The following is a 55509-nucleotide window of genomic DNA, read 5'->3' as shown; positions in this document are numbered from 1 at the left end:
GGGTCACCGAGCTCGTCGCCCGGCCCCTGATCGCGCTGCTCTTCCCCTCGCTGGGAGAGCTGGTGCAGCCGCTCGCGGGGGAGTGGGCGGTACGACGCGACTGGTTCGCCTCGCTGTCCGTGCCCACCGGCTACGCCGTCGAGCTCGCCGCCCTCGTCGACACCGTCCGTGCCCGCGGACCCGAGGCGATCGCGCAGGTCGGGCTCGGGACCCGCGCCCACCGGCACCAGGCGCTGCGGGACCTCGGCGGGATGGCCACCCAGATCCTCGCCGCCGCGCTGGCGCGCGCCGGCTCGGCCGCCATCTCGGCCACCGGGGACGTGGTGCTGCGGCAGTACCTGCGAGGGTTGGAGCCGCTCGAGCGCGCCGTACCGGTCCTCGAGCGGGAACCTGCGGAGGGATGGCTGTGACCTTGAGGCTCGGGCGCCACGCGTTCGCCGACGAGGCGACGTTGATGATGGCGATCGTCAACCGGACCCCGGACTCGTTCTTCGACCAGGGCGCGACCTGGGCCGAGGACGCCGCGTTCGCGCGCGTCGCCGAGGTCGTCGCCCAGGGCGCCGAGATCGTCGACATCGGCGGCATCAAGGCCGCCCCCGGCGTCGAGATCTCCCCGGCCGAGGAGAAGGCACGGGTCGTGGACTTCGTGGCGCGGGTGCGGGAGTCCTTCCCGGGGTTGGTGATCTCCGTCGACACCTGGCGCGCCGAGGTCGGCGACGCCGTCTGCGCTGCCGGCGCCGATGTCCTCAACGACGCCTGGGGCGGCGCCGACCCCGAGCTCGTCGACGTCGCCGCGCAGCACGACGCCGCGATCATCTGCACCCACACCGGCGGCGTGACGCCGCGGACCCGGCCCTACCGGATCAGCTACGACGGCCCCGGCGGCGTCGTCGCCGCCGCGATCGCCGACACCACCGCGTACGCCGAGCGGGCGCTGGCCGCCGGCGTCGCGGCTGAGTCCATCGTCATCGACCCCGCCCACGACTTCGGCAAGAACACCTTCCACTCCCTCGAGCTCACCCGCCGCCTCGGCGAGATGGTCGCCACCGGCTGGCCCGTGCTGGTCTCGCTGTCCAACAAGGACTTCGTCGGCGAGACCCTCGGCCTGCCGGTGGGGGAGCGGTTGGTGGGGACCCTGGCCGCGACGTCGGTGTGCGCCCTCGCCGGCGCCCGGATCTATCGCGTGCACCAGGTCGTCGAGACCCGCCAGACCGTCGACATGGTGTGCAGCATCGCCGGACGGCGGCCGCCGCTGCGCGCGATCCGGGGGCTGCAGTGAGCACCCCCACCCCTGCCGCGATCCCGGTCGCGCTCGTGCCCGGTGTGCGGGCGCTGCTGCCCGAGAACGCCTCCCTGACGGACCCCGTCGCCGACCTGCGGGCCGCGTGCCTGACCGCCGTCGCCCGGCTCGGGTCGCGGGTGCGGGTGCACGCCTCCGATGCGGGTGGGGAGAAGGTGGCGGCGGTGTTGTTGGCGGCGGTGGGTGCTGAGTCGGCGGGTGCCGATGCGGCCGATGCCGTCACCGGGGTGCTCGTGGTCGGCAACGGCTCCGCCAAGCGCAGCGAGAAGGCGCCCGGGCACCTCGACGACCGCGCCGCCGGCTTCGATGCCGCGCTCGCCGCCGACCTCGGCTCCGCCGACCCCGCGCTGGCCGCAGAGCTGTGGGCGGACACCGGGGCGTTGGGCGTGCTCGCCGGGCGCTCGATCGCCGAGGCCGACGTGCTCTACGACGACGATCCGTACGGCGTGCAGTACTGGGTCGCCGTCTGGGGCTGAGCGCCCGACGCGGCCAGGTCGGGGCGGCCAGGTCGGGTCGGCCAGGTCGGGGCGGCCAGGTCGGGTCGGCCAGGTCGGGTCGGCCAGGTCGGGGCGTCCCTGCAGACTGGGCGCATGGACACCCGCCGACAGCGCCCCGGACGACAGCGGCCTGGGCGACGGTGGTCTGGGGGACAGGGTTCGCGGGGGCAGCGGCCCGGGTGGCAGGTCGCGGGGGCGGTGGCGGTCGGGTTCGTCGTACTGCTGTGGGCGGTGGAGCTGCTCGACGGGTTGCTCGCGCACCGCCTCGACGGCTGGGGCATCCGCCCGCGCGACGCCGAGGGGCTCGGCGGGGTCCTCGCCGCGCCGCTGCTGCACGGCGGCTGGGACCACCTCGGCGCCAACACCGGACCGGCCCTCGTCCTCGGCTTCCTCGCCCTCGTCACCGGCCTGGTCCGCGGACTGGCCGCCACCGCCATCATCTGGCTCGCCAGCGGGCTGGCGGTGTGGCTGGTCGCCGGCAGCGACTCGGTGCACCTCGGTGCCTCCGGGCTGATCTTCGGCTGGATCACCTACTTGGCGGTACAGGGGTTCGTCGACCGCAAGCCCGGCGAGATCGTGCTCGGCATCGTCGTGCTGCTGATCTACGGCGGCGTGCTGTGGGGCGTGCTGCCCGGTCAGCCCGGCGTCTCCTGGCAGGGGCACCTGTTCGGAGCGCTTGCCGGGGTGCTGGCAGCGGTGCTGCTCAGTGAGCGGCGTGCGGGTGGGCGTGGTGGTGGGCGTGGTGTGCGGCGTGGTGTGGGTGGGCGCCGGTGAAGCCGTCCCTGCAGCATGCCTCGCTGTGGCTCGGGCTGTGGCTGGCGTCGTTGGTCGTGGTGGTCGCGCTCTCCCTCGGCTCGCCGCCGCCGGGGCCGGAGGTGCCCAATGCCGACAAGTGGCAGCACTTCCTGACCTACGGCGTGCTCGCCGCCGCGGCGGTGCAGGTGTTCCGGCGCGGTACGCCGCTGCTGCTCGCCTGCGCCGGTGTCGTGCTGCTCGGGATCGGCCTCGAGGTCGCGCAGGGCACGCTCACCGCGACCCGGCAGATGGACTGGCGCGACGCCGTGGCGAACACCGCCGGGGTGCTGCTCGGGGCGGCGACCGTGCTGACGCCGCTGCGCGACGTGCTGGTGCGTCGCGGCTGGATCTGAAGTTCCCACTTCTTTAGGAAAGGACTTAAGTTCACGGAAGTGTAGGTCTATGCTGAAGTGGTGTTCACCGTGATCGGCGACCTCGTCGGCTCCCGCCGGCTGCCCGACCGCGCCGCCGCACAGCGCCGGCTCGGCGACGTACTCACCGAGGTGAACGCCGCCCTGGCGCCCGCGCAGGACTTCGAGGCCACCATCGGCGACGAGTTCCAGGGCGCCACCGCCGACCTCGCCACCGCGCTGCTCGCCGGGCTGCTGATCCGGCTGCGGATGTTGGAGGTCGTCGACGTGCGCTGCGGGTACGGCGCCGGCGAGGTCACCGTGCACGACCCCTCGCGGCGACCGCTGCTGCAGGACGGGCCCGGCTGGTGGGCCGCCCGCGCCGCGATCGACGAGCTCGGGCGGCGGCGCGCTGCGCGCAGCTGGTACGACGCGGGGGAGTCCGTCGGGGAGTCCGCCGCGGCGGGGGCAGCGGCTGGGGGAGCGGCGGCGGCAGCGGCGGCGGTCGGGCAGGTCAACGCCTTCCTGCTCACCCGCGACGCCCTCGTCGACCGGCTCAGCGACCGCGGCCGCCGGCTCCTCGACGGCGCGCTGTGCGGCGCCACCCAGCGTGAGCTCGCCGAGCGGGAGGGCATCACCGAGGGGGCCGTCTCCCAGCAATTCGCCCGCGGTGTCGGGGCCGTGCGCGATGCTCACCTCGTGCTCGCCGCGGCGACGGGTACGTTCGGGACCTCGCAAGCCGGGGCCTCGTACACCGAGGTCTCGCAAGCCGAGGTGGTGGAAGGAGAGCGATGAGCCTGCTGGCGCTGGGTGCGTTCCTGGTCATCGTGGGGTTGTGCGACCTGCTGCGCGCCACCCGCGACCGGGTCAGCGCGACCCGGCGCACCGTGCTGATCGGCATCGGCTGGCTGCTCGTCCTCATCTTCCTGCTGTGGACCGGCGACTCCCTCGGCGGCGCCCTCCTGCTCGGGCTCGGCATGGGCCTCGGGCTGACCCTGTGGGTGATCGGCTCCTCTGCCGCCCTCGTCGCGCACGCGCTGGAGGCCCCGGTCTGGCGGGCGCTGGCCTTCGGTGGCCTCGGCCTCGGGGCGGCGGCCAGCCTGCTCGGCGCCGGCGCCCTGGAGGAATGGGTGCTGTGGCCCGGCTGGCTGCGCGACACCGTCTTCGCCACCTGGCCCGTCGCCGACGTCACCGTCTCCGCCGGCGCCGTCCTGCTCCAGCTCGCCACCGGCAACCTGCTCGTCCGGCTCGTCCTCGACGCCGTCGGCGTGCCCGCGATCACCAACGAGAAGAAGCTCAAGGGCGGGCGGCTGCTCGGACCCATGGAGCGGATCTTCATCGTCGGCCTCGGTCACATCGGTGAGGTCACCGCGGCCGCCATCGTCGTCGCCGCCAAGGGCCTGCTCCGCTTCCCCGACCTGCAGGCCGGGGCGAAGGAGGGACCCAGCGACCTGTCCGAGTACTTCCTCGTCGGCAGCTTCGCCTCCTGGCTCATCGGACTCGCCGGGGTGGCGCTGATCTACGTGGCGTGAGCGCTCGGCGGGGCGGCGGTGGGGACGTCGTACTCTTCGGGCCGTGACCGCTGAGCACCTGCTGATCGACCGTGACCGCCTCGCGCCCGGCGTGGTGGAGGTGACGTTCAACCGGCCCGAGCGCCGCAACGCCTTCACCAAGGCGATGTACGAGCGGATGCGGCAGCTGTGCGGCGAGCTCGCCGCCGACGACACGGCCCGGGTGCTGGTGCTGCGCGGCGCCGGCGGCAAGGCCTTCGCCGCCGGCAACGAGATCAGCGACTTCCTCGAGACCGACGCGGCGTCGTACGAACGGTGGATCGGTGAGCTGCTGCAGATGATCGCCGGCCTGCCGCAGGTCACCATCGCCGCCGTCGACGGCGTCTGCGTGGGCGGTGGGCTGGCGGTGGCCACGCACTGCGACCTGCGGGTGGCCACGACCGGCTCGCGGTTTGGGTACCCGATCGCGCGCACGCTGGGCAACGCGCTCTCCGCCTCCGTGGTCTACCGGTGCGCCAGCGTGTTCGGTGAGCCGCTGACCCGGGAGATGCTGCTGGCCTCCCGCCTGGTTTCGGCCGACCGGGCGTACGCCGTCGGTGCGCTGGTCGCCGCCGTCCCCGACGCCGAGGCGTTGGAGGCTGAGGTTGCCGCGCTCGTCACCGGCATCACCCAGGCCTCCCGGGTCACCCTGCAGGTGACCAAGTCGCAGCTGCTGGTTCGGGCTCGCGGTGCTGAGGCCGCACCCGCCGGCGAGGAGGAGCTGCTGCGCGAGGTCTACACCGGCCCCGACTTCGCCGAGGGAGTCCGGGCGTTCCTGGCGAAGGAGCAGCCCGCCTTCGGCCGCTGAGGCTTGCTTGCGCACCGCTTCCCAAGCAGATTTGTCCGATTTCGGCGGATTCTCGACAAAAACTCTTGGGAAGCGGAGCGCCCGAGCCGGCAGCACGACGCTCAGCCGGCCCCGTTCGCCAGCGCCACGGCCAGCGCGGCCACCTGATCCGGCGGCGCGTGGTAGCCGGGGAAGTAGCAGCACACCCGGTCCGCGAAGGCGCCGAAGCGACGCAGCAGCTCAGCCGCGCACTCCTCCGGGGTGCCGACGACGGCGAGGGTGTCCACCATGTCGTCGGTGACCAGCGCCATCATCGCCGCCACGTCGCCGAGCTTGGACAGCGCGTTGAGCTGCGGCTGCAGCTCGCCCCAGCCCTCGATGTCCAGCACGGAGCGGTAGGCGGGCGTGGAGCCGTAGAACGCCAGCAGCCCGCGGACCGCGGCGCGGGCGGTGAGGATCTCCTCCTCCGCACGCCCCATCGCCAGGATCGCCTGCGGCAGCACCGCGAAGTCCTCGGCACTGCGTCCGGCCAGCGCCAGGCCCTCGGCGACCGCCGGCATCGTGCGCTCCTGGATGTGCCGGTGGCTGTGGAACGGCATCACCAGCAGCCCGTCGGCCACCTCCGCGGCGGTGCGGGTCATCAGCGGGCCGAGCGCGCCGAGGAGGACCGGCGGGACGCCGTACGGGTTCGGGCCGGGCACGAACGTCGGCGGCATCAGCGTGTGCGTGGTGTGCTCGCCGCGGAACTCCAGCGGCGTGCCCTCCTGCCAGGCGGTGAGGATCGCCTTGACCGCACCCACGATCTCCCGCATCCGGGCCGCCGGTGGGGACCAGGTGGCGCCGTACCGCTTCTCGATGTGCGGCTTGATCTGCGAGCCCAGCCCGAGCCGGAACCGCCCGTGCGACATCAGCTGCAGGTCCCAGGCGGCGTGCGCCAGGTGCACGGGGGAGCGCGGCATCGCGATCGCCACGTTCGTCATCAGGTCGGTGTCCACGCGGCCCGCGACCGCGGCCAGCGGCAGGAACACGTCGTGCGGCCCCTCGAACGTGAACAGGCCCGCGGCGCCGGCCTCCGTCAGCTCGCGGGCGCTCGCCAGCGCCTCGTCGGGACGGCCGGTCAGCTGCAGGTCGAGGAGCATGCCTCCCATCAAAGCGCGTCGACGGGTCCACGTCGCCCCCATGTTGTCTTCGCCCGGCTCTGCTTCGGTTCCGCTTCGTCTCCGCTTTGTCTCCGCTTCCCAAGCGAATTCGTCGAGATCCGCCCGAAAACCGACAAAACCGCTTGGGGCGCGGCAACCCCTGTGGAGGAGCAGCACGCGCCCGGCCCGATGTGCCGATGCTGGGGTGATGGACCTGCAGATCAGCCGCCCCGGGATCGTCGTACCGTGTCGCGCGGACCCGCGCGGCCTCACCGGACCCACGCCCGGGCAGGCGCGGGGGCGCAGGTGGCGCACCACCTCGCCCGGCCGGTTCGTCCCGGCAGGGGTGTCCGCGGAGGACACGCTGCAGCGCATCGTCGAGGCGGCGGCCGGGGCGCCCGAGGGCTCCGCGGTCACCGGGTGGGCGGCGCTGTACTGGATGGGTGCGCGCTGGTTCCCCGGTCGCAGCACCGGCGGGGTGCCGCTGCCGGTGGAGATCTCGCTCGGTGACCGGGCCGCGATCACCGCCCGGCCCGGCGTGCGGCTGTGCTGGGACTGGCTGCTGTCCGGCGACGTGGTCGACGTCGCCGGGCTGCCGGTGACCCGGGCGGCGCGGAGCGTGACGTTCCTGGTGCGCCGCTGCCGTTCGCTCGAGGCGGCGGTGCAGGTGATCGACATGGCCGCCGCCGACGACCTGGTCTCGGTGGCCGAGGTGCTGGCGTACCTGGCGCGGATCGCCGGGCGCCCGCACACCCGACGGCTCCGGCACGCCCTCGAGCTCGCCGAGGAGAATGCCTGGTCGCCGATGGAGGTCACCTTGCGGCTGCGGTGGGTGCAGCGCCGCCGGGTCCGGCCCTTGTGCAACGCCCCGATCTTCGACCACCGCGGCCGCCACCTGCTTACCCCGGACCTGCTGGACCCCGTCGCCGGCGTCGTCGGGGAGTACGACGGCGCGGTGCACGAGCAGCGCGCGGTGCGGCGCCGCGACCTCGCCCGCGAGGAGATCTGCCGCGAGGTCGGCCTGCAGCTGGTCTCCATGATCTCCACCGACCTGCGCGACACCCGCGGCTTCGAGCGGCGCCTCGACGCGGCGTACGAACGGGCGGCGGCCGCGCAGGCGTCGTACCCGGGTCGTGAGCGGGCGTGGACGCTCGAGCGCCCCGACGGCTGGGTCGACACCTCGACCGTCGCGGCACGCCGGGCGCTGGGGGAGGAGGAACGGCAGCGCTGGCTGGGGTTCCGGGCGTCGTGAAGGCTTCCGAAGCTCCGCGCCCCAAGCGAATTCGTCGAGAAACGGCGAAATCTCGACAAATTCTCTTGGGAAGCGGTGCGGGCAGGAAGGGAGGCTCAGGCGCTGGCGCGGCGGATGAGTGAGGGAGGGAAGATGACCCGGATCGCGGAGCCGGCACGTTGGCCGTCGACCTGCTCGAGGAGGAGGCGGGCGGCGTGCTCGGCCATCTCGGCGATCGGGTTGCGCACGGTGGTCAGCGCGGGGGTGGTCCGCTCGGGGATGCCGAGGTCGTCGTACCCGACCACGGCGACGTCCTCGGGCACCCGCCGCCCGGCGTCGGCCAGCACCCGCAGCGCACCGGCGGCCATCAGGTCGGAGGCGACCACCAGGCCGTCGAAGCCGGCGTCGCGCGCCAGCAGCCGGCGCGCGGCGTCCTCCCCGCCGGCCTCGGTGAAGTCGCCGTGCTCGACCAGGTCGTCGGGCAGGCCCGCGGCGCGCAGCGCGCCCCGCCAGCCGGCCAGCCGGTCGTGGCCGGCGGCCATGTCGCTGGGCCCGGCGAGGTTGGCGATCCGGGTGCAGCCGCGCTCCACGAGCAGCTCGGTCGCCGCCCGGCCGCCGGCGACGTTGTCGGTGTCGACATAGGCCACCTTGTCCGCGCTCGTCAGCGGCCGGCCCACGAACACGCTCGGCAGGGACAGGTCCGCCAGCTGTTCGACCAGCCGGTCGTTGCGGTGGTGGGACACGACGATGGCGCCGTCCACGTGGCGCCCGGACAGGTAGCGCAGCATCCGCCGCTCCTCCTCCCCGGGCCGGGCGATCAGCAGCACCAGCTGCAGGTCGCGGGCGACCAGCACCCGGTTCACCCCGCGCAGGGTGTGCACGAAGAAGGGGTCGGAGAACACCCGCTCGTCGGGCTCGGGCACCACCAGCGCCACCGAGCCGGTACGACGCGTGACCAGGCTCCGGGCCGCGGGGTTGGGCGTGTACCCCAGCGTCGAGACGGCCGCCTGCACCGCGGCGAGGGCGTCGGCGGAGACCCGGTTGCCGCCGTTGATCGCCCGCGAGGCGGTCGCCCGGGACACCCCGGCCAGCCGCGCCACCTCATCGAGGGTCGGCGCGGTCCCGTTGCTCGCCCGCGGCACCTGGCCGTCGGCGGCGTTCGGGGGGCGGCTCACGCGGGGCACGCTAGCCCACGTCCGGCAGCCGGTTCGCGGCCGCTGCGCGGGCGAGGTAGCGGGCGCTGGCCTTCGGGATGCGCCGCTGCGTGGCGAAGTCGCAGTAGACGATGCCGAAGCGCTGCTCGTAGCCGTAGGCCCACTCGAAGTTGTCGATCAGCGACCACGCGAAGTAGCCGCGCACGTCCACCCCGTCGGCGAGCGCGGCGCGCACCGCCCGCAGGTGGGCGTCGAAGAACGCCACCCGCTCGGCGTCGTCCACGCACGCGGCACCGGTCTCGTCGACCCCGAGCACGTCGTCGTAGGCCGCGCCGTTCTCGGTGACGTAGACCGGCGGCAGGTCGTAGTCGCGGTCCAGCTCGACCAGCAGCCGGTGCAGGCCCTCGGGCTGCACCTCCCAGTCCAGCCCGGTCACCGGCAACCCGCGGCGCGGGAACACCAGGTCGTCCCCGCCCGGGAACGGGCTGCGGGTGGGTCGCTCCGGGTGCGCCACCCGCGAGCCGAGCAGGTCGCGCCCGGTGCTCGCGGCCCGGGTCGAGGGCGCGTCGCCGTGGTAGTAGTTCACGCCGAGGAAGTCCAGCGGCGCACCGATCAGCTCCAGGTCGCCGTCGACCACGAACTCCTGCCAGGTGCGCCCGCGCCACGTCATCCCCTCGGTGTGCGCGGCCAGCCCGTCGTCGTACTTGCCGCGCAGCAGCGGGTCGAGGAACACCCGGTTCCACAGCTGGTCCACCCGGGTGGCGGCGGCGACGTCGCCGGGGTCGGCGGCGTCGTACGGCTCGGCGACGGTGAGGTTGAGCGTGATGCCCAGCTGGTGCTCGGGGGCGCGGGAGCGGATCTCGGTCACCGCCCGGCCGTGCGCGAGCAGCAGGTGGTGGGCGGCGACCACGCCGGCCACGCCCTCGGTGCGGCCCGGGGCGTGCTGGCCGCCGGTGTAGCCGAGGAAGGCGCTGCACCACGGCTCGTTGAACGTCGTCCAGTGCCGCACCCGGTCCCCGAGCGCGTCGTGCACGGTCAGCGCGTAGTCGGCGTAGCGCTCCACGGTGTCGCGGTTCAGCCAGCCGCCGGCGTCCTCGAGGGTCTGCGGCAGGTCCCAGTGGTAGAGCGTGACCCACGGCAGCACGTCGTGGGCCAGCAGCTCGTCGACCAGCCGGTCGTAGAAGGCGAGGCCCGCCGGGTTGGGGGCGCCGCCGTCGGGGCGCACCCGCGGCCAGGCGATGGAGAACCGGTAGCTGGCGAAGCCGAGCTCGCCCAGCAGCGCCACGTCGGCCGGCATCCGGTGGTAGTGGTCGCAGGCCACGTCGCCGGTGTCGCCGTTGCGCACCGCGCCGGGCAGGCGGGAGAACGTGTCCCAGATCGAGGCGGTCCGGCCGTCCTCGAACGCGGCCCCCTCGACCTGGTACGACGCGGTGGCCGCGCCCCACAGGAAGCCGGGCGGGAACTCGGCGGGGCGGGTGTCATCCGAGAGCGGGTTCATCCCTTGACGGCTCCTTGCATGATGCCGGCGACGAGGTGCCGCCCGGCGAGGACGAAGAGCAGGAGCAGCGGGATGGTCGACATCCCGGCTCCGGCGAGGACGAGGGCGTAGTCGGTGGTCTGTCCCTGCCCGGTCAGCGCGAGCCGGTCGAGGGCGATCTGCAGCGTCTCGGTCTGCTGCAGCGCGACCAGCGGCCACATGTAGTCGGTCCACACCTGCATGAAGGTGAACAGGAACAGGATCGCCATCGCCGGACGCGCCGCGGGGATCGCGACCGTCCAGAACGTGCGCAGCATCGTGCAGCCGTCCATCCGGGCGGCCTCGATGAGCTCGGTGGGTACGGCGTCGACGAGGTACTGGCGCATGAAGAACACCCCGAACGCGGTGACCAGCGTGGGCAGCGCGACCGCGAGCAGCGTGTCGAGCAGGCCGTAGTCGCGCATCAGGATGAACAGCGGCACGATCGCCAGCTGGGTGGGCACCGCCATCGTCATCACCACGAAGCCCATCAGCGCGTTGGAGCCGCGGAACTTCAGCTTGGCGAAGGCGTAGCCGGCCAGGGTGGAGAAGAACACCACGCTGGCCGCGCAGGCCGCGGAGACCAGGACGCTGTTGAGCATCGCGGACCAGAACTCCACGGTGTCCAGCACCCGGCGGGCGTTGGCCAGGAAGTGCCCGCCCGGCAGCAGCGGCGGCGGGAAGTTGTTGGCCTCGCCCTTGGTGTGCGAGCCGATCACGAACGACCAGTACAGCGGCAGCGCCGAGCCGAGCACGAACGCGACCAGCAGGCCGTAGACGAGGAAGCCGGGGTTGGTGCCGGTGCGCCCGGTGCGGGTCGTCGTACTCATGCCGCACTCCTGCGGGTCAGGAACCGGGTGATCGCGAAGTTGAGCAGCGCGATGGTGACGATGACCAGGAACAGCAGCCAGGCCGCGGCCGAGGCGCGTCCGTAGAACTGGTCCTCGATGCCCTTGACGTAGATGTAGAGCGTCGAGGTCATGTACTGGTGGTCCGGGCCGCCCTCGCGGTTCGGGGTGTCGTCGAAGAGTCGCGGCTCGGTGAAGATCTGCAGCCCGCCGATGGTGCTGGTGATGATCACGAAGATCATCGTCGGGCGGATCATCGGCAAGGTGACCGAGAAGAACTGCCGCACGCGGCCGGCGCCGTCGAGCGCGGCGGCCTCGTAGAGGTCGCGCGGCACGGCCTGCATCGCGGCCAGGAAGATCAACGCGTTGTAGCCGGTCCAGCGCCAGTTCACCATGCTGGCGATCGCGAGGTGGCTCCACCACCGCTCGACGTGCCAGCGGATCGGCTCCAGGCCGATGTACTCCAGGAACTGGTTGATCAGGCCGTAGCGGTCGGCGAAGAGGCTGCCGAAGATCAGTACGGCGGCCGTCGGCGCGACCACGAACGGCAGCAGCACGCTCATCCGCCAGAAGGTGCGCCCGCGCAGCCGGGTGTCGAGCAGCGCGGCGATGGTGACCGCGACGATCACCTGCGGCACCGAGGACATCAAGAAGATCGAGAACGTGTTGACCAGGGCCTTGAGGAAGACCGGGTCGTTGAGCACGAAGCGGTAGTTCTCCAGGCCGACGAAGTCGCCGCGCACGTAGTACGCCCGGTTCCAGTCGAACAGCGAGAGGTAGCCGGTGTAGAGCAGCGGGTAGAGCCCGACGAGCGCGAAGAGGATGAAGAACGGCGAGATGTAGAGGTACGGGCTGAGCTTGACGTCCCAGCGTGAGCGGCGCTGGCGACGCAGCAGCCGGCCCGAGGCGCGGACGACGCCCCGCCCGTCCGCCGGCCCACCCGGACCGCCCGGACCGTCCGGACCGTCCGGCCCGCCCGTGGGGGAGCCGCCGGCCCGGCCGGGCCCGGGGTCTCCGGGCCCGGCCGGGTGGTCCTGCCCCGCCGAGGACGCCGCGGTGGCGGCGGCGTCCCCGGCGGAGGCGAACGGCGGGGTGCTCACTGCAGTGCCGCCACCTCGTCGGTGAACTTCTTCCAGGAGGCGTCGGGGTCGGTGCCCTGGTCGACGCGGTTGATGGCGTCCTGGAACTTGCTGAGGATGTCGGAGTACAGCGGGCCGTGGTACGGCTGCACCTCGATCGCCGCGGCACGGTTGGAGAAGATCTCACCGGCCGGTGCGCCGTTGAAGTACTTGTCCGTGGCCTTGAGCAGCTCCGGGTCCTCCAGCGCCTCGGTCTGCGAGGGGAAGTTGCCGGTCAGGGAGAAGATCTTCAGCTGCTGCTCGGGTGCGGTGATCCAGGCGGCGAACTCCTTGGCCTCCTCCTGGTGCTTGGAGGTCTTCGGCACCGCGAGGTAGGAGCCGCCCCAGTTGCCGCCGCCGCCCGGGAACACGTCGGCGATGTCCCACTTCACGCCCTTGGGCGCGGGGTCGCCGGTGTTGTCGCGGATGTTGCTGCGCATCCAGCCCGGGCACGGGATGGTGGCGAAGCCGTCCTTCTTGAACCCCGCGCTCCAGTCGTCGCTCCACTGCGCGGCCTTGGTGGAGAGCTTCTCGGTGTGGCCCGCGACGGTCTCGTAGACGGCCTTGAGCTCGGGGTTGTCGACGTCGACGGTGTTGTCGGCCTTCTCGAACGGGAACTCGACCTGGTTCAGCATGGCCTGGGCGATGGAGCCCGAGGCGTCGTACCAGGCGCTGCCGGGGACCTTCGCGACGAACTTCTCGCCGAGGGCGAAGTAGTCGTCCCAGGTGCCCATCAGCGCGGCCACCTCCTCGCGGTCGGTGGGCAGCCCGGCCTTCTCGAACAGGTCGGCGCGGTAGCAGATCGCCTCCGGGCCGGCGTCGGTGGCGTAGCCGACCAGGGCGCCGTCGGGGGTGGTCGCGGCCTTCTCCTTGAAGTCGAGCCAGCGGCCCTTCACCTCCTCCGAGGACAGGTCGACCCAGCGCTCGGGGGCGGCGACGAGCGCGGGGATGAAGTCACCCTCGATCGCCACGACGTCCGGCAGGCCGCTGTTGGCCTGCAGGTTGGTGTTGAGCTCGTTCTTCCAGTCGTCCCACAGCGAGACCTTGGTCTGCTTGACCTGCTTGTCGGGGTTCGCGGCGTTCCACTCCTCGATCAGCGCGTCGTACCCGAACTCGCCGAAGGTGGTGATGGTCAGCGTCTCGCCCTTGCCGAGCTTCTGCTGATCGGCGGACTTGGTGGGGTCGTCGTCGGAACCGCACGCGGCGGTGGTGAGGACGAGGGCGGCGACGGCGGTGCCGGCGAACACGGTGCGGAACCGGCGGCGGGCACGGCTCGCGCCGGCGGTGGCGGATCGCGCTCGCGATCGGGGGTGGATGTTGCTCACGATGACACTCCTGGCTGCGCGGATGAGGCGGACCTGCCGCTCGGTGTGTGCCCTGGAGGTGTGAGAGCGCTTCCATGGCGTGCGGCCTCGTCACCATGACATGCGTCACATCGTGCGTCAAGGGTTGACTCGACGGCGGGCGGATCTGCCGTGGGAGACAGGTGGGAGCGCTTCCACTGGACGGCGTGGAAAACGTGACCTACTGTGACAGCGATCACCGCTTGTGAGCCGCGACGTCGAGCGCGACGTCGAGGTCGGGGCGAGAAGGAGCAGTCATGGCCGAGGTCCGGTTCGACCAGGCGACGTTCGCCTATCCCGGCGCGGAGACCCCGGCCGTCGACGCGCTCGACCTCACCGTCACCGACGGCGAGTTCATGGTGCTCGTCGGCCCGTCCGGGTGTGGCAAGTCCACCTCGCTGCGGATGCTCGCCGGGCTCGAGCCGGTCACCTCCGGGACGATCAGCATCGGCGGCATCGACGTCACCGACGTCGCCCCCAAGGACCGCGACATCGCGATGGTCTTCCAGACCTACGCGCTCTATCCGCACCTGTCGGTGGCCGACAACATGGCGTTCGCGCTCAAGATCGCCCGGGTGCCCCGGGCCGAGCGCCGGGCCCGGGTCGCCGAGGCCGCCAAGCTCCTCGACCTCGAGGCCGTGCTCGACCGCAAGCCCCGCGAGCTCTCCGGCGGCCAGCGCCAGCGCGTCGCGATGGGCCGTGCCATCGTGCGCCAGCCGCAGGTGTTCTGCATGGACGAGCCGCTGTCGAACCTCGACGCCAAGCTTCGCGTCTCCACCCGCACCCAGATCGCCGCGCTGCAGCGCCGCCTCGGCGTCACCACCGTCTACGTCACCCACGACCAGGTCGAGGCGATGACCATGGGCGACCGGGTCGCGGTGCTCAAGGACGGCGTGCTGCAGCAGGTCGACACCCCGCTCGGGCTCTTCGACCGCCCGGCCAACGCCTTCGTCGCCGGGTTCATCGGCTCACCCGCCATGAACCTGCTCGCCGGCAAGACCGCCGGGGACGGCGTCGCGGTCGTCGACGGCGTCGACTTCCCCATCCCGCGCGCCGCCGCAGCGGCCGCCTCCGGAGCGGTCACGCTCGGCGTGCGGCCCGAGGCGTGGCGCATCGCCGGCGCCGGTGAGGACGGCTTCCCGGTCACCGTGCAGGTGATCGAGGAGCTCGGCGCCGACTCCTACCTCTACGCCACCCCGCCCGGCATCACCCTGCGCGAACGGCCCGCGGGCGATCTCGTCCCGCAGGTCGTCGTACGGCTGGAGGAGCGGTCGGGCCTGCGCGCCGGGGAGCAGGTCCGGCTGCGCGTGGCCCCCGAGCGGGTGCACGTCTTCGACGGCGAGTCCGGGCTGCGGCTCGGCGCCTGAGACGCACCGCTTCCCAAGCGGATTTGTCGAGAATTCCAGGAATCGCGACAAATTCTCTTGGGAAGCGGAGCGTCAGCGGGCCCAGCGGGGCGGGCGCTTCTCGAAGAACGCCGCGACCCCCTCGAGCGGGTCGGGGGAGCGTACGACGGTCGCGATCGCCTTGTCGGTCGCGGTCCAACCGACCGCCTCGGCCGGGCCGCGGGCATCGGCCAGTGCGCCGAGGGAGGCGGAGACCGCGTCGGGGGAGTTGCGGGTGATCCGCTCCGCCAGCCCCCGGGCCGCGTCCAACGCCTGCCCGGCCGGCACCAGCCGGTTGATCATGCCGACCTCGTAGGCGCGGTGCGCGGCGATCGGGTCGCCGGTGAGCACCAGCTCGGCGGCGATCACCGGCGGCACCCGGTCGGGGGTGCGGAAGAGGCCGCCGCAGGTGGCGACCAGGCCGCGCGCCACCTCGGGCAGCCCGAACCGGGCCTCGGCGCCGGCGACCACCAGGTCGCACGACAGCACCACCTCCAGCCCACCGCCCAGCGCGGCGCCCTCGACCGCGGCGATCAGGGGCGTCGTACGACGCCGGCGGACCAGGCCGTACTCCCCACCGCGGTCCGTGGCCGGCGAGGCGGGCTCGTGCAGGTCGGTGCCGGCGCAGAAGACCGGGCCGTTGGCGGCCAGGATGCCGACGTGCAGGCTCGGGTCGTCGTCGAGCTCATCGAACGCCGCGGACAGCGCGTCGGTCAGCGCCCGGTCCAGCGCGTTGCGCTGCGCCGGCCGGTTCAACCTCAGCAGCAGGACACCGCCGGAGCGGGTCACCTCGAGGACACCCATCACGCCTCACCCGCCGCGAGGTCGGCGTGCGCGGCGCGCAGCTCACGCTTGAGGATCTTGCCGCTGGGGTTCTTCGGCAGCTCCTCGGCCAGGACGACGTACTTGGGCGCCTTGTAGCCGGCCAGCACGGTGCGGGCGTGCGCGATCAGGTCCTCGGCGGTCAGCATGGCCCCGACGCGGGGCACCACGACCGCGGCGACCGCCTCCACCCAGCGCGGGTGGCTGACGCCGAACACGGCGACCTCGGCGACGTCGGGGTGGGTGTAGAGCGCCTCCTCGACCTCGCGGCTGGCGACGTTCTCCCCGCCGGTCTTGATCATGTCCTTCTTGCGGTCCACCACGAACAGGTGACCGGTCTCGTCCAGGTAGCCCAGGTCGCCGGAGTGGAACCAGCCGCCCCGGAACGCCTCGGCGGTCTTGGCCTCGTCGCGGTAGTAGCCGAGCGTGGCGTGCGGGCTGCGGTGCACGATCTCCCCGACCACGCCGGCGGGCACCGGCTGGTCGGTGTCGTCGACCACGCGGGTCTCCACGTTGAGCACCGGCCGGCCCGCGGAGCCGGCGAAGGGCAGCTGCTCCTCGGGGCCCAGGATCGTGGCGACCGGCGACATCTCGGTCTGGCCGTAGAAGTTCCAGAGCGCTACGTCGGGCAGCCGCTCGGCGAGCTCGCGCAGCACCTCGACCGGCATCGCCGAGGCGCCGTAGTACCCCTTGCGCAGGCTGGACAGGTCGGTGGTGTCGAAGTCGGGGTGACGCAGCAGGGAGATCCACACCGTGGGCGGGGCGAAGAACTTGGTGACCTGGTGCTCGGCGATGGTGCGCAGCACCGTCGCCGGGTCGGGACCGGGCAGGATGATGCTGCTCGCGCCGAGGTAGACGTCGACGCCGAGGAAGCAGTCCAGCTGCGCGCAGTGGTACAGCGGCAGCGTGTGCAGCTCGACGTCGTCGGCGCTCATCGACCCGTCGATGACGCACGAGACGTACTGCCACATCAGCGCCCGGCTGCTCAGCAGCGCGCCCTTCGGCCGCGACTCGGTGCCGGAGGTGAACATCATCCGCACCGGGTCGTCGTCGCCGACCGCCACGTCCACGGGCGCGCCCTCGTGCTGCAGCCAGCCACTCAGGTCCTCCCAGCCGGACGGCGTCCCACCGGTGCCGGCCAGATCGATGACCTGCTTGGTGCGCACCTGCGGGTTCGCCGCCGCGGCGATCGCGGCGTCGGCGACGGCCACCAGCGTGTCCTCGGCGACCAGTCCGCTCGCGCCGGAGTGGTCGAGGATGAACGCGATCTCGTCGGCGCCCAGCATGAAGTTGATCGGCACCAGCACCAGCCCGGCGCGGGCCGCGGCGAAGCTGAGCACCGCGAACTGCCAGCAGTTGTGGCTCAGCAGCGCCAGCCGGCCGCCCTTGACGAACCCGGCGGCCACCAGCGCGGAGGCGGTGCGCTCGACGTGCGCCTCGAGCTCGGCGAAGGTCAGCGTGACGTCGCCGTCGCGGATCGCGAGCTTGTCGCCGACGCGCTGGGCGGTACGACGCGGCAGGTCGCCGAGCGCGTGCTGGCGGGCCGTGGCCACGGTCTGCGCGGTGCTGTCGGAGAGGCTGCCGGCCGGGTTGTCGGAGAGGGCGGCGGCGGCGCTGCCGGCGGGCTGGGTGCGGGTCATGGGTGCAGCCTAGGCAGGTCCGCGACCGGTGACCGGGGCCCGCGCCGGACCGCATCGGCCCGCGCCGGACCGCATCGGCCCGCGCCGGGCCCGTGCCGGTCAGTCGCCGTCGAGGAGCACCTGCACCGCGCGGCCGTAGGAGGCCCGCACCTCCGCGAGCGCACCGGTCGCCTCCGGCGCGGTGAACAGCCGCAGCGTGGTGGCCAGCCCGGAGAGCGCGGCCACCACGAGCTCGGCGCGCAGCCGCGCCCGGGGCCCGTCCAGCACGGCGGCCAGCGGGTCGACGTACTCGGCGAGGAAGCGGGTGCGGACCTCGTCGGGCTCCGGTCCGGTCAGCTGCAGCATCACCGCGCGGGCCAGGTGGTCGGGCACCTCGCGCTCGAGGCGCTCGACCAGCTGGTCCACGAGCGCGGCACCGAGCCGGTCGCGGGGCACCTGCGGCAGCGGAGGTGCGGTGACGGTGGCGGTGGCCAGGAACAGCTCGCGCTTGGTGCCGCACAGCTTCATCACCAGCGCGGGGGAGACCCCGGCGGCCGCGGCGATGTCCCGGATGGTGACCTGGTCGAACCCGCGGACGGCGAACAGCGCACGCGCCGCCTCGTCGATCGCGGCCCGGGAGTCGCCCGAGGTGTTCACGGCTGCGGTGTGCGCTGGCGGGTGCCCGGCTCGGGTTCGGAGCGGACCTCCGCCCCGGGCTCGGACGCCGGCTCCGACGCCGGCTCGGACGCCGGCGCGGCGCCCGGCCCGGGCGTCGGCTCGGACCGGGGGCGGGTGGCGGGCGGCGGGGACACGTTCAGCGGGGTGCCGAGGGCGAGGTTCACGTCGAAGGCGGCCTCCAGCACGCTCACCGGTCGCGCCCCGGTGGCACCGTCGGGGGAGAGCACGGTCAGCACGTAGCGGCCGTTGGCCGGGCGGAAGATCTCGTAGCGTCCCTCGTGGTCGGTGCGGACGCTGCCCACGGCCTCCCCGGAGTGGCGGGTCAGCACCACCAGCGCGTCGGGCACCGGTCGGTCCTCGCCGTCGGTGATGGTGCCGCTCAGCCGGCGTCGCTCGCGCAGCACCAGCGGTGGCAGCGGGCCCTTGTCGAGGCGCACCACCCGCGAGCGCGGCTGCCAGCGGTCCGCGGTGGTGACCACCAGGTAGTCGCCGGGCTCGGGGATGGCGGCGTTGAACCAGCCGTCGGAGTCGGCCTGGCCCCAGTCCACGGGCGCGCCGTCGGTGGTCAGCACGGTGACCACGGCGCTGCGGATCGGCTGCGCCTCGGCGTCGAGCACCTGCCCGCGCACCACGAGCACGGCGCGGCCGGCGCCGGTGGTGCGGGTGTGGTCGCCCTCGACGGCGTAGTCCCGCATCCGCAGCATCGGCACGCCGAGCAGCGTCGTACCGAGCGCGGCCGCGCAGGCCAGCCAGAGGATCACCTGCAACCCGCTCGGGCTGGGGTAGGTCTGCCCGGCCACGGTGATGACCGAGGCGGCGGTGATCGCGGCGGCGGCCGCGCTGGAGGTCGAGGTGCCCAGGGAGCGCAGCAGCACGTTGAGGCCGTTGGCCGAGGCGGTCTCGGTGACCGGTACGGCGCGCATGAGCAGGGTGGGCATCGCGCCGTAGACCAGCGCGGTGCCGATGCCGACGATGACCGAGCCGATGACCACCTGGGCGAGGTCGGCGCTGAAGAACACCCGGCCGGCGTAGGCGGCCGCCATGATGCCCGCGCCGGTGATCAGGGTGACCTGCGGTCCGGCGCGACGGGTCAGCCACGCCGAGACCGGCGCCATCAGGCCGAACGCCGCGGCGTTGGGCACCATCCACAGCCCGGTGTGCAGGACGTCCAGGCCCAGGCCGTAGCCGCTGGCCTTCGGCACCTGCAGGAACTGCGTGGTGACCAGCATGTTGGTGAACATCGCGAACCCGGCGAGCACCGAGCCGACGTTGACGATGAGCACTGCCGGCCGTGCGGCGACCCGTACGTCGACCAGCGGGCTCGGGGTGCGCAGCTCGAGCGGGATCCAGACCGCGAGCACGGCGATGCCACCGACGGCCAGCCCGAGGGTGATCGGCGAGCTCCACCCCCACTGCGCGCCCTTGGACAGTGCCAGCAGGATCGCGGTGAGGGCGGCCGTGAGCAGGAGCGCGCCGCGCAGGTCGAAGGTGCCGCGGGTGCGTACCGGGGACTCCGGCAGCAGCACCATCGCCGCCACCAGCAGCGCGCTGCCCACGGATCCGGTCACCCAGAAGATCGCGTGCCAGTCGAGGTGCTCGGCGATCAGCCCGGACAGCGGCAGCCCGGCGCCGGCGCCGATCGCCAGGGTCGCGCTCATCAGGGCCACGCCGAGCGGGACCCGCTCGCGCGGCAGCTCGTCGCGCATCATCGCGATGCCGACCGGCACCACCGCCATGCCCACGCCTTGCAGCGCCCGGGCCGCGATCAGCAGCGGCAGTGCCGTGCTGAGCGCGCCGAGCAGCGAGCCGATGACGGTGATCGCCAGGGTGATCGCCATCATCCGGCGCTTGCCGTACATGTCGGCCAGCCGGGAGACCGTCGGGGTGGCGACCGCGCCGCTGAGCAGGGTCGCGGTGACCAGCCAGGAGGCGCTGTCCGCGGTGGTGTCCAGGTAGTCCGGCAGCTTCGGCAGCAGCGGCAGCAGCAGGGTCTGCTGCAGCGAGACCACGATGCCGCACAGCGACAACGTGGTGACCACGACCGCCGGGCTGATGCGCGGCGCCGCGGGTTCGCTGGGGCGCGGGTCGGTCGTGGGAAGCGTCGGGGTGCGGGCGGCCACCGGGTCATGCCTTTCGGGTCGGGTGAGCTGTCGGCTCGGGAGGGGGGTGAACACGCGTTCACCCCGGGGGTCAGTGAACCACCGATCCCCAAACCTGTCGCCTCCTCGCCGAGTCCCCCACCGGGTCGAATCACCCACCGTGGTCGGTCGAATCACCCACTGTGGTCGCTCGAGTCGCCCCTCGTGGTCGACCGTCTCAGCCTTGAGCGCCCGGGCCCTCGGCGCCACGGTGCTTCGGGTCGGCGGCACCGTGTTCCGCTGGGCTGAAACGGTGTGGGATGGGCCACATCATTTTCCTACCCTCGGGCCATTCCGAGGAAGGGAACAGAGATCTTGCACTCGCTCGCCTGTCAGACCTGCGAGACCCGCGTGGACGTCGCGAAGTACAGCCCGGCGCACACCTCCGTGCAGTGGACGGCGGAGGCCGCCCGCACCTGCCGGGAGAAGGCGGAGCTCGCCCGCGCCGGCGGTGGCTACCTGCTGCGGTGCACCGCACTGGACGCCTCGATCGACGAGGCCGTCGCCCGGGGCGACATCGAGATGAGCCTGCGCAGCGACCCGTCGGTCATCCGGCTGCCCGGCGATCCCGCCCCGTCCCGCTGAGCCCCGCGCCGAGCACCTCGCCCAGCCCCCTTTGCCGAGCCGGTACGTCGGCCGGCCGCCCCACCCACACCCACTTGGAGAACGAATGACTATCGAGCAGGAGCGGATCGAGATCCGCGACATCGAGGCCGGGGACAACCCGACCCGTTTCGCCCGCGGCTGGCACTGCATCGGCCGCGCGGCCGACTTCCGCGACGGCAAGCCCCACCAGGTCAAGGCCTTCGGCACCCAGCTCGTGGTGTTCGCCGACTCCAAGGGCGAGCTGCACGTCCTGGACGCGTTCTGCCGGCACATGGGCGGCAACCTCGCCCGCGGCGAGATCAAGGGCGACACCATCGCCTGCCCGTTCCACGACTGGCGCTGGAACGGCCAGGGACGCTGCGAGGCCGTGCCCTACGCGCGTCGTACGCCGAAGCTCGCGCGCACCCGCACCTGGACCACGATGGTCCGCAACGGGATGCTCATGCTCTGGCACTGCCCCCAGGGCTCCCAGCCGCCGCCGGAGCTCGCGATCCCCGAGATCGAGGGCTACGAGGACGGCGAGTGGAGCGAGTGGACCTGGACGTCGATCCTGGTCGAGGGCTCGCACTGCCGCGAGATCGTCGACAACGTCGTGGACATGGCGCACTTCTTCTACGTGCACTACCAGATGCCCGAGTACTTCAAGAACGTCTTCGACGGCCACATGGCCGGCCAGCACATGCGCTCCTACGGTCGCGACGACATCAAGACCGGCGTGCAGATGGACCTGCCCGAGGCCCAGACGATCTCGGACGCCTACTACTACGGCCCGTCCTTCATGCTCGACACGATCTGGACCGTCGCCGACGGCACCACGGTCGAGTCGAAGCTGATCAACTGCCACTACCCGGTCACCAACAACTCCTTCGTGCTCCAGTTCGGCACGATCGTGAAGAAGATCGAGGGCATGAGCGACGAGCAGGCCGCCGAGATGGCGACCCTGTTCACCGACGGCCTCGAGGAGCAGTTCCAGCAGGACATCGAGATCTGGAAGCACAAGTCGCGCATCGAGAACCCCCTGCTCACCGAGGAGGACGGCCCGATCTACCAGCTGCGCCGCTGGTACTCGCAGTTCTACGTCGACCTCGAGGACGTCACCGAGGACATGACCGCGCGGTTCGAGTTCGAGGTGGACACCGAGCGCGCGCTGGAGAACTGGCACAAGGAGGTCGAGGAGAACCTCTCGAGCTCCTCGTGAGACCCGCCCGCCCCACCGTCACCGGGACACGACGGTGGGGCGGGTTCCTCGTCTCGGGCCCCGTGTCCTGTGCCCCGCGTCCTGTGCCCCGCGTCCGGTGTCTTGTGTCCTGCTCAGTCGCGGGCGCGCATGCCGTCGACGAAGACCGACGTCACGATCGCGGCCAGCTCGCGCACCGTGTGCTGCTCGCCGGGGGTGAACCAGCGCTCGGTGTGCCACAGCGCGTCGTAGATGAGCTCGTGGAAGATCCGCGGGTCGATGTCGGCGCGCAGCTCGCCGGAGGCCACCCCGTCGCGGATCGCCTCCTGCCAGGCGTGCGTCATCGTGTCCGCGAGCTCGGTGAGGTCGGCCTCGACCACGCGCTCGCGCATGTAGTCGCCCTCGCGTCGCCAGACCGCCGTGGCGCCCGGGTAGTCGACGTTGGTGGCCAGCACGATCTCGGTGAAGGCACGCATCCGCTCCAGCGGCGGCAGCTGCTTCGCCACCACTGCGCGGCACCGTCCGGCGAGGTCGGTGACGTACTCGCGGACGAGCTCGGTGACGATCGCCTCCTTCGACGGGAAGTAGTGGTAGAGCGCACCGGAGTGCACCCCGACCGCCTGGCCGATCTCCCGGATGGTGGTCGCCGAGACGCCCTTGCGAGCGAAGATCTCCGCCGACCGGTCGAGGATCAGCCGCCGCCGCTCGTTCGGGTCCATGACCTCATCCTCCCACACCCATTGATCGCTTGGTCAATGAATCCGATCGACCTGTCAGGAGATCCTCATGTCCACTGATCACGCCCGTGCGCCGTACGCGCCCGGCTTCCCGCTCGCCGAGCGCCGCGCGCTCGTCACCGGCGCCGGCCAGGGTATCGGCCGCGGCATCGCCCTCGCCCTGGCTGCCGCGGGCGCCCGGGTGGCGCTGGTGGGACGGACCGCCGAGACCCTCGCCGCGGTCGCGGCCGAGATCACCGAGCGCGGCGGGGAGGCGACCGTGCTGGTCGCCGACGTGAGCGACCCGGGTGCGGTGAGCGAGGTCGTGGCCGGCGTCGTCGAGCGCTTCGGTGGCCTCGACGTCCTGGTCAACAACGCCCAGACCCCCGCGCCCGGAGCGCTCCTGGAGGTGAGCGACGAGGCCTACCACGCGGCGATGGCCTCCGGGCCGACCGCGACCTGGCGGCTCATGCGCGCCGCGCACCCGCACCTGCGCGACGGCGGCACGGTGGTCAATCTCGGCTCGGCCGCGGGCATCACCTGGAACCCCTCGGGGACGGGCGCGTATGCGGCCGCCAAGGAGGCCGTGCGGGTGCTCACCCGTACGGCGGCGTGCGAGTGGGCCGGTGACGGCATCCGGGTCAACGCGGTCCTGCCGCTGGCCGACTCGGCGACCATGCAGGACTGGGCACGCTTCGACCCCGACGGTGCGCAGGCCTACCTGAGCACCGTCCCGATGCGGCGCCTCGGCGACCCGGAGACCGACATCGGGCCGGCCGTGGTGTTCCTGTGCAGCGACGCCGCGCGCTACATCACCGGGCACACCCTGGCCGTCGACGGCGGCCAGGCCCTCGTGCGCTGAACCGGGGTACGCCGAGCCGGGGCTGTTGGGCCTGGGTCAGCCGGCGTGCACCAGCCGCGCCACGGCGGACCGGTCCTCGCTCAGCGCCCGCCACGCCTGCTGCGCGGCACGGCGCACCGGCATGGCCAGGGCGACCTCGTCGAGCAGCTCGGTGGGACCCGACAGCGACAGCGCGCCGACGCAGAGCTGCTCGTCGCCGATGGGGGCCGCCAGGCAGGCGATGCCGGGGACGGACTGGTTCCGCTCGTGGGCGACGTGGCGCTGCCGGATCTGGGCGATCTCACGCCGCAGCGCGGGGGAGGGGCCGCCGGGGACCAGGGTCTCGAGGGTGCCGCCGACGCCGCGCTGGGTCGCGCCGGAGTGGGCGATGATCGCCTTGCCGAGCGCGGTGCGCAGGGCGGGCTGGCTGCCGCCGATCCGGGACGGCAGGGCGACGGTGCTGCGCCCCACCTTGTCGAGGTAGCGCACGTCGGTGCCGTCGAGCACCGCCAGGTGGGCCACCAGGCCGGTGCTCGCGTGCAGCTCCTGCAGGATCGGGTGAGCGGCGCGGTAGAGCGGGTCGTGCTGCTGGGCGCGACTGCCCCACTCGACCATCGTCCGGCTCAGGGCGTAGGTGCGTCCGTTGCGGGTGACCCAGCCGGAGGCGACGAGCTGGGAGAGGAGCCGGTGCACCGAGGAGCGGGGCAGGTCGGCGCCGTCGGCGAGCTGGGAGAGCGTCAGCTCGCGCCCCTCGCAGAACTGGTCCAGCAGTCCGGCCAGGCGGTTGATGACCGCGGGGGAGAAGTCGTCGCCGTTCCTCACGAGGCACCTCCGATCTCGGATTGATCGAGCGATCAATCAGCGTGTGATGAAGGTATCACTCCGTGTGGTGCGCATCAATCGGGGTCGAAACGTGTGTGCAACATGCGTGCGCACGAACGCGCCGCACGACGCAGAGGCGTCAGGCGGCGTACGGCGAAGCGGGCCGTCAGGAGGTGCGCAGGAGCTCCGCGGCGCCCTGGGCGGCGTGCGTGAGGGCGGCGGTGGAACCGGCGGGCATCTGCTCGCCCGGGTGCGTCAGGGACAGGGCGGCCCGCTCGCCCTGGCCGGCGTCGAAGGCCAGCGAGAGATGGCGGAAGGGCCGGCCTGCCGGGTCGTTCAGGTCGTGCTCGTGGACGGCGTACGTCGTCCCGGCGCGGTGGGCGAGCAGGGCCGCGCCCCAGGGGCCCTCGCCGGCGGGCAGGCGCTGGCCGACGTAGGTGCCGAGCGACTCGGCCCAGCGGCCGCCGACCTTCTCCAGGCACAGCAGCTCGTCCTCGACGAGGACGGTGAGGTGGACGGCGGCGCCGGTGTGGCGGTGCAGCTGGTGCACGGCGCCGATGCAGGCGCGGTGGATGCGGTCGTGGCGCTGGGCCAGCGAGCCGAGCTCCATGAGCTTGTGGCCGAGGTGGTACGTCGTGCCGCGGCGGTGCAGCCAGCCGACCTCGACCAGCTGCAGCAGCATCCGGTGGGTCGAGGAGCGGGGCAGCCCGGCGGCGCGGGCCAGGTCGGTGAGGGTGAGGCCGTCGGCCTCACGGAAGGGCTCCATCAGGAGCAGGGCGCGACCCATGACGGACTGCGGACGGTTGTCGTCGGTGACGGTCATGAGATCTCCCGAGAGGTACTGATTGATCGAACAATCAATGAGTGAGCCTAAATGAGACCCGGGACCGCCGCATGTGGGGTTTGCGACGGTCCCGGGAGCAGGTGGGGCGAGCCGGAGGTGCGGGACTCAGCCCTCGGCGGGGATGAACGCCTTCAGCGGCTCCGAGCCGGTCTGGTCGTGCCCCCAGTAGGCGTCGGCGGTGATCTCCTCGGCGGTGTAGTACCGCTCGTCGACGAGCATCCCCTCCGTGCCGAACTCGAGGTCCCAGCCGCCGGGGGCGCGCACGTAGAACGAGATCATCTTGTCGTTCGTGTGCCGGCCCAGCGTCGAGGAGATCGAGAACGCCTGCTTGTTGACCCGGTCCAGGGCCTGGCCGACGGCGTCGAGGGTGTCGACCTCCGTCATCAGGTGGACCATGCCCGGCTCGGTGTTCGGCGGCGCCGGGCACAGCGCGAGGCTGTGGTGGCGCTGGTTGATGCCCAGGAACCGCACCCGGGCCAGCCCGTCGGCGTCCAGGCGGATCGAGCCGCGCGGCAGGAAGCCCAGCACCTGGGTGTAGAAGTCGTAGGACTCCTCGAACACGTGGGTGGGGAGCACCACGTGGCCGAGCCCGTGCGGGCCGGTGACCCAGCGCCCGCCGTACGGCGTCACGACCGGGCTGTGGTCCAGGACGGGGCCGAAGAAGACCTCGAGCCGGGTGCCGGCGGGGTCGTTGAAGGCGATGACGGCCTCGGCGTCCAGCGCGTTCGCCTCGGCGCGGCTGAGCACCTCGACCTCGCGGCCGGACTTCTCCACCGCCTCGCGGACGCGGGCCAGCGCGAACTCGTCGCGCACCTCCCAGCCCACGGCCAGCGCCTTGTCGCAGTCACCGGGCAGCACCTGGATCCGCGAGCGGCGCTCGTCGACCCGGGCGTAGAGGGCCTCGGGGTTCGGCCCGGAGCCGACGGCCATGCCCAGGCCGTCGATCAGCAGCTCGCGCCAGCGGGCCACGTCCTGCGACTGGACCCGCAGGTAGCCGAGGCTACGCAGTTCGGTCATGTTGGTTCGTCCCTCTCTCGGTGTTTCTCTCAGATCATCGAGCGGTAGATGCCCTCGGGCTCCCCGCCGAGCTGGGCCAGGGCGGCCGAGTGGTAGGTGATGCCGGGGACCTGGATCGCGTGCGTCAGGCCCACGTGCGCGTCGCGCCAGAACCGGCCGATGACGCCGTCGGCCTTCATCGCCGCACCACCGGAACGGGTGAAGACCTCGTCCATGGCACGCACCGCGCGCCACCCCGCCGCGATCTGCGTACGACGGCCTGCGGCGCGCTCCTCGAAGGTGACCTCGACGCGGCGCTCGGTCTTGTCCCAGAACCGGTCCACGGTCTCCAGCAGCGCGGCGCGCGAGGCCGCGATCTCGGCGGCGGCGTCGCTGATCGCGAACAGGACGTAGGGGTCCTCCTTGATCGGCACGCCGGTGACCTGCACCCGCTCCTTCTGCGCGGCGACGTAGCAGGCGAGCAGGCCCTCGGTCATGCCGATGATCGCGGAGGTGATGCCCAGCGGGAACAGGCAGGAGAACGGGAAGCGGTAGAGCGTCTCGTCGCGCCCGGCCTGGCGCCAGGCGTCGCCGCCGAGGACGAGGTCTGCGGAGAGGGTGCGGTGCGTGGGCACGAAGGCGTCCTTGACGATGAGGTCCTTCGAGCCGGTGCCGCGCAGGCCGAGCATGTCCCAGGAGTCGGCGTCGATCTCGTAGTCGGAGCGGGGCAGCACGACGTGGAGCACCTCGTTGGTGCGGTTGCCGTCCTTGTCACCGACGGCGGCGCCGATCATCACCCAGCCGCAGTGGTCGGTGCCGGAGGAGAACGACCAGCGGCCGTTGAGGAGGTAGCCGCCGTCGACGGGCACCGCGACGCCCATCGGGGCGTACGGCGAGGCCATCCACATGTCGGGGTCCTCGCCCCAGATCTCGTCCTGGGCCTTGCGGTCGAAGAACGCCAGCTCCCAGGGGTGGACGCCGACGATGCCGGCCACCCAGCCCGCGGCGCCGTCCAGCTTGGCCAGCTCCATCGTGGTCTCCGCGGCCTCGCGCGGGTGGGCCTCCAGGCCGCCGTACTCCTTGGGCTGGAACATCCGCACGATGCCGGAGTCGCGCAGGGTCTTGGCGGTGGTGTCGGGCAGGCGCATCAGCGCCTCGCCTTCGGCGGCGGCGGCGCGGATCTCCTCCGCGTGCTCCATGATGCTGTCCAGAACGTGGCCCACTGAGGTGACCTTCCTACGAAGTGCGGTCTGCGTCGGGAGCGGGCGGTGTCCGAGATGACCGCCTCGGGCTCTGTGCGCAGAGGTTGCGAACGGGCGAGGTGGCCATACGTTCGCAGTGGCGTGGGCCACTTCCGAGCCCGTTCCCGTTGAACGGAAGAACCGCTTCCGCTCGGTTGCCGGCGGGGGTAGGAACGACCCGATCGCGCCCGGCCGGGGCGCGCAGGAGGAGGACACGATGGCCGACCGGACGAACCACGACGCGGCGGCGACCGTCACCGCCCAGCTCGCCGCGCTGACCCAGCGGGTGCGCGCGCTGGAGGACGTGGAGGCGGTCCGCGAGGTGGTCACCGCCTACGGCCCGGCGGTGGACGCGGGCGACGCCGAGGCCGTGGGCCGGCTCTGGACGGACGACGCCGTCTACGACCTGGACCTGAAGGTGTTCACCGGGCGCGAGGAGATCGTCGAGATGGTGCGTACGGCGCCGCACCAGGACTACCTGGCCGAAGGCTGCGGGCACCTGCTGGACCCGGTGCACGTGCGCGTCGACGGCGACGAGGCCGTCGCCACGTGCCACTCCATGCTGCTGCGGCGCAGCAGCGACGAGGACTCGTTCTGGGTGTGGCGGGTCAGCGCGAACCGGTTCGAGCTCGTCCGCTCCGAGGGCGGCTGGCTGATCCGTCGTCGTACCGCCCGGGTGCTCGACGGCCGTGCGTCCGCGCGCGAGCTGCTGGGCCGGGTCCGCAGCTGACCTCCGTCTCCCAAGAGAATTCGTCGAGATCTCAAAGGATCTGGACGAATTCGCTTGGGAGGCGGTGCTCAGGTCAGCGTCGCCTCGTGCACCGAGCGGTCGAACTCGGGCAGCGGGCCGCCGGTGCGCAGCGTGTGGGCCAGCGTGGGGTCGGCCAGGTGCAGCCGGCCGACGGAGACCAGGTCGAACTCACCGGCCGCCAGCCGCCGCTCGACCTCGCCGAGGTTGTCGTGCGCGGCCGCGGCGCCGGCGGCACGGCTCTCCCGCATCGGCGCGCCGAGACCGACGCTGCCCACCGCCGAGGACATCTTGCCGGTGACCTTCTTGGCCCAGCCCGCCAGCGACAGGTCGCTGCCGGGGAACGCCGGCTCGTCGAAGCGCCGGGCGCTGGCGTCGAAGATGTCGACGCCGGCCTCGGCCAGGGCGCCGAGCACGACCTCCAGCTCGTCGGGGGTCTGCGCGATCCGTGCGGTGTAGTCCTGCTGCTTGTGCTGGGAGAACCGGAAGAAGATCGGCAGGTCCGGCCCGACCTCCGCGCGGATCGCCGCGACCACCTCGGCCGGGAACCGGGTGCGGGCCCGAAGGTCGCCGCCCCAGCGGTCGGTGCGGGTGTTGGTGTCGGCCCACAGGAAGGCGTCCAGCAGGTAGCCGTGCCCGCCGTGCAGCGCGATGCCGTCGAAGCCGGCGTCGGCGGCGTTGCGGGCGGCGCGCACGTACGCCGTACGCACCTCGTCCAGGTCGGCCTCCGTCATCGCCCGCGTCGGTGCCGCCGAGCGCTCGACGTAGGCGGCCGGGTACGACGTGACACCCGGCGTGCCCCAGCGGCCCGAGGGCCGCATCGGCACCAGGGCGGGGTCCACCTCACACATGGCGCCCCACAGCGGGCCGACGTGCCACAGCTGGGGCACGATCCGCCCGCCCGCGGCGTGCACGGCGTCGACCACCGCACGCCAGCCGGCGAGCGCCTGCGCGCCGTACATGTGGGGGACGCGGGGCTCGTCGACGGCGGTGGGGTGCTCGATCGCGACGCCCTCGGTGACCACCAGGCCGGTGCCGCCCGCGGCGCGGCGGGCGTAGTAGGCCGCGACGTCCTCGCCGGGCACGCCACCGGGCGAGGCCGAGCGCGTCATCGGCGACATCACCAGCCGGTTGGCCAGGCTCAGGGAGCGGACCTGCAGCGGGCGGAACAGGGAGTCGATCACCCGGTCGGCCGGGGGCGCGGTGCTCACAGGACCTCGGAGAAGCGGAAGAAGTCGGCCGGGGCGTCCACGCGCAGCCGGGTCAAGGAGCGGTAGCTGATCAGCCAGCGGCCGTCCTCGCGGCGGTACTCCTCGTGGTAGTGCCCGTAGCCGTGCAGGTGGTACTCGCCGTCCTCATCCGACCACCACAGGTGGTCCTCCATCGCCCACACACCGCGCGCGGTGGTGGCGGAGGTGAGCTCGATCTCCGGGGTGTGCCCGTGGTGGACCGACGTCACCGGGATCGGTCCGTCGAGGAACCGGCGGATGGTCTCGGCCAGAGCCTCGTTGCCCACCACGCGGTTCGACTCCGCGTCCGTGCGGGGCTGCTTGTCGAGGGGCAGCCCGCCCCACGTCTCGCTGACCACGTCGGCGGTGTGCAGCCCGGCGTACAGGTGCCACTGCTTGGTGTCCATCACCCGCAACCGGGCGGCGAAGACGCGCTTGATCTCCTCGAGCGCGAGCAGGGCGTCGACGGGGTCGAGGCCTGCGGGCAGAGCGGTCGGCAAAAGAACTCCTCTGGTGGACTCCGGTGGAGTCTGGCGAACGGGGGGAAGCGGTGGCGGGGGAGGGGCGTCGGGGACGGCCGCGCGCTAGGGGACGGGCACCGGCAGGTCGATGCCGAACCGGCCGCTGAAGAACACCATCGGCCTGGTGTCGCGGAGCTGCTCGAGCTCCACGACGCGACCGATGACGACGTCGTGGTCGCCGGCGACGTGCACGGTCTCGACCTCGGCGTGCACCCGCACCAGCACGTCGTCCAGCGACGGCGTGCCCCAGCGCGACATCGAGTAGTCGAGGCCGTCGAACTTCAGGCCGCCGCGACGGCCGAAGCGGTGGCACAGGTCGTCCTGGTCCTCGGCGAGGACGTTGACGGTGAACCGGCCGCTGCGCCGGATGCGCGGCCAGGACCGTCCGCCGTGGTCGGCGCAGAAGAGCACCAGTGGCGGGTCCAGTGACACGGAGGCGAAGGACTGGCAGGCAAAACCCACGGGACCGTCGTCGTCGGTGCCGGTGATGACGGTGACGCCGCTGGCGAACCGGCCCAGCGCGCTCCTCATCTCGGCCTGGGAGATCGTCTGAACGGACATCGTGCCGGCCTCCGGTGGTGCTCGTGGAACGGGGTGTGGGGGGAGCGTAGGTGCGGCGTCGGCGCCGGCCCGGCGGGCTTCCACCTCAGTGGAACCACCGCGCGCACTCTTCTCGTTGGGCGGGAACGCGGGTGAGCCGGTCCCGCGCGCGCGACAACCTGGGGTCATGACGACTGACGTGAGCCACGAGGCCACCCGCCGGGAGGTGGCGACCGAGCTCGGGACCCTGCGCTACCACGAGGCCGGCCACGGCGAGCCGCTGCTGCTGCTGCACGGTTCCGGCCCGGGTGTGACCGGCTGGCAGAACTACCGCGGCGTCCTCGCCGAGCTCGCGCAGCACCGGCGCTGCCTGGTGCTGGAGTTCCCCGGCTTCGGGGTCAGCGACCCGGTCGAGGGACACCCGATGGTGATGGCCGAGTCTGCGGTCGGGGTCTTCCTCGACGCCCTCGGGCTGGGTGCGGTCGACATCATCGGCAACTCGATGGGCGGCATCGTCGCGGCGAAGGTGGCGATCGCCGAGCCGCAGCGGGTACGACGCCTCGTCACCGTCGGTGGCATCGGCCGCAACGTCTTCTCCCCGAACCCCAGCGAGGGCATCAAGCTGCTGATGGAGTTCACCGACGAGCCCAGCCGCGAGCGGCTCGTGCGCTGGCTGCACGCGATGGTGCACGACCCGGCGCTGGTGACCGAGGAGCTCATCGAGGAGCGCTGGCGCCTGGCCACCGACCCGAAGACGCTCGAGATCGCCCGGCGGATGTACAGCACCAAGGCGTTCGCCGCCACGATCGCGGCCAACGCGATGGGCGACGCCGTGCCCTACTGGGCGCAGCTGCACAAGCTGCAGGCACCGACCCTGGTCACCTGGGGCCGCGACGACCGGGTCTCGCCCGTCGACTCCGCGCTCCTGGCGATGCGCGACCTGCCCGACGGCGAGCTGCACGTCTTCCCCCGCTGCGGGCACTGGACGATGATCGAGGCCCGCGAGGCCTGGCTGCCGACCGTCATCGGCTTCCTCACCCGCGAGGACGCGCGATGAGCCGCGGCCTGGCGCTGCGGGTGGTCGAGGTCCTCGACGAGACCGCCGACGCCCGCTCCCTGGTGTTCGAGGTGCCGCCCGAGCAGGGCGCGACGTTCGACTACCTGCCCGGGCAGTTCCTCACCCTCAAGGTGCCCAGCGAGCGCACCGGGTCCGTGGCGCGCTGCTACTCGATGGCCAGCTCGCCGTACGTCGACGCGCGGCTGAAGGTCACCGTGAAGCGCACCGCCGACGGCTACGCCTCGAACTGGCTGTGCGACCACGTCGCCGCCGGGGACGAGCTGGAGGTGCTGGCGCCGGCCGGCGTCTTCACCCCGCCCGACCTCGACGAGGACCTGGTCCTGCTGGCCGCCGGCAGCGGCGTCACCCCGGTGATCTCGATCCTGAAGTCGGTGCTGGCCAAGGGCACCGGCCGCGTCGCGCTCGTCTACGCCAACCGCGACGAGACGTCGGTGATCTTCGGCGCCGAGCTGCGCGACCTGGTCGCCGAGCACCCCGACCGGCTCACCGTGGTGCACTGGCTGGAGAGCGTGCAGGGCCTGCCCCGCGCCGACCTGCTGGCCCCGCTGCTGGCGCCGTACGACGACCGGCGGCTGTTCACCTGCGGCCCGGCGCCGTTCATGGACGCCGTGCGCGAGGCGGCGCGGAGCGTCGGCATGCCCCGCGACCGGGTGCACGCCGAGGTCTTCACCTCGCTGTCCGGCGACCCGTTCGCCGCGGACGAGCCGGCGCCGGTGGAGGTCGCCGACGCCGACGCGCCGCAGGTGGCCGTGGAGATCGACGGCGCCGAGCACCAGCTGCGCTGGCCGCGCGCGACCAGCCTCGTCGACGTACTGCTCTCGGCGGGGGTGCGGGTGCCGTTCTCGTGCCGCGAGGGCGAGTGCGGCTCGTGTGCCGCCACCCTGACCCGCGGCGAGGTCGACCTCGGCAACGCCGGCGTCCTCGACCCCGAGGACATCGCCGACGGCATCATCCTCACCTGCCAGGCCAGACCGCTCAGCGACGAGCTGCGCGTCGAGTTCTGAACCGTCGATTCCCGAACCGTCTCCCAAGCGTTTTCGTCGAGATTCGGCCGAAAACCGACAAGAACGCTTGGGAAGCGGAGAGCGCCCGCCCTTCAACGACGAAGGGCGGGCGTTGCTCTGCTCCGGCCCTCACCCTGCCCGTCTCCCGGCCGAGTCAGGTGCCGATCATCGCGCGCAGTGCTGCGACGTGTCCGCGATAGGCCCGACGACCGCTCTTCGTGAACGCGACCCACGTGCGCGTACGCCGCTCGACCAGTCCCTTGGAGACCTTGACGTAGCCGGCGTCCTCCAAGGCCTTGACCTGCTTGCTCAGGACGGAGTCGGAGACCCCGAGGCTGTCGCGCAGCAGCGCGAACTCGGCCTGGTCGACCGTGTCGAGCACGGCACAGATCTGCAGCCGGTGCGGTGCGTGGACGAGGGTGTCGAACCGTGCCTCGGGCGCACTCACGGCGTCTCCTCGACCGTGTCCTCCGCCGACCCCTCCGCCGCCCCCTCCGCCGACCCCTCCGCCGACCGCTCAGCCGACTCCTCCGGGGTCAGGCTGCGGACCCACGCGGCGTCCCAGCGCGGCCCGACGACCGGCACGACCAGGAGGATCACGAGGGCGCCGACGACGCTGGCGACGAGGTTCTGGGTGATCATGGCCGAGGTCAGCGCCGCGAGCATGACGCCGATGATCAGCCAGGCCATCCAGGCGCCCTTCTCGCGCAGCGTGGCCATGGTCCAGGTGCCCGTGTGACGGGAGTAGGACCGGATGGCCCAGCCCAGGGGGATGAGCGCGATGAGGGTCACGAAGAACCTGGTGCGGCTGTCCAAGGGCTGCGCGAGGCAGAGGATCGCCCCGGCGGCGGCGACCTTCGTGTAGTAGTGCGGCGGGCTCCCCACGCGTGCCGCGACCTCGTGGCGCGTGGCGGCGATCGTCTCGAGGGCGCGGGCCGCCTCGGCCGCTTCGACGTCGTGACGCTTCTCGTCCATGGAGCTCTCCTCTGAGGGGTCCGCAGGTGCGGACGACTTTCCGGTGTGGAAAGTAGACCATGGACTTTCCAGGATGGAAAGCGTTTTCCGTACAGGAAACTGCATCATTTCCCGGTGAGGCGGTGGGGAGGGAGGGGATCAGCCGGCGAGCTGGGCCTTCACGTAGGCCACGATCGCGTTGGCGTGACCGTGCCCCAGCCCGTGGCTGTCCTTCAACCACGCCACGACCTCCATGTGGGGGTGCTGGTCGAGGCGGTCGGCGGCCAGGTCGAGCCATGCCTGCACGGGGCGTCCGTAGGTCTTCTCGATGCTCGGGAAGTACGACGCCGGTCCCTTCGGCTTCTCCCCGTCGGCGACGACGGGAGCCGGCACGCGGTGTTCGCTCATGGGCTCACTGTAGCGACGGCAAGCCCCCTCTCCAGGAACGACGAAGGCCCGCCACCGCGAGTGCGGTGACGGGCCGACGTACGTGCCGGTGGGGCTCAGGCCTTGTTGGCCTTGCGCGCCCGGCTGGTGATCTTCGCGCGCTCGTTGGCGTCGAGGATCACCTTGCGGATGCGGACCATCTCCGGGGTGATCTCCACGCACTCGTCCTCGCGGCAGAACTCCAGGCACTGCTCGAGGGAGAGCTTCTTCGGCGGGATGAGCTTCTCGAAGTTGTCGGAGGTGGCGGACCGGATGTTGGTCTGCTGCTTCTCCTTGGTGATGTTGACGTCCATGTCGTCGGCGCGGGAGTTCTCGCCGACGATCATGCCCTCGTACACCTCGGTGCCGGGCTCGACGAACATCGTGCCGCGCTCCTGCAGTGACGTCATCGCGTACGCCGTGGCCGCACCCGAGCGGTCCGCGACCAGCGAGCCGGACTGGCGCGAGCGGATCTCACCGGCCCACGGGAAGTAGCCCTCCGAGATGGAGTGCGCGATGCCGGTGCCGCGGGTCTCGGTGAGGAAGTCGGTGCGGAAGCCGATCAGGCCACGGGCGGGGACGACGAACTCCATGCGCACCCAGCCGGTGCCGTGGTTCGTCATGCCCTCCATGCGGCCCTTCCGGTTGGCGAGCAGCTCGGTGATCGTGCCGAGGAACTCCTCGGGGGCGTCGATGGTCAGGCGCTCGAACGGCTCGTGCAGCCTGCCGTCGACCTCCTTGGTGACCACCTGCGGCTTGCCGACGGTCAGCTCGTAGCCCTCGCGGCGCATCTGCTCGACCAGGATGGCCAGCGCCAGCTCGCCGCGGCCCTGCACCTCCCAGGCGTCGGGGCGCTCGGTGGGCAGCACGCGCAGCGACACGTTGCCGATCAGCTCGGCGTCGAGGCGGTCCTTGACCAGGCGGGCGGTGACCTTGTGGCCCTTGCCGCCCTTGCCCACCAGCGGGGAGGTGTTGGTGCCGATGGTCATCGAGATCGCGGGCTCGTCGACGTGAATCAGCGGCAGCGCGATCGGGTTCTCCGCGTCGGCCAGGGTCTCGCCGATGGTGATCTCCGGGATGCCGGCGACCGCGACGATGTCGCCGGGGCCGGCGGACTCGCCGGGCTTGCGCTCCAGGCCCTCGGTGATCAGCAGCTCGGTGATCTTGACGTTCTTCACGCCGCCGTCGCGCCGCATCCAGGCCACGGTCTGGCCCTTCTTCAGCGTGCCCTGCTTGATCCGCAGCAGCGCCAGGCGGCCGAGGAACGGGGAGGCGTCGAGGTTGGTGACGTGGGCCTGCAGGGGAGCGCCCTCGTCGTACTCCGGCGCCGGGATGTTCTCCAGGATGGTGCGGAACAGCGGCTCGAGGTCGTTGCCCTCGGGCAGCGTCGCGTTCTCCGGCTTGGTCAGCGAGGCGATGCCGGCCTTGCCCGAGGCGTAGACCACGGGGAAGTCCAGCGCGTCCTGGGCGTGGGAGTCGTCGAGCAGGTCCATGAACAGCTCGTAGGTCTCGTCGACGACCTCGTCGATCCGGGCGTCGCCGCGGTCGGTCTTGTTGACCACCAGGATCACCGGCATGTTCGCGTTCAGCGCCTTGCGCAGCACGAACCGGGTCTGCGGCAGCGGGCCCTCGGAGGCGTCGACCAGCAGCACGATGCCGTCGACCATGGACAGGCCGCGCTCGACCTCGCCACCGAAGTCGGCGTGGCCGGGGGTGTCGATGATGTTGATGACCATGTCGCCGTCGGCCATCTCCTGCGCCGAGGGACCGCGGTAGTGCACCGCGGTGTTCTTGGCGAGGATGGTGATGCCCTTCTCGCGCTCCAGGTCGCCGGAGTCCATCACGCGCTCGGCGACGGACTCGGCCTGGTGCTCGGTGAAGGCGCCGGCCTGGCGCAGCATGGCGTCCACGAGCGTCGTCTTGCCGTGGTCGACGTGGGCCACGATGGCGACGTTGCGCAGGTCCTTGCGGCGGCGGGTGGTGTCAGACATGGGTGTACGGTGTCGCTCTCGTCGAAGGTCCTCGGGGGCCGCCGGCACCCGGGGAGAACACGGAGGCTCGCTCGGGCGGCTCAGGGCCGTCTGCCAGCCTAACGGCGCACCGCGTCCGGGCTCACATCGTCGGCCGCTGCCCGGACGCTGCCCGGACGCTGCCCGGACGCTGCCCGGCCCGCTGCCCGGCGCCCACCGGGACCCGGCCGGGTCACTAGACTCGCCGGCATGCAGACCATCGGACTCGTCGGCGGCATGTCGTGGGAGAGCAGCGCGGCGTACTACGAGGCACTCAACCGTGGTGTCGAGGAGAGTCTGGGTGGGCTGCACTCCGCCCGCAGCGTCCTGGCCTCCGTCGACTTCGCCGAGGTCACCGCGCTGCAGGAGGCCGAGGACTGGGACGGCGTCGCCGAGGTCCTGCGGGCAGCCGCGATCTCCGTCGAGCGCGCCGGCGCCGACTTCCTGATGCTGTGCACCACCACGTTCCACCGCGTCGCCGAGCAGGTCTCCGACGCCGTCGACATCCCGCTGCTGCACCTCGGCGACGTCGTCGCACAGGCGTGCAAGGCCCAGGACGTGGAGACCGTGGCGCTGCTCGGCACCAAGTTCGCGATGTCGCGCACCTTTTTCACCGACCGGATCGCCTCGCACGGCCTCGAGGTCCTCGTGCCCGAGCCCGAGCGGCACGACGAGATGAACCGGATCATCTACGACGAGCTCGTGCACGGGAAGGTCATCGACGCCTCCCGCAAGAACGTCGTGGCGCTGATCGACGAGCTCTGGGACGCCGGCGCCGGCGGCGTCATCCTCGGCTGCTCCGAGCTCGAGCTGCTCGTCCGCCAGGCCGACTCCGACCTGCCCGTCTTCGGCTGCACGTCTTTGCACGTCGCGGCGGCCCTGGACCGCGCGCTGGCCTGAGGCTGAGCTGTAGGAATCCCCGGTCGACCGGGGATTCCTGCGTTTTTCTGGGGTTCCACCCCCGAAACCCGCCAGGAAACCCCCGCCGGTGTGACGCCTGTGAACCTCAGAGGACCCGGTGCACCTTGTGCGGCGCGGCCTGCGCGCGCGGCTTGATGACGAGCTCGTCGATGTTGACGTGCGCGGGCCGGGTGGCGACCCAGGTGATCGCGTCGGCGACGTCGTCGGCCACCAGCGGGGCGTCGACCCCGGCGTAGACGGCGTCGGCCTTCTCCTGGTCGCCGCCGAACCGGACGAGGGAGAACTCGTCGGTGCGCACCATGCCGGGGGCGACCTCGCAGACCCGCACCGGCTGGTCGACCAGCTCCAGGCGCAGCGTCTCGGTGACCACCTTGGTGCCGTGCTTGGCGGCGGTGTAGCCCGCTCCGCCCTCGTAGGCGCGGCGCCCGGCGATGGAGCCGACGTTGACGATGACGCCGGCGCCGGAGGCGATCAGCGCGGGCAGCAGCGCCTTGGTGACGAGCATCAGCCCGACCACGTTGACGTCGTACATGGCGCGCCACTGCTCGGCGTCGCCCTCGGCGACGGGCTCCAGGCCGAAGGCACCGCCGGCGTTGTTGACCAGTACGTCGACCCGCGGGCCGGCCGCCTCGGCGAGCGCGGCGACCTGGTCGGCGTCGGTGACGTCGCAGGCGACGGCGCGGCCGCCGATCTCGGCGGCGAGGGTCTCGATCCGGTCGGTGCGCCGCGCCGCACAGACGACCTCGAACCCCTCCCGGGCGAGGTGGCGGGCGGTGGCCTCCCCGATCCCGCTGGAGGCTCCGGTGACGACGGCGACGCGGTTGCTCATGACCCCCATCTTGGCCGAACGGGAATGCCGGGCAGACTGGGAGGGTTGACCGATCGCCACCGATCGGTGGCGCGAGACGGTCCGACGCAGGAGGTGACATGGCAGGCTCCCTGATCGGGCGCGTGGCCATGATCAGTCTGCACACCTCGCCGCTGGACCAGCCCGGCACGGGCGACGCCGGCGGCATGAACGTCTACGTCGTCGAGGTCGCCCGCAGGCTCGCGGCCCGCGGCATCGAGGTCGACGTGTTCACCCGGGCCACCAGCTCCCGGCTCGACCCGGTGGTGCCGCTGTGCGACGGCGTGGCGGTGCACCACGTGCCCGCCGGCCCGTTCGAGGGCCTGACCAAGCAGGAGCTGCCCGGGCAGCTGTGCGTGTTCGCCCGCGAGGTGCTGCGCGCCGAGGCCGCCAAGCCGGCCGGCCACTTCGACGTCGTGCACTCCCACTACTGGCTCTCCGGCCAGGTCGGCGCCCTGGCCCGCGACCGCTGGGGCGTGCCGCTGGTGCACTCGATGCACACGATGGCGAAGGTCAAGAACACCGCGCTCGCCGTCGGCGACACCCCCGAGCCGCCCGCCCGGCTGATCGGCGAGCAGCAGGTCGTCGAGGCCGCCGACGTGCTCATCGCCAACACCGACCTCGAGGCCCACCAGCTCATCGACCTGTACGACGCCCAGCCGGCCCGCGTCCAGGTGGTGCACCCCGGCGTCGACACCGACGTGTTCCGGGCGCGCACCGACGCCGAGCGGGCCGAGGCCCGCCGCCAGCGTGACCTGCCGCAGGACGCGCTGGTGCTGCTGTTCGCGGGCCGGATCCAGCCGCTGAAGGCGCCCGACGTGCTGCTGCGCGCCGTCGCCGAGCTGGTCGCGCGGCGCCCCGACCTGCGCCCGCGGCTGGTGGTGCCGGTGGTCGGCGGCCCTTCGGGCAGCGGCCTGGAGCGACCCACCGCGCTGGCCAACCTGGCCACCGAGCTGGGGATCACCGACGTGGTCCGGTTCGTGCCGCCGGTGCCGCAGCACGAGCTCGCGGGCTGGTACTCCGCCGCCACGCTGGTCGCGGTGCCCTCCTACAACGAGTCGTTCGGCCTGGTTGCGGCCGAGGCGCAGGCGTGCGGGGCGCCCGTGGTCGCCGCCGCCGTGGGCGGGCTGACCACGGTCGTCGACGACGGCAACAGCGGCCTGCTGGTCGACACCCACCAGCCGCACGACTGGGCCGCGGCGCTGGAGAAGGTGGCCGGCGACCCGGGCCTGCGGGACCGGCTCGCCGCCGGTGCGCTGGTGCAGGCCGAGCGCTTCTCCTGGGACGCCACGGCCGAGCGGACCCTGTCGGTCTACGAGCGGGCCCGGTCCCTGATGCGCCAGGCGAACCAGCCGGTCGGCTGAGCCGGTCGGCTGAGCCGAAGGGCGCGCTGGGGCGCCCGCCTAGGCTGCCTGCGCAGCCCCGCCCCCGGAAGCGCCCCGCAGAGGAGAACCGCGATGAGTGACCCCGCCGACGTCGTACGCACCTGGCTGCGGGACAACGAGGTCGAGTTCGAGGAGACCGAGGCGCGCCAGTTCAGCTTCGCGCTGCCCGGCGAGAAGAAGCTGCAGACGCCGGTGCGTCTCGACCTCGGCCCGCACGCCCTCGGGGTGCACGCGTTCGTGTGCCGGCGCCCTGATGAGCAGTTCGAGCGGGTCTACCGCTGGCTGCTCGAGCGGAACATGAGGATGTACGCCGTCGCGTTCGGCATCGACACCCACGGCGACATCTACCTCGACGCCCGCCTGCCGCTGTCGTCGGTGAACGCCGAGGACCTGGACCGGCTGCTCGGCTCGGTGCTGGAGTACGCCGACTCCGCGTTCAACACCATCCTCGAGCTCGGCTTCGAGACCTCGATCCGCAAGGAGTGGGAGTGGCGGATCGAGCGCGGGGAGTCCACCGCCAACCTGGAGGCGTTCCGGGGCTGGCTGGAGTCGGACTGACGCAGCGGTCCTACCGGCCGTCGCGACCGGCGTCGCCAGGCACCGCACCAGGCACCGCACCAGGCACCGCCGGAGCCTGCACCGCGGCCTCGGCAGGGTCCGGTCCAGCAATGGGTGCGGCCTCGCGCTTCCGCGGGCGGCGCCGAGCGACGCCGACGCCCACCAGGGCGAGCGCGCCGCCGACGTACGCCGCCACCGGCGGCACCTCGTCCAGGAGCAGCCAGCCCAGCACGATCGTCAGCGGCGGCACCAGGTAGGTGGTCACGCCGAGCGAGGAGGCGCTCATGTGCCGCAGCGCGAAGGCGTACGTCGTGAACGCGATCGCGGTGGGGAAGACGCCCAGGTAGACCAGCCACAACGACGAGGAGAGCGGCGCACGGCCGGCCTGCTCGACGAGCTGGCCGGCCCACGGCAGGCAGGCGAGGGCACCGATCGTGCACGCCAGCCAGGTCACCTGCAGCGCGGAGAGCTGGGCCAGCAGGGGCTTCTGCAGGATCACGCTGACCGCGTACACCGCGGCCGCCACCAGGCACAGCACGACGCCGAGCAGGTCGTTGGGCGCAGCGCCGTCACCCGAGCCGGACAGGCCGATCACCGCCACCCCGGCGAAGGCCAGCACCAGCCCGACGCTCAGGGTCCAGGTGAACCGCTCGCCGAGGAAGGCGGCGGCCAGCAGTGCGATCAGCACCGGGGAGACCTGGATCAGCAGGGATGCGGTGCCGGCGTCCACGCGCTGCTCACCGGCGTTGAGCGAGACGTTGTAGACGCCGAACCACAGCACGCCGATTGCCGCGATCGAGGCCCACTGCCGCCGGGTGGGGCGGGGCATGCCCTGGGCGAGCGCGGCGAGCCCGAGCGCCACCGCCCCCACGGCCAGCCGCCCCAGGGACAGGGCGCCGGCGCTGAAGTCGTCGGCCAGGTGCCGGATGCCGACGAAGGCGCTGGCCCACAGCACCAGGGTCACGCCGACCGCGAGCAGCGGCAGCACGCCCGGGACGGCGGGAGTGTCGGGCCCGGTGACGGGCTGGGCGGCTTCGGGCACGACCCCCACGCTAGGGGGTCGCTCCGACACCCGGTCTCAGACCTCCAGCTTGTAGCCCAGGCCGCGCACGGTGATCAGGTAGCGCGGCTCGCTCGGCTCGGGCTCCACCTTCGCGCGCAGCCGCTTCACGTGCACGTCGAGGGTCTTGGTGTCGCCGACGTAGTCGGAGCCCCAGACCCGGTCGATGAGCTGGCCGCGGGTCAGCACCCGGCCGGGGTTGCGCAGGAACATCTCCAGCAGCTCGAACTCCTTCAGCGGCAGCCGCTGCTCGGTGCCGTTGACGGTCACGACGTGCCGCTCGACGTCCATCCGGACCGGACCGGCCTCGAGGGTGTCGGCGGGCTGGTCGGAGTCCTGGCCGCGGCGCAGCACGGCCCGGATCCGGGCGACCAGCTCGCGCGGGGAGTACGGCTTGGTGACGTAGTCGTCCGCGCCGAGCTCCAGCCCGACGACTTTGTCCACCTCGTCGTCCTTGGCGCTGACCATGATCACCGGCACGTTCGAGGTCTGCCGGATGGTGCGGCACACCTCGGTGCCCGGGATGCCGGGGAGCATCAGGTCGAGCAGCACGATGTCGGCGCCGTAGCGGTCGAACTCCCGCAGCGCGGCGTGGCCGTCGGCGGCGATCGCGACCTCGAAGCCCTCCTTGCGCAGCAGGTAGCCCAGCGCGTCGCTGTAGCTCTCTTCGTCCTCGACGACCAGTACCCGGGTCACGGGCCCTCCTCACGGTTCTGCGGGGTCCCGGCCGGCGGATGCGGCGGGGGCGTGTCCTTGGGGGCGAGCGAGTGCTGCGCGGGGGCGGTGTGCCGCTCGGGCTGCACCGGCAGGGTGAGCGTGAACGTGGAGCCCTGGCCCTCGACCGACCACACCCGTACGTCGCCGCCGTGGGTGGCCGCGACGTGCTTGACGATCGAGAGGCCCAGGCCGGTGCCGCCGGTGGAGCGGTGCCGGGCGGGGTCGACCCGGTAGAACCGCTCGAAGATGCGCTCCACCTCGGCCTCGGGGATCCCGATGCCCCGGTCGATCACGGAGATCTCCACGTCGTCGCCGACCCGGCGCCGGGTCACCACGACCCGTGAGGTCGGCTCGGAGTAGGCCACGGCGTTGGCGACGAGGTTGGCCACCGCGGCCCCCACCTGCTTCTCGCTGCCGACGACCTTGAGCCCGGCCTCGCCCTCGGCGAGCACCGCGATGTCCTTGGCGGCCGCGGCCAGCTGGGTGCCGTCCACCGCGGCGGCGACGACCTCGTCGATGGACACCGGCGTGGGGTGCTCCAGAGGCTCGTCGCCCTGCAGTCGGGACAGCTCGATGATCTGGCCGACCAGCCGGGCGAGCCGCTCGGACTCGGTCAGCATCCTCGAGGCGAAGTGGTGCACCGCCTCGGGGTCGTCGGCGGCGTCCTGCACGGCCTCGGCGAGGATCCGTACGGCGCCCACCGGCGTCTTGAGCTCGTGGCTGACGTTGGCGACGAAGTCGCGGCGCACCTCCTCCACCCGGCGCTCGCGGGTGCGGTCCTCGACCAGCGCCAGCACGAGGCGGGAGCCGAGCGGCGCGACCCGCGCCACGACGTGCCGGGGCAGCCCGCCGGGACGCGGCACGACGAGCTCGGTCTCGCGGATCTGGCCGTCGCGTCGTACCTGGTGGACCACCTCGGCCAGCTCGTCGGAGAGCAGGTCGGTGCCGCGGACGAAGCCCATCGCGTAGGCCGGGGCGGAGGCCTTGAGCACCGTGTCGGACTCGTCGAGCACCACCGCGCTGCTGCGCAGCACGGAGAGCACGGCCGCCACCCCGTCGGGGACCACCGGCTCCTCGGCCGGCGGCTGCCGGCGCTGCTGGCGGTCGCTGAGGTACCAGGCGAAGCCGGCGCCGGCGGTGACCAGGGCGCCGAGCAGCGCGGCCAGGAGGGCCTGCTGCGTCGTCGCGTCCACGCGGCGATCGTACGGCGCCCGACGGGGCCCATCCCCATCGAGGAAGCGGGGCTTCGCACTGTTCATCTGGCGTTCACCCCGAGCGGGTCAACGCCTCATCTGCCCTGCCTAGCGTGCCCGGCATGCGTGAGGCCTACATCGACCAGCTCGACTCCATCTTCGCCGACCTGTCCGCCATCGGCAGGCAGGTGCGCACTGCGGTCTCCCAGGCCACGACGGCCCTGATGACCGGTGACGCCGAGATCGCCGAGCGGGTGATCAGCGAGGACGCCGCCATCGACCGGGCCCGGGAGCGGGTGGAGGAGAAGGCCTTCGACCTGCTCTCCCTGCAGCAGCCCGTGGCCACCGACCTGCGCACCCTCGTGGCGGCACTGCGGATGGTGGCCGAGCTGGAGCGGATGGGCGACCTGTCGGTGCACGTGGCGAAGGTGGCGCGGCTGCGGGTACCGGCGGTGGCGGTGCCCGCCGAGGTCCGGCCGACGATGACCCGGATGGCGGAGGTCGCCGAGGACATGGTGACCCGGGTGGTCGACGTGATCGCCGAGCGCGACGTGGAGGCCGCCATCGCCCTGGGCCGCGACGACGAGGTGATGGACCAGCTGCGCCGCGCCAGCTTCACCCAGCTGCTCGCCGACGACTGGCCGCACGGCGTGGAGGCCGCCGTCGACATCGCGCTCCTGGGCCGCTACTACGAGCGGATCGCCGACCACGCGGTCTCGGTGGCCAACCGGGTGATCTTCGTGGTCACCGGCCACAAGCCGACCGCGGTGGGCTGACCCGGCCCCACTTCAAAACAGAAGCACCGCCTCCCAAGAGATTTCGTCGTGATCTTCGAAGATTCCGACGAATTCGCTTGGGAGGCGGTGCCCCGGACGGCTGGGGGAGAGGTCAGCGACCCTGGTTGGCGACCGCGGCGGCAGCAGCGGCGGCGGTCTCCGGGTCCAGGTAGCGCCCACCCGGTACGACGGGCGCCAGCGTCTCCTCGTCGAGCTCGTAGACCAGCGGCATCCCGGTGGGGATGTTCAGCGCGGCGATGTCGGCGTCGCTGACCTGGTCGAGGTGCTTGACGATCGCGCGCAGGCTGTTGCCGTGCGCGGCGACGAGGACCGTGTTCCCGGCCCGCAGGTCCGGCACGACCGCGGCGTCCCAGTAGGGCAGCAGCCGCTCGATGACCTGCTTGAGCGCCTCGGCGCGGGGCAGCTCGTCGCCGAGGTCGGCGTAGCGGGGGTCACCGGCCTGGGAGTACTTGTCGTCGTCGGGCATCTCCGGCGGCGGGACGTCGAAGGAGCGGCGCCAGAGCATGAACTGCTCCTCGCCGTACTGCTCCTTGATCGCCTTCTTGTCCTTGCCCTGGAGCGCACCGTAGTGACGCTCGTTGAGCCGCCACGAGCGACGCACCGGGATCCAGTGCCGGTCGGCGGCGTCGAGGGCGATCGCGGCGGTGTTGATCGCGCGACGCTGCAGGGAGGTGTGCACGACGTCCGGCAGGATGCCGGCCTCCTTGAGCAGCTCCCCGCCGCGGACGGCCTCGCCGCGGCCCTTGTCGGTCAGCGCGACGTCGACCCAGCCGGTGAACAGGTTCTTGGCGTTCCACTCGCTCTCGCCGTGGCGGAGCAGGATCAGCGTGTACGTCATCTCAGTGACCACCCTCCGGGGACGGGGCGTCGGCGGCGCAGTTGAAGGTGGCGTCGCCGCCCTCCTCGTGGAGACCGGCGCCGTCCTCGTCGGCAGCGGTGCCGTCCTCCTCGGCGGCAGCCTCGGCGCCGTCGCCCTGGTTGGCGTCGAGCTCGGGCACCTCGGTGTACTCGTAGCACCGCTTGACGACCGGGACGCCCACGCTGATGACCTCACCGTTGGAGAAGGTGAGGATGATGTCGACGAAGTTGCCGGCGGTGAAGTCGCCGTTCACCTCGACCGAGGCGTCCTGGGCCAGGTTGATGGTGCCGTCCTTGCCGACCTCGACGGGCTCGAAGTCGGAGGTCAGCGAGTCCTCGGGGGAGCCGACGCTCTCCAGCGCGACGTCCTCGCCGGTGTTGTTGGCCAGCGCGCCGATGAGCTTGCCCGTGCCGGGCTGGGTGGCCAGGATGCGCAGGCCCAGGGCCTCCACGTCGGCGTCGCGGACGTTGACGCCCGCTGCGATCGTGTTGACCCGGTCCGTCTGGTACTGGAAGCCGCAGGACGTCAGGGTCAGCGACGCCGCCAGCAACACTCCGGCGATTGCGGTCGGGCGCAGGTGATGCATGTCGGCGAGCCTCCGCTGCTCTTGTTCGGCGCCGTCTGAGCGGCTCCGGGGTCCGTTTCCTCGCTCCGGGCGCGTGTGCGTAGGAGCGTCCACACTCTAGCGGTCGTGCTCCGGCCGAGCGCTGGGCCCTCTTGGTCCGGACCGATCGCCCGGCTCGAGGTCAGCGCGACAGCCCGACCTGGGCGCCGACCACGACCAGGGCGACGGCCACCACCGTGGTGAAGAGGGTGGACAGCGCCAGCAGGCGGGTCGCACCGAGCTTCAGCCCGAGCTTGAGCGGCAGGTAGGTCCATCCGTCCTCGTGGTCGGCGACCAGTCCCCACACCGAGCGCATGAAGTGCACGCCCACCCCGAGGAGTGCGGCGAGCACCACGATCGGGGTCTCCGGCGCACTGCCCACGGCCTGGCCGCCCCAGCCGCCGTAGGAGAGGTAGGCGGGCAGCAGCGCGTACGACGCCGCCCACGACCACCAGGAGAAGAAGCCGGTGCGGCCGACGACGTTGCCGAGCATGCCGATCGCCACGGCCGCCAGGTAGAGGCAGCCGGCGCGGATGCCGGTGGTGATCGCCAACGGGACGAGCAGCAGGGTGGCGACGACGATGGAGTACCAGACCGTGTCCGGGTGCAGCCGTCCCGCCGCGATCGGCTTGCCGCTCGCGGAGTGCGCGGCGTCGCGCTGCCGGTCGACGATGTCGTTGTGCCAGCCGAGGATGCTCTGCCCGACCAGCACGGTGAGCAGTACGACGCCGGCCTCGCGCGCCGGCCGTCCGGCGGCCGCGGCGATCAGGCCCATCGCCAGCGCGGTGGTGAGGGCCTGCTTGGCGTGGGCCGCCTGCAGCAGCTGCAGCGGCACCAGCTCGGAGGCGGGCCGGCCGCCGAGCAGCCAGCCGCCGAGCCCCGACCGGCTCGCGGACGGCGGCGGGGGCTGGGCTGCGTCCTCGTCCGCGCGCTCCTCCGCGTCCGCAGTCTCGACCTCGCCCGCAGACTCGACCTCGCCCGCAGACTCGACCTCGGCCGCAGTCTCGACCTCGACCGCAGTCTCGACCTCGACCTCGGTGTCGTCGTCGACGTCCACCTCGGTGTCGACGACCTCGTCGTCGACACCGGTCGAGGCCTCCGGCTCAGTGTCGGGAGTGGCCTCGGCCGGTCGCTCCGGCGCTGCGTCGTCGACGACCTCCGGCTCGGGCGTAGCGACGTCGTCGACCTCCGCCTCGGGCGCAGCATCGCGCTCCGCCTCGAGGGTCGACCCCGCCGGGACGGCGCCCTGAGGGGCGGTGTCCTCCCCGGCGGAGCGCTTGCGTCGCCAACGCTGCGTCTTTGCCATGTCGGCAGTATTGACCACGACCGGGGTGACAGGCTGCTGGCCCGCCGAATCGACCTCCCACATCGGCGTGGGAGGGGCGTCCCGGGGTGGTCCCGGGAGGGGGCGGCGAGTGACCGGCCGCACACGCCGGGTCGGCCCCGAACACATTGGCGTCCCGTTGTCAATACGGGGATTGCCGTGCTGACCTGCGCAAACACCATTTTAGGCCGCGGGGGGACGTGGTAGGATAGGCGACCCTAGGAAGGGGCTACTTTCATATGACTTTCACCGTGGGCGAAACGGTCGTTTACCCCAATCATGGGGCTGCGGTCATCGAAAACATCGAGATGCGCACGATCAAGGGCCAGGAGCGGCAGTACCTCGTCCTCCGCATCGTTGCACAGCAGGACCTGGTTGTCCGGGTCCCCGCCGACAACCTGGACCTCGTGGGTGTCCGGGACGTCGTGGACAAGGCCGGACTGGACCGTGTGTTCGGTGTGCTCCGTGCGGAGCACGTCGAGGAGCCGACCAACTGGTCGCGTCGTTACAAGGCCAACCTGGAGAAGCTGCACAGCGGCGACGTCATGAAGGTGGCGGAGGTCGTCCGCGACCTGTGGCGCCGCGAGCGTGACCGTGGCCTGTCGGCTGGCGAGAAGCGGATGCTGGCCAAGGCGCGCCAGATCCTCGTCTCCGAGCTGGCGCTGTGCGAGAACACCAACGAGGACAAGGCAGAGACCATCCTCGACGAGGTCCTCGCTTCCTGAACGATCCGACGACGTCATACGGTGGGGCTCGATGAGTCCCCATCCGTATGACGTCGTCGGTTTTTCTGTCCCTGCCTCGGGCATCGTGCTGGAGGAGGGACGCGGCTCCCTGCCGTTCCACCTCATCCACGGCGAGTCGCTGGTCGCCGCCGCGGCGTGGGCCGCGGGGGAGGCGGGCATCGACCTGCTCGACCAGACGCTGGGCTGGGACGACGTCGCCGAGCGCGGCGGTGCGCTGGTGCTGCACGACCCGCTGTGCCCGATGACGCCGCCGGACTTCCTCGCCCGCTGCGCCGAGCGCGCCGAGGCGGCCGACGAGGTCGTGGTCGGCGTACGACCGGTGACCGACACCGTCAAGGTCGCCAGCGACGCTGGTGGTGCAGCCGAGGGTGGCGACGCGGCCGAGGGCGGCGCGGTGCTCGGGGAGACCGTCGACCGCGAGGGACTGGTGAGCGTCTGCTCCCCGGTCGTGCTGCCCTCCTCGGTGGTCACCGACCTGCTCGCCGACGGCGGTCGCCTGCCGTCGCTGGACTTCGTCGAGCTGACCGCCGCGCTGCGCGAGCGGTACGGCGCCGACCGGGTCGCCCTCGTCGAGGCACCGCCGCAGGCGCGGCGCGTGGCCTCGGAGGAGGACCTCGCGGTGCTGGCCGCGCTCACCGACCCCCGCTGACCCCGCTGACTCCTCGCCGAATCGACCCTTGTGGTCCGCCGAATCGACCCTCGTGGCGCGTCGAGTCGCCGCCCGTGGTGGTGCGGTGGTGGTGGTGAGGTGCCGGTGACGTGTCGGCTCAGTCCAGCAGCTCGGCGGCGAGCGCCAGGTCGTCGGCGAAGGTGACCTTGAGGTTGCGTGGCCCGGACGGTACGGCGCGGATGGTGCCGGCCGCCTCGTGTCCCGCCGCCTCGGCGTACCGCGCATAGGTCGCGGCCGTGTCGGTGCCGTCGAAGCCCTCCGCGCGCGCCGCGGCGTACGACGCCACCAGGGGCGCTGCCCGGAACGCCTGCGGCGTCTGCACCCCGACCAGCCGGTCGGTGCCTGCGATCGGCAGCGCTCCGCCCGCCCGCGGCAGCAGCCCCGGCAGGTCGTGCGCCGGTACGGCGCCGCCGTGCTCGCGGGCGACGGCGACGGCGCGCTGCCACAGCTCGACGTCGGCCAGCGGCCGGGCGCCGTCGTGGATCGCGACCACGTCCACGGCGCCGTCGGCGATCCGCGGCGCGAGCACGTCCAGTGCCGCCTGCTCGGAGGCCTGCCGGGTGCTGCCGCCGTCGACCAGCAGCACCTCGTGGCCCGGGGCGCGGTCCTCGAGGTCCTCGGCGAGGTGCTCGCCGAGGAGGTGGGCGACCTCGGCGCGCTCCCCGGCGCGGCAGACCACCACCACGGGGCCGACTCCCGGCGTGGCGAGCGCGGTGCGCACCGACCATGCCAGCAGCGGCACACCCCGCAGCGGCAGCAGCACCTTGTTGACCTCGGCGCCCACCCGGCTGCCGCTGCCCGCGCCGAGCACGACCGCCGCCGCCAGCGGCGGTGCGGCGGCAGGTGTGGCGGTAGGGGCAGGAGGGGCGACGTACTGCGGGCTCGGCACGGGCCGAGGGTATCGGCCGGCCCGGGCCGCCGAGCCGGCAGCGTTTTCCTGCTCGTTACATGACGAAACCCGGGTGAGAACACACGCGACCTACCTTCAGGCTCATGACTGCTCGGGAGACCGTTGAGGAGTGGCAGCCGGTCTGCCGGTTGGCAGAGCTTGAGGTCGATCGGGGCGTGACCGCGCTGGTGCACGGACAGGCGATCGCGATCTTCCGCATCGCCGACGACACGGTGTACGCCCTCGGCAACCATGACCCGTTCGCCCGCAACGCCGTCGGCGGCATCTCGAAGGGCATCGTCGGCACGCGCGGCGAGGTCCCCTTCGTCGCCTCCCCGGCACACCGGCACGCCTTCGACCTGCGCACCGGACGCTGCCTGGACGACGTGCACGCCGCCGTGCCGGCGTACGACATCAAGGTGGTGGAGGGTGTCGTGCTGGTCGGGCACCGCAAGGTGGGGGAGACCCCGAGCCGCAAGGAACGCCCCGCCTGAGCGTCAGGCCAGCTGGACCTCGACGGCGCTGAGCAGCGCCGTCGCGACGGCGGCCACGCCCTCGCCGCGCCCGGTCAGGCCCAGGCCGTCGGTGGTGGTGGCCGACAGCGACACCGGCGCCCCCAGCACGCCACCGAGCGCCAGCTCGGCCTCGGCGCGCCGCGGTCCCACCCGCGGGGCGTTGCCGATCACCTGCACCGCCACGTCGAGGACCCGGAACCCGGCGTCCTCGACCCGGCTGCGGGTCTCGGCGAGCAGCGTCGCCCCGCTGGCCCCGGCCCACTGCGGCTCGGAGGTGCCGAAGTTGCTCCCCAGGTCGCCCAGCCCGGCCGCCGACAGCAGCGCGTCGCACACCGCGTGCGCCGCGACGTCGGCGTCCGAGTGGCCCTCGAGGCGATGCGGCTCATCAGGCCACTCCAGTCCGCCCAGCGCCATCGGCGCGTCACCCTCGGCGCGGGGCACGAGGCGGTGCACGTCGGTACCGATGCCGGTGCGCAGGCCCGCGAGCGCCGTACCGACGGCGGCGGTGACCGCATCGTCGAGGGCGGCCTCGACGGCGGCGGAGACGGCAGCGGAGACGCTCTCGTCGAGTGGTGGGTTCACGCCTCGATCATGCCGGAGTGCAGAATCGGGCGGGTGAGGACATCCCGAGGAGGCTGGTGGGCACTGGCCGGCCTGCTGGCCGGCGTGCTCGGTCTCGCCCTCAGCTACGCCGCCGCGGCGCTGCTGCACGTGCGGGAGTCCCCGGTCGTCGCCGTCGCCGAGGGCATCGCCGACCTGGCCCCGGGCCCGGTGGTCACGTGGGCGATCGGGGCCTTCGACAAGGCTGACAAGAAGATCCTCGTCCTCGGCATCCTGCTCTTCCTCGCGGTCGTGTTCGTGCTGCTCGGCCGGGCGGCGCGACGCCGCTGGTGGCTGACGATGCTGGGGTACGGCGCCCTCGCCGCGATCGGCGCCGTCGCCGTGCTCGCGAAGCCGAACCCCGGGGTCAACGACGTCGTACCGGTCGCCGGGGGGCTGGTGGCCTGGCTGGTCGCCATGGCCGTGCTGGCGCAGTGGCTGCGCCGGTGGGAGCTGACCGACGGCGGCGAGGGCGCGGCCCGCGAGCGCGCTCAGACCCGCCGCACCTTCTTCGTCCTCGCCGGGATCACCGGCGGCGTCTCCGTGGCGGGCGGGCTGGTCGGCCGGCTGGCCGGCGACGCCCGCCGCCGGACCGAGGCCAGTCGCCGGCTGCTGCGCCTGGAGGGCGTCACCGCACCCGACCTGCCCGACGGGGTGAGCTTCGGCCTGGAGGGGATCTCCCCGTGGCAGACGCCGAGCGACCGCTTCTACCTGATCGACACCGCCTTCATCAAGCCCACCATCGAGGCTGCCGACTGGCAGCTGCGCATCCACGGCATGGTCGAGCGTGAGATCACCTTGAGCTACCGCGACCTGGTCTCCCGGGAGATCACCGAGGACTGGATCACGCTCAACTGCGTGTCCAACGAGGTCGGCGGGGACCTGATCGGCAACGCCTGGTGGAGCGGGGTCCGGTTGGCCGGGCTGCTGGAGGCCGCCGGACCGCACCCCGACGCCGACGCGGTGCTGCAGACCTCCGCCGACGGCTGGACGTGCGGCACGCCGCTGTCCGCGCTCACCGACGGTCGCAACGCGATGCTCGCGGTGGCGATGAACGGCGAGCCGCTGCCCATCGAGCACGGCTTCCCGGTGCGCACCATCGTGCCCGGCCTGTACGGCTACGTCTCCGCCACCAAGTGGGTCGTCGACCTGGAGGTCACCCGGTTCGACGACATCTCCGCCTACTGGACCGGCAAGGGCTGGGGCGAGCGGGGACCGGTCAAGATCTCCTCCAAGATCGAGGTCCCGAGCAACGGCGAGGAGGTGCTGGCCGGCGAGGTCGTCTGCGCCGGCGTCGCCTGGTTCCAGCAGACCGGCATCTCCGGGGTCCAGGTGCAGGTCGACGGCGGCCGCTGGCAGCCCGCCGAGATCGCCCGCACCCCGAACACCGACACCTGGGTGCAGTGGCGCGCCGTGCTCGACCTCGAGCCGGGCACCCACGAGCTGCGGGTGCGTGCCATCGCCGCGGACGGTGAGCCGCAGACCGGTGCGGTGGCCGACGTGCTGCCCGACGGCGCCACCGGCTGGGACACCATCCAGGTCACGGTGAACGGATGAGCGCGCACGTCGGCGACTTCGCCGAGCTTCCCGGCGGTGCGCTCGTCGTCGGCGGCTCGGGTGGACTGGGTCGCGCCGTCGCCGCGCTGCTCGCCGAGCGCGGCGCCCGGGTCGCGGTCACCCACCACACCCGGCCCGGTGAGGTGGGCGAGGCGTCGTACGGGCTGGACCTGGGTGACCTCGACGCCGTGCCCCGCGTCGTCGACCACGCCGCGGCCGAGCTGGGCGGGCTGCACACCGTGGTCCACGCCGCCGGCCCGCACGTGCCGATGACGCACCTCTCCATGGTGCCGCCGGCACAGATGGCCGCCCAGCTCGCGGTGGACAGCGCCGGCTTCTTCGCCGTCGCCCACGCCGCGCTGCCGTACCTGCGCGCGAGCCGCGGCTCGCTGACCGCCGTCACCACCGCCGCGACCGCACGGTTCCCGGTACGCGACGGGCTGTCCTCGACCCCCAAGGCCGCGGTCGAGGCGCTGGTGCGCGGCCTGGCCGCCGAGGAGGGCCGGTACGGCGTGCGGGTGAACGCGGTCGGCCCCGGCATGCTCACCGACGGCATGGCCGAACGCCTCATCGCCTCCGGAGACCTCGACGAGCGGGCGCTCGAGGTGACCCGCGGCAACATCCCGCTGCGCACCTTCGGCACCGCCACCGATATCGCGGAGGCCGTCTGCTTCCTCGCCTCGCCCCGGGCGGCGTTCATCAGCGGCCAGAAGCTGGACGTCGACGGCGGCTACGGCTGCTGACGCTCCGGGCGCTCCGGGCGCTCCGCTTCCCAAGCGAATTCGTCGTGATTCGGCCGGATCTCGACGAATTCTCTTGGGAGACGGTTCCTAGCGCCCCGCCGTCACCAGTTGCCGCTCGAGGCGGGCAGCGGGTGCGCGGCGTCGTGGATCACGTACGCCATCCCGCCGGAGGCGTTGAGCCACAGCCGCTCGAACTGCGCCCGGTCGTAGACCCGGCGCACGCCGGCGCGGGTGGGTGCCGCCGGGTCGTTGGCGACCACGGAGCCGTCGGCGGTGAAGCCGACGACGACGAGCAGGTGGCCGTTGCTGGAGCGGATCGGGGAGCCGGTGAGCTCCCCGGCGCGGTAGGCGATCGAGACCACCGGCGGGATGCCGGCGCGGACCAGCCGCTCGGCCTCACGCAGGTCGCGCAGCCGGGTGACGAACCCCTTGCCGGCCTTGCGGGCCGCCCACGCGGTGGTGAAGGTCCAGTTGCCGGTGCCGCGGTAGGCGTGGTCATAGGTACGGCGCGCGGCCAGGTCGACCCACGGGTCGGTGTGCGGCTTGGAGACCCACGCCCACTCCGAGGCCTTCGGCAACCGGCCGTACCAGCCCAGCACCATCGACGCCGACGTCGGCGAGCACCACGCCTCCCCGCCGTTGCCCCACTTCGGGTAGTGCCCCACGTGCGTCATCTGCGAGTAGCGCGGCACGGCGAGCTCGACGGCCTTCGCCGAGACCGGCCGCGAGGTGGCGCCCGCCTTCGCCGGCAGCCGGGAGGTCATCGCGGTGACCAGGTCGAGCTTGGGCACCGACGTGGCACCCGCGGTCCGGTAGATGCGCACCTGCAGCTGGTACGACGTCAGCCCCGGCGTGCGCCACGTGTCCACCGCGACCGACGTGGCGTCGTCGCCCTGCCCGGAGACCGAGCGAGGCTTGATCACCTTGTCCTTGTCCGCCCACCGCGCCATCACGTCCCAGCTGGTGGTCCCGCCCGGCCCGCGTCCGCGCACCCGCACGTCGATCCAGGCCGCGCCCGGGGTGCGGGCGGAGAACGACGGGATCAGCTCGGTGAACGAGAACCCCGGCGTCACCCAGGGGCTGACCCAGCGGCCCACGTCGTACGTTCGGCCGGCGGTGCGCTTGCGCGACGCGCCCTTCTCGAACGCCAGGTTGCCCGCATTGGTCACCTTCAGCCCGCGCACCTTCCCGGTGCGCCACTGCGCCGCGGAGTCGAAGCGGGCCAGGTCGACGTGGCGCGCCGCCACCGCCGCCGCGGAGACACCGCCGCCCTCAGGCGTGCCCGGGGCGCGGGTCAGCACCATCAGCGTCACCGCCAGCGAGCAGGTGAGCAGCAGGGCGATGGCCACCGGGGCCACGGCGGGGAGGGCAACGCGGAGGGAACGACGCACCGCAGCACGTTACGTCACATGCGTCACAGCTGTCACAGGTCGGCGGCGGGTGGGCTGCTTGTAACTACGAGTTATGGCCACTACCAGGGTGGTAGACCACCCGGGCAGTAGCCACAACGCCCGGGTAGAGGCCATAACTCGTAGTTACAAGAACCCGAGTCCCCACCCAGCCCACCCCCACCCCACCACCCCCGCCGTACGACGATGTGTGGCGGAGGTGCGCGGATCCCTAGACTGGCCCCCGTGACGATCCGGCTCTACGACACCGCGACCCGCGAGGTCCGTGACTTCGTGCCCCTCCAGGAGGGCAAGGTCGGGCTGTACGTGTGTGGCCTGACCGTGCAGAGCGAGCCGCACGTGGGCCACGTGCGCTCGGGGGTGAACTTCGACGTGCTGCAGCGCTGGCTGCGCCACCGCGGCTTCGAGGTCACGTTCATCCGCAACGTCACCGACATCGACGACAAGATCCTGACGAAGTCGGCCGAGCAGGGCCGACCTTGGTACAACCTCGCCTACGCGATGAAGCTCGAGCTCGACAAGGCGTACGCCGCGCTCAACGTGGCGCCGCCGACGTACGAGCCGGCCGCCACCGGGCACATCCCGGAGATGATCGTGCTGATCGAGCGGCTCATCGAGCGCGGCCACGCGTACGCCGCCGAGGACGGCTCCGGCGACGTCTACTTCGACGTCCGCTCCTGGCCCTCCTACGGCGAGCTCACGAAGCAGGGCGTCGACGACATGGAGCCCGCCGCCGACGCCGACCCGCGCGGCAAGCGGGACCCGCGCGACTTCGCGCTGTGGAAGGGCCGCAAGGACTCCGAGCCCGCCACCGCGTCGTGGCCCAGCCCGTGGGGCCCGGGCCGGCCGGGCTGGCACATCGAGTGCTCGGCGATGGCCGGCAAGTACCTCGGGGAGTCCTTCGACATCCACGGCGGCGGCGTCGACCTGCGCTTCCCGCACCACGAGAACGAGCAGGCGCAGTCGCGGGCGGCCGGCGGCGGCTTCGCGTCGTACTGGATGCACAACGCCTGGATCACCACCGCGGGCGAGAAGATGAGCAAGTCGCTGGGCAACACGCTCAGCATCCCCGAGATCCTCAAGAGCTACCGCGGCGTCGAGCTGCGCTACTACATCGTGGCCGCGCACTACCGCTCCCACGTGGAGTTCTCGTTCGAGGCCCTCGACGAGGCCGCGGTCGGCTACCGCCGCATCGAGTCGTTCCTGGAGCGGGTCGGCGCCGACCCGGCTGCCGCCGGTGAGGTCCCCGCCGCGTTCGCCGCGGCGATGGACGACGACCTGGGCACCCCGGCCGCGGTCGCGGTGCTGCACGAGACCGTGCGCGAGGGCAACCGGCAGCTGGCCGCCGGCGAGGACGCCACCGGCGCCGCCGCCGCGGTCGCCGCGATGCTCGACGTGCTGGGCGTGCACCCCCACGACCCGGCCTGGGGCAGCCGCGGCGGCGACGACGCCGAGCGGCTGACCGCAGCCGTGGACGCGCTGGTCGCCGGGCTCCTGGAGGAGCGCGCGCAGGCCCGCGCGGAGAAGGACTGGGCACGCGCGGACGCGATCCGCGACCGCATCAAGTCGGCCGGCATCGAGGTCACCGACACCCCTGATGGACCGAGCTGGACGGTGAGCTGAACATGGCTGGAAACTCCTCGCGCAAGGGCGCGATCCGCAAGACGAGCAAGAAGCCGAGCGTCGGCTCCGGCGGCCGCGTCCGCCGCGGCCTCGAGGGCAAGGGCCCCACCCCGAAGGCGGTGGAGCGTCCGTACCACAAGGCGCACAAGTCGGTCGAGGCCAAGAAGCGCGCCGCCGCCAAGCGGGGCGGGCCGAAGCGTCGTACCGGTGACGCGGAGTGGATCGCCGGGCGCAACCCGGTGCTGGAGGCGCTGCGCGAGCGGGTGCCGGTGACCTCGGTGTACGTCGCCGAGGGCGCCGAGCGCGACAACCGGCTCCGCGAGATCTTCCGCATCGCCGCCGAGAACGGAGTCGGCCTGCTCGAGGTCAGCCGCACCGAGCTGGACCGGCTCACCGACGGCGCCGTGCACCAGGGCCTCGCGGCGCGGATCCCTCCCTACGAGTACGCGCACCCGGACGACCTGCTGGCC

The 55509-nt window shown here is 72.5% G+C and carries 59 protein-coding genes (2 of these 59 running past the window's edge); 27 read left to right on the top strand and 32 right to left on the bottom strand.

Translation table 11 applies throughout. The features are described from left to right. The 8 genes from KG111_RS15520 to KG111_RS15485 form a co-directional block, all read left to right on the top strand. Positions 1–410 carry the final stretch of a glucosyl-3-phosphoglycerate synthase gene (locus KG111_RS15520; RefSeq protein ID WP_205289679.1) on the top strand. 487 nt of this gene lie to the left of the window's left edge, so the window shows 410 of its 897 coding nt (coding positions 488–897); the start codon falls outside the window, past its left edge; it ends in the stop codon at positions 408–410. Then, complete coding sequence (gene folP / locus KG111_RS15515; RefSeq protein ID WP_205289678.1) at positions 401–1279, top strand: dihydropteroate synthase; 879 nt, start codon at positions 401–403, stop codon at positions 1277–1279. Before KG111_RS15520 ends, folP begins: the two co-directional genes overlap by 10 nt. Next, positions 1276–1776, top strand: a complete 501-nt coding sequence (locus KG111_RS15510) for a class III extradiol ring-cleavage dioxygenase family protein (RefSeq protein ID WP_249666167.1) — start codon at positions 1276–1278, stop codon at positions 1774–1776. The genes folP and KG111_RS15510 overlap by 4 nt, the downstream gene beginning before the upstream one ends. 219 nt (positions 1777–1995) lie before the next feature. Then, on the top strand, positions 1996–2571 hold the full coding sequence (locus KG111_RS15505; RefSeq protein WP_249666166.1) for a rhomboid family intramembrane serine protease: 576 nt from the start codon (positions 1996–1998) through the stop codon (positions 2569–2571). After that, on the top strand, positions 2568–2945 hold the full coding sequence (locus KG111_RS15500) for a VanZ family protein (RefSeq protein ID WP_205289676.1): 378 nt from the start codon (positions 2568–2570) through the stop codon (positions 2943–2945). The genes KG111_RS15505 and KG111_RS15500 overlap by 4 nt, the downstream gene beginning before the upstream one ends. 60 nt (positions 2946–3005) lie before the next feature. Then, a complete protein-coding gene (locus KG111_RS15495; RefSeq protein ID WP_205289675.1) occupies positions 3006–3737 on the top strand; it encodes a SatD family protein in 732 nt (243 codons plus the stop codon). Continuing rightward, positions 3734–4474, top strand: a complete 741-nt coding sequence (locus tag KG111_RS15490; protein WP_205289674.1) for a hypothetical protein — start codon at positions 3734–3736, stop codon at positions 4472–4474. Before KG111_RS15495 ends, KG111_RS15490 begins: the two co-directional genes overlap by 4 nt. 43 nt (positions 4475–4517) lie before the next feature. Next, the gene (locus KG111_RS15485) at positions 4518–5300 is read left to right on the top strand and encodes an enoyl-CoA hydratase-related protein (RefSeq protein WP_205289673.1); all 783 of its coding nucleotides are present in this window, start codon (positions 4518–4520) and stop codon (positions 5298–5300) included. A gap of 101 nt (positions 5301–5401) precedes the next feature. On the opposite strand, the gene KG111_RS15480 is transcribed toward KG111_RS15485, so the two are convergent. Next, positions 5402–6418, bottom strand: a complete 1017-nt coding sequence (locus KG111_RS15480; RefSeq protein ID WP_205289672.1) for a TIGR03617 family F420-dependent LLM class oxidoreductase — start codon at positions 6416–6418, stop codon at positions 5402–5404. 208 nt (positions 6419–6626) lie between these two features. Between KG111_RS15480 and KG111_RS15475 the strand changes: the two genes are divergently transcribed. Then, positions 6627–7670, top strand: coding sequence for a hypothetical protein (locus tag KG111_RS15475; protein ID WP_205289671.1), 1044 nt, complete (start codon positions 6627–6629; stop codon positions 7668–7670). Between the two features lie 95 nt (positions 7671–7765). Here KG111_RS15475 and KG111_RS15470 read toward each other — a convergent pair whose 3' ends face one another. Genes KG111_RS15470 through KG111_RS15450 form a run of 5 tightly spaced genes read right to left on the bottom strand, consistent with a single transcriptional unit; the run spans position 7766 to position 13610 of the window. After that, entirely contained in the window at positions 7766–8824 is a 1059-nt protein-coding gene (locus KG111_RS15470; RefSeq protein ID WP_249666165.1) for a LacI family DNA-binding transcriptional regulator, read from the bottom strand. A 10-nt stretch (positions 8825–8834) separates the two neighbouring features. Next, entirely contained in the window at positions 8835–10301 is a 1467-nt protein-coding gene (locus KG111_RS15465) for a GH1 family beta-glucosidase (protein WP_205289670.1), read from the bottom strand. Further along, positions 10298–11149: a carbohydrate ABC transporter permease gene (locus tag KG111_RS15460; protein ID WP_205289669.1), complete on the bottom strand. Its 852-nt coding sequence runs from the start codon at positions 11147–11149 to the stop codon at positions 10298–10300. The genes KG111_RS15465 and KG111_RS15460 overlap by 4 nt, the downstream gene beginning before the upstream one ends. Further along, positions 11146–12267 (bottom strand): carbohydrate ABC transporter permease, encoded by a 1122-nt coding sequence (locus tag KG111_RS15455; protein ID WP_249666164.1) that lies wholly within the window; start codon positions 12265–12267, stop codon positions 11146–11148. The genes KG111_RS15460 and KG111_RS15455 overlap by 4 nt, the downstream gene beginning before the upstream one ends. Continuing rightward, a complete protein-coding gene (locus KG111_RS15450) occupies positions 12264–13610 on the bottom strand; it encodes an ABC transporter substrate-binding protein (protein ID WP_249666163.1) in 1347 nt (448 codons plus the stop codon). The genes KG111_RS15455 and KG111_RS15450 overlap by 4 nt, the downstream gene beginning before the upstream one ends. A gap of 275 nt (positions 13611–13885) precedes the next feature. Here KG111_RS15450 and KG111_RS15445 point away from each other — a divergent pair, with 275 nt between their 5' ends. Next, positions 13886–14995 carry an ABC transporter ATP-binding protein gene (locus tag KG111_RS15445; protein WP_205289668.1) on the top strand — a complete coding sequence of 370 codons (1110 nt, stop codon included), beginning with the start codon at positions 13886–13888 and terminating at the stop codon, positions 14993–14995. 72 nt (positions 14996–15067) lie between these two features. Here KG111_RS15445 and KG111_RS15440 read toward each other — a convergent pair whose 3' ends face one another. The 4 genes from KG111_RS15440 to KG111_RS15425 all read right to left on the bottom strand — a co-directional run bounded on the left by KG111_RS15440 (position 15068) and on the right by KG111_RS15425 (position 20252). Next, on the bottom strand, positions 15068–15817 hold the full coding sequence (locus KG111_RS15440; RefSeq protein WP_205289667.1) for an enoyl-CoA hydratase-related protein: 750 nt from the start codon (positions 15815–15817) through the stop codon (positions 15068–15070). Further along, complete coding sequence (locus KG111_RS15435) at positions 15817–17475, bottom strand: fatty acyl-CoA synthetase (protein WP_205289666.1); 1659 nt, start codon at positions 17473–17475, stop codon at positions 15817–15819. The genes KG111_RS15440 and KG111_RS15435 overlap by 1 nt, the downstream gene beginning before the upstream one ends. Before the next feature lie 99 nt (positions 17476–17574). Beyond that, positions 17575–18111, bottom strand: a complete 537-nt coding sequence (locus tag KG111_RS15430; protein WP_205289665.1) for a TetR/AcrR family transcriptional regulator — start codon at positions 18109–18111, stop codon at positions 17575–17577. Further along, a complete protein-coding gene (locus tag KG111_RS15425; RefSeq protein WP_205289664.1) occupies positions 18108–20252 on the bottom strand; it encodes an MFS transporter in 2145 nt (714 codons plus the stop codon). Before KG111_RS15425 ends, KG111_RS15430 begins: the two co-directional genes overlap by 4 nt. 369 nt (positions 20253–20621) lie before the next feature. On the opposite strand from KG111_RS15425, the gene KG111_RS15420 reads away from it, so the two are divergent. Next, complete coding sequence (locus tag KG111_RS15420; protein ID WP_205289663.1) at positions 20622–20855, top strand: hypothetical protein; 234 nt, start codon at positions 20622–20624, stop codon at positions 20853–20855. 85 nt (positions 20856–20940) lie between these two features. After that, positions 20941–22074: a 3-ketosteroid-9-alpha-monooxygenase, oxygenase component gene (locus KG111_RS15415; RefSeq protein ID WP_205289662.1), complete on the top strand. Its 1134-nt coding sequence runs from the start codon at positions 20941–20943 to the stop codon at positions 22072–22074. Positions 22075–22187: 113 nt separating this feature from the next. On the opposite strand, the gene KG111_RS15410 is transcribed toward KG111_RS15415, so the two are convergent. Further along, positions 22188–22772, bottom strand: a complete 585-nt coding sequence (locus KG111_RS15410; protein ID WP_205289661.1) for a TetR/AcrR family transcriptional regulator — start codon at positions 22770–22772, stop codon at positions 22188–22190. Between the two features lie 67 nt (positions 22773–22839). On the opposite strand from KG111_RS15410, the gene KG111_RS15405 reads away from it, so the two are divergent. After that, positions 22840–23631: an SDR family NAD(P)-dependent oxidoreductase gene (locus tag KG111_RS15405; protein WP_205289660.1), complete on the top strand. Its 792-nt coding sequence runs from the start codon at positions 22840–22842 to the stop codon at positions 23629–23631. A 36-nt stretch (positions 23632–23667) separates the two neighbouring features. On the opposite strand, the gene KG111_RS15400 is transcribed toward KG111_RS15405, so the two are convergent. The 4 genes from KG111_RS15400 to KG111_RS15385 form a co-directional block, all read right to left on the bottom strand. After that, a complete protein-coding gene (locus KG111_RS15400) occupies positions 23668–24432 on the bottom strand; it encodes an IclR family transcriptional regulator (RefSeq protein WP_205289659.1) in 765 nt (254 codons plus the stop codon). Between the two features lie 166 nt (positions 24433–24598). Then, a complete protein-coding gene (locus KG111_RS15395; RefSeq protein WP_205289658.1) occupies positions 24599–25255 on the bottom strand; it encodes an IclR family transcriptional regulator in 657 nt (218 codons plus the stop codon). 126 nt (positions 25256–25381) lie between these two features. Further along, a complete protein-coding gene (gene bphC / locus KG111_RS15390; protein ID WP_205289657.1) occupies positions 25382–26293 on the bottom strand; it encodes a biphenyl-2,3-diol 1,2-dioxygenase in 912 nt (303 codons plus the stop codon). A 29-nt stretch (positions 26294–26322) separates the two neighbouring features. Next, positions 26323–27495: an acyl-CoA dehydrogenase family protein gene (locus KG111_RS15385; RefSeq protein ID WP_213450001.1), complete on the bottom strand. Its 1173-nt coding sequence runs from the start codon at positions 27493–27495 to the stop codon at positions 26323–26325. Positions 27496–27730: 235 nt separating this feature from the next. On the opposite strand from KG111_RS15385, the gene KG111_RS15380 reads away from it, so the two are divergent. Then, positions 27731–28243 (top strand): nuclear transport factor 2 family protein, encoded by a 513-nt coding sequence (locus tag KG111_RS15380; RefSeq protein WP_205289656.1) that lies wholly within the window; start codon positions 27731–27733, stop codon positions 28241–28243. Between the two features lie 68 nt (positions 28244–28311). On the opposite strand, the gene KG111_RS15375 is transcribed toward KG111_RS15380, so the two are convergent. From KG111_RS15375 to KG111_RS15365, 3 genes are all read right to left on the bottom strand, one after another. Continuing rightward, a complete protein-coding gene (locus tag KG111_RS15375) occupies positions 28312–29472 on the bottom strand; it encodes an oxidoreductase (RefSeq protein ID WP_205289655.1) in 1161 nt (386 codons plus the stop codon). Continuing rightward, positions 29469–29990 carry a nuclear transport factor 2 family protein gene (locus tag KG111_RS15370; protein WP_205289654.1) on the bottom strand — a complete coding sequence of 174 codons (522 nt, stop codon included), beginning with the start codon at positions 29988–29990 and terminating at the stop codon, positions 29469–29471. The genes KG111_RS15375 and KG111_RS15370 overlap by 4 nt, the downstream gene beginning before the upstream one ends. An 84-nt stretch (positions 29991–30074) precedes the next feature. Further along, positions 30075–30572, bottom strand: coding sequence for a flavin reductase family protein (locus KG111_RS15365; RefSeq protein ID WP_205289653.1), 498 nt, complete (start codon positions 30570–30572; stop codon positions 30075–30077). A 166-nt stretch (positions 30573–30738) separates the two neighbouring features. Here KG111_RS15365 and KG111_RS15360 point away from each other — a divergent pair, with 166 nt between their 5' ends. Then, complete coding sequence (locus tag KG111_RS15360; RefSeq protein WP_205289652.1) at positions 30739–31608, top strand: alpha/beta fold hydrolase; 870 nt, start codon at positions 30739–30741, stop codon at positions 31606–31608. Then, on the top strand, positions 31605–32633 hold the full coding sequence (locus KG111_RS15355) for a ferredoxin--NADP reductase (RefSeq protein WP_205289651.1): 1029 nt from the start codon (positions 31605–31607) through the stop codon (positions 32631–32633). Before KG111_RS15360 ends, KG111_RS15355 begins: the two co-directional genes overlap by 4 nt. A gap of 154 nt (positions 32634–32787) precedes the next feature. On the opposite strand, the gene KG111_RS15350 is transcribed toward KG111_RS15355, so the two are convergent. The 4 genes from KG111_RS15350 to typA all read right to left on the bottom strand — a co-directional run bounded on the left by KG111_RS15350 (position 32788) and on the right by typA (position 36004). Then, positions 32788–33081 (bottom strand): winged helix-turn-helix domain-containing protein, encoded by a 294-nt coding sequence (locus KG111_RS15350; protein ID WP_205289650.1) that lies wholly within the window; start codon positions 33079–33081, stop codon positions 32788–32790. Continuing rightward, positions 33078–33608: a hypothetical protein gene (locus KG111_RS15345; RefSeq protein ID WP_205289649.1), complete on the bottom strand. Its 531-nt coding sequence runs from the start codon at positions 33606–33608 to the stop codon at positions 33078–33080. Before KG111_RS15345 ends, KG111_RS15350 begins: the two co-directional genes overlap by 4 nt. Before the next feature lie 138 nt (positions 33609–33746). Next, the gene (locus KG111_RS15340; RefSeq protein WP_205289648.1) at positions 33747–33995 is read right to left on the bottom strand and encodes a DUF4287 domain-containing protein; all 249 of its coding nucleotides are present in this window, start codon (positions 33993–33995) and stop codon (positions 33747–33749) included. A 95-nt stretch (positions 33996–34090) separates the two neighbouring features. Then, positions 34091–36004, bottom strand: a complete 1914-nt coding sequence (gene typA, locus KG111_RS15335) for a translational GTPase TypA (RefSeq protein WP_205289647.1) — start codon at positions 36002–36004, stop codon at positions 34091–34093. A gap of 228 nt (positions 36005–36232) precedes the next feature. Here typA and KG111_RS15330 point away from each other — a divergent pair, with 228 nt between their 5' ends. Further along, the gene (locus tag KG111_RS15330) at positions 36233–36922 is read left to right on the top strand and encodes an aspartate/glutamate racemase family protein (RefSeq protein ID WP_205289646.1); all 690 of its coding nucleotides are present in this window, start codon (positions 36233–36235) and stop codon (positions 36920–36922) included. A gap of 106 nt (positions 36923–37028) precedes the next feature. On the opposite strand, the gene KG111_RS15325 is transcribed toward KG111_RS15330, so the two are convergent. Continuing rightward, positions 37029–37772, bottom strand: a complete 744-nt coding sequence (locus KG111_RS15325) for an SDR family NAD(P)-dependent oxidoreductase (RefSeq protein WP_205289645.1) — start codon at positions 37770–37772, stop codon at positions 37029–37031. A gap of 98 nt (positions 37773–37870) precedes the next feature. On the opposite strand from KG111_RS15325, the gene mshA reads away from it, so the two are divergent. Both mshA and KG111_RS15315 read left to right on the top strand, forming a co-directional pair. Next, positions 37871–39154, top strand: coding sequence for a D-inositol-3-phosphate glycosyltransferase (gene mshA / locus KG111_RS15320; protein WP_205289644.1), 1284 nt, complete (start codon positions 37871–37873; stop codon positions 39152–39154). Positions 39155–39247: 93 nt separating this feature from the next. Continuing rightward, entirely contained in the window at positions 39248–39733 is a 486-nt protein-coding gene (locus KG111_RS15315; protein ID WP_205289643.1) for a type III secretion system chaperone family protein, read from the top strand. A gap of 10 nt (positions 39734–39743) precedes the next feature. Here KG111_RS15315 and KG111_RS15310 read toward each other — a convergent pair whose 3' ends face one another. The 3 genes from KG111_RS15310 to KG111_RS15300 are packed head-to-tail and all read right to left on the bottom strand — an operon-like array spanning position 39744 to position 42703. Continuing rightward, the gene (locus KG111_RS15310; RefSeq protein WP_249666162.1) at positions 39744–40775 is read right to left on the bottom strand and encodes a DMT family transporter; all 1032 of its coding nucleotides are present in this window, start codon (positions 40773–40775) and stop codon (positions 39744–39746) included. Positions 40776–40811: 36 nt separating this feature from the next. After that, positions 40812–41489 (bottom strand): response regulator transcription factor, encoded by a 678-nt coding sequence (locus tag KG111_RS15305; protein WP_205289642.1) that lies wholly within the window; start codon positions 41487–41489, stop codon positions 40812–40814. Then, positions 41486–42703: a sensor histidine kinase gene (locus KG111_RS15300; protein ID WP_205289641.1), complete on the bottom strand. Its 1218-nt coding sequence runs from the start codon at positions 42701–42703 to the stop codon at positions 41486–41488. The genes KG111_RS15305 and KG111_RS15300 overlap by 4 nt, the downstream gene beginning before the upstream one ends. A 122-nt stretch (positions 42704–42825) precedes the next feature. Here KG111_RS15300 and phoU point away from each other — a divergent pair, with 122 nt between their 5' ends. After that, positions 42826–43479 carry a phosphate signaling complex protein PhoU gene (gene phoU, locus KG111_RS15295; RefSeq protein ID WP_205289640.1) on the top strand — a complete coding sequence of 218 codons (654 nt, stop codon included), beginning with the start codon at positions 42826–42828 and terminating at the stop codon, positions 43477–43479. Between the two features lie 112 nt (positions 43480–43591). Here phoU and KG111_RS15290 read toward each other — a convergent pair whose 3' ends face one another. The 3 genes from KG111_RS15290 to KG111_RS15280 all read right to left on the bottom strand — a co-directional run bounded on the left by KG111_RS15290 (position 43592) and on the right by KG111_RS15280 (position 46269). After that, on the bottom strand, positions 43592–44338 hold the full coding sequence (locus tag KG111_RS15290) for a phosphoglyceromutase (RefSeq protein WP_205289639.1): 747 nt from the start codon (positions 44336–44338) through the stop codon (positions 43592–43594). Between the two features lies 1 nt (position 44339). Next, positions 44340–44945, bottom strand: coding sequence for a copper chaperone PCu(A)C (locus KG111_RS15285; RefSeq protein ID WP_205289638.1), 606 nt, complete (start codon positions 44943–44945; stop codon positions 44340–44342). Between the two features lie 160 nt (positions 44946–45105). Then, complete coding sequence (locus KG111_RS15280; RefSeq protein ID WP_205289637.1) at positions 45106–46269, bottom strand: UbiA family prenyltransferase; 1164 nt, start codon at positions 46267–46269, stop codon at positions 45106–45108. Between the two features lie 257 nt (positions 46270–46526). Between KG111_RS15280 and KG111_RS15275 the strand changes: the two genes are divergently transcribed. Both KG111_RS15275 and KG111_RS15270 read left to right on the top strand, forming a co-directional pair. Next, on the top strand, positions 46527–47012 hold the full coding sequence (locus tag KG111_RS15275; protein ID WP_205289636.1) for a CarD family transcriptional regulator: 486 nt from the start codon (positions 46527–46529) through the stop codon (positions 47010–47012). A 31-nt stretch (positions 47013–47043) separates the two neighbouring features. After that, positions 47044–47682, top strand: a complete 639-nt coding sequence (locus tag KG111_RS15270; RefSeq protein ID WP_205289635.1) for a 2-C-methyl-D-erythritol 4-phosphate cytidylyltransferase — start codon at positions 47044–47046, stop codon at positions 47680–47682. Between the two features lie 118 nt (positions 47683–47800). Here KG111_RS15270 and KG111_RS15265 read toward each other — a convergent pair whose 3' ends face one another. Further along, positions 47801–48592, bottom strand: coding sequence for an IspD/TarI family cytidylyltransferase (locus KG111_RS15265; protein WP_249666161.1), 792 nt, complete (start codon positions 48590–48592; stop codon positions 47801–47803). A gap of 104 nt (positions 48593–48696) precedes the next feature. Between KG111_RS15265 and nirD the strand changes: the two genes are divergently transcribed. Further along, positions 48697–49086 (top strand): nitrite reductase small subunit NirD, encoded by a 390-nt coding sequence (gene nirD / locus KG111_RS15260; RefSeq protein WP_205289634.1) that lies wholly within the window; start codon positions 48697–48699, stop codon positions 49084–49086. Between the two features lie 3 nt (positions 49087–49089). Here the strand turns inward: nirD and ispF are convergent, their stop codons facing one another. Continuing rightward, entirely contained in the window at positions 49090–49584 is a 495-nt protein-coding gene (ispF, locus tag KG111_RS15255; RefSeq protein ID WP_205290020.1) for a 2-C-methyl-D-erythritol 2,4-cyclodiphosphate synthase, read from the bottom strand. Positions 49585–49722: 138 nt separating this feature from the next. Here ispF and KG111_RS15250 point away from each other — a divergent pair, with 138 nt between their 5' ends. Both KG111_RS15250 and KG111_RS15245 read left to right on the top strand, forming a co-directional pair. Then, a complete protein-coding gene (locus KG111_RS15250) occupies positions 49723–51264 on the top strand; it encodes a molybdopterin-dependent oxidoreductase (RefSeq protein WP_249666160.1) in 1542 nt (513 codons plus the stop codon). After that, positions 51261–52007, top strand: coding sequence for an SDR family NAD(P)-dependent oxidoreductase (locus tag KG111_RS15245; protein ID WP_205289632.1), 747 nt, complete (start codon positions 51261–51263; stop codon positions 52005–52007). The genes KG111_RS15250 and KG111_RS15245 overlap by 4 nt, the downstream gene beginning before the upstream one ends. 101 nt (positions 52008–52108) lie before the next feature. On the opposite strand, the gene KG111_RS15240 is transcribed toward KG111_RS15245, so the two are convergent. Further along, positions 52109–53398, bottom strand: a complete 1290-nt coding sequence (locus KG111_RS15240) for a C39 family peptidase (protein ID WP_205289631.1) — start codon at positions 53396–53398, stop codon at positions 52109–52111. Positions 53399–53641: 243 nt separating this feature from the next. On the opposite strand from KG111_RS15240, the gene cysS reads away from it, so the two are divergent. Both cysS and rlmB read left to right on the top strand, forming a co-directional pair. Further along, entirely contained in the window at positions 53642–55039 is a 1398-nt protein-coding gene (gene cysS / locus KG111_RS15235) for a cysteine--tRNA ligase (protein ID WP_432806865.1), read from the top strand. A 2-nt stretch (positions 55040–55041) separates the two neighbouring features. After that, positions 55042–55509: the 5' end (the start) of a 23S rRNA (guanosine(2251)-2'-O)-methyltransferase RlmB gene (gene rlmB / locus KG111_RS15230; RefSeq protein ID WP_205289629.1), read on the top strand. Its footprint extends 495 nt past the window's final position; the window shows 468 of its 963 coding nt (coding positions 1–468); the start codon lies at positions 55042–55044; the stop codon falls past the right edge of the window.

It is taken from the genome of Nocardioides faecalis (assembly GCF_018388425.1).
In the GTDB taxonomy this organism is placed as follows: domain Bacteria; phylum Actinomycetota; class Actinomycetes; order Propionibacteriales; family Nocardioidaceae; genus Nocardioides; species Nocardioides faecalis.
Note: the sequence above shows the minus strand (reverse complement) of the source record. Positions and strands in the feature narration are given on the sequence as shown.

Excerpts from the sequence above, each read along its gene's own strand:
- folP (WP_205289678.1), top strand. The coding sequence starts at position 401 with ATGGCTGTGACCTTGAGGCTCGGGCGCCACGCGTTCGCCGACGAGGCG.
- KG111_RS15490 (WP_205289674.1), top strand. The coding sequence starts at position 3,734 with ATGAGCCTGCTGGCGCTGGGTGCGTTCCTGGTCATCGTGGGGTTGTGC.
- KG111_RS15480 (WP_205289672.1), bottom strand. The coding sequence starts at position 6,418 with ATGCTCCTCGACCTGCAGCTGACCGGCCGTCCCGACGAGGCGCTGGCG.
- KG111_RS15475 (WP_205289671.1), top strand. The coding sequence starts at position 6,627 with ATGGACCTGCAGATCAGCCGCCCCGGGATCGTCGTACCGTGTCGCGCG.
- KG111_RS15465 (WP_205289670.1), bottom strand. The coding sequence starts at position 10,301 with ATGAACCCGCTCTCGGATGACACCCGCCCCGCCGAGTTCCCGCCCGGC.
- KG111_RS15460 (WP_205289669.1), bottom strand. The coding sequence starts at position 11,149 with ATGAGTACGACGACCCGCACCGGGCGCACCGGCACCAACCCCGGCTTC.
- KG111_RS15445 (WP_205289668.1), top strand. The coding sequence starts at position 13,886 with ATGGCCGAGGTCCGGTTCGACCAGGCGACGTTCGCCTATCCCGGCGCG.
- KG111_RS15440 (WP_205289667.1), bottom strand. The coding sequence starts at position 15,817 with ATGGGTGTCCTCGAGGTGACCCGCTCCGGCGGTGTCCTGCTGCTGAGG.
- KG111_RS15435 (WP_205289666.1), bottom strand. The coding sequence starts at position 17,475 with ATGACCCGCACCCAGCCCGCCGGCAGCGCCGCCGCCGCCCTCTCCGAC.
- KG111_RS15415 (WP_205289662.1), top strand. The coding sequence starts at position 20,941 with ATGACTATCGAGCAGGAGCGGATCGAGATCCGCGACATCGAGGCCGGG.
- KG111_RS15410 (WP_205289661.1), bottom strand. The coding sequence starts at position 22,772 with ATGGACCCGAACGAGCGGCGGCGGCTGATCCTCGACCGGTCGGCGGAG.
- KG111_RS15405 (WP_205289660.1), top strand. The coding sequence starts at position 22,840 with ATGTCCACTGATCACGCCCGTGCGCCGTACGCGCCCGGCTTCCCGCTC.
- KG111_RS15395 (WP_205289658.1), bottom strand. The coding sequence starts at position 25,255 with ATGACCGTCACCGACGACAACCGTCCGCAGTCCGTCATGGGTCGCGCC.
- bphC (WP_205289657.1), bottom strand. The coding sequence starts at position 26,293 with ATGACCGAACTGCGTAGCCTCGGCTACCTGCGGGTCCAGTCGCAGGAC.
- KG111_RS15380 (WP_205289656.1), top strand. The coding sequence starts at position 27,731 with ATGGCCGACCGGACGAACCACGACGCGGCGGCGACCGTCACCGCCCAG.
- KG111_RS15365 (WP_205289653.1), bottom strand. The coding sequence starts at position 30,572 with ATGTCCGTTCAGACGATCTCCCAGGCCGAGATGAGGAGCGCGCTGGGC.
- KG111_RS15360 (WP_205289652.1), top strand. The coding sequence starts at position 30,739 with ATGACGACTGACGTGAGCCACGAGGCCACCCGCCGGGAGGTGGCGACC.
- KG111_RS15355 (WP_205289651.1), top strand. The coding sequence starts at position 31,605 with ATGAGCCGCGGCCTGGCGCTGCGGGTGGTCGAGGTCCTCGACGAGACC.
- KG111_RS15345 (WP_205289649.1), bottom strand. The coding sequence starts at position 33,608 with ATGGACGAGAAGCGTCACGACGTCGAAGCGGCCGAGGCGGCCCGCGCC.
- KG111_RS15340 (WP_205289648.1), bottom strand. The coding sequence starts at position 33,995 with ATGAGCGAACACCGCGTGCCGGCTCCCGTCGTCGCCGACGGGGAGAAG.
- typA (WP_205289647.1), bottom strand. The coding sequence starts at position 36,004 with ATGTCTGACACCACCCGCCGCCGCAAGGACCTGCGCAACGTCGCCATC.
- KG111_RS15330 (WP_205289646.1), top strand. The coding sequence starts at position 36,233 with ATGCAGACCATCGGACTCGTCGGCGGCATGTCGTGGGAGAGCAGCGCG.
- KG111_RS15325 (WP_205289645.1), bottom strand. The coding sequence starts at position 37,772 with ATGAGCAACCGCGTCGCCGTCGTCACCGGAGCCTCCAGCGGGATCGGG.
- mshA (WP_205289644.1), top strand. The coding sequence starts at position 37,871 with ATGGCAGGCTCCCTGATCGGGCGCGTGGCCATGATCAGTCTGCACACC.
- KG111_RS15315 (WP_205289643.1), top strand. The coding sequence starts at position 39,248 with ATGAGTGACCCCGCCGACGTCGTACGCACCTGGCTGCGGGACAACGAG.
- phoU (WP_205289640.1), top strand. The coding sequence starts at position 42,826 with ATGCGTGAGGCCTACATCGACCAGCTCGACTCCATCTTCGCCGACCTG.
- KG111_RS15290 (WP_205289639.1), bottom strand. The coding sequence starts at position 44,338 with ATGACGTACACGCTGATCCTGCTCCGCCACGGCGAGAGCGAGTGGAAC.
- KG111_RS15285 (WP_205289638.1), bottom strand. The coding sequence starts at position 44,945 with ATGCATCACCTGCGCCCGACCGCAATCGCCGGAGTGTTGCTGGCGGCG.
- KG111_RS15280 (WP_205289637.1), bottom strand. The coding sequence starts at position 46,269 with ATGGCAAAGACGCAGCGTTGGCGACGCAAGCGCTCCGCCGGGGAGGAC.
- KG111_RS15275 (WP_205289636.1), top strand. The coding sequence starts at position 46,527 with ATGACTTTCACCGTGGGCGAAACGGTCGTTTACCCCAATCATGGGGCT.
- KG111_RS15270 (WP_205289635.1), top strand. The coding sequence starts at position 47,044 with ATGAGTCCCCATCCGTATGACGTCGTCGGTTTTTCTGTCCCTGCCTCG.
- nirD (WP_205289634.1), top strand. The coding sequence starts at position 48,697 with ATGACTGCTCGGGAGACCGTTGAGGAGTGGCAGCCGGTCTGCCGGTTG.
- KG111_RS15245 (WP_205289632.1), top strand. The coding sequence starts at position 51,261 with ATGAGCGCGCACGTCGGCGACTTCGCCGAGCTTCCCGGCGGTGCGCTC.